This window comes from Polaribacter marinivivus, assembly GCF_042651285.1.
GTDB lineage: Bacteria > Bacteroidota > Bacteroidia > Flavobacteriales > Flavobacteriaceae > Polaribacter > Polaribacter marinivivus.
Map to the genome: position 1 here is coordinate 629,517 of NZ_JBHSCY010000001.1, position 57,671 is coordinate 687,187.

Consider the following 57,671-nt stretch of genomic DNA (forward strand, 5'->3'; position numbering starts at 1 on the left):
GTCTTTTGGAAACCAGGCTACAACTTCAAAAAATCCAAGATTAGCAGTATTAGACCAGGGTAAGCCAAATTTGTCTGAACCAAAACTTAAGGTTAATAACATACCACATACAAATCTTGGAATTGTAAAAAGTAAATCTGCAAACCAATGTTTTTGAATTACAGGTGTAATAATTGTTTTTGATAATTTTAAAAAGTGTGTTTTCATAATAGATAAGTTTGTTCCATTTTTTTGATGGTACAAAGTTGCTATTTATCTATGCTATGAAAGACTTACAACGTATTTATAAGACTTAAATACGATTTGAGACGTCTTATTTTGTGATAGAATTTAAAAATTCTGTTGGAGAAATTTGTGTTATTTTCTTAAAAACACGATTAAAAGTAGCTTTACTATTAAAGCCACAATCGTAAGCTATACCTAGTAAAGAAAGCTGTTTGTGCTCGCCTAAATTTAGCTTTTCTTTAAATGTATTTACACGATATTCATTAATAAAGTCATTAAAATTTTTATTGAATCCTGAATTTATAATTTTACTTAATTCAGCACGATTAATTTGTAATTCATCAGATAAATCAGATAAATTTAAATCAGGATTTAGATATGGTTTTTCTAATTCCATATAACTTTTAAGCTTCTCTATATCTTCTGCTGAAACTTTTTCTTCTTCCTTTTTAACTTGTGGAATACTTTCTGGATTAGGAGAAAAACTAAAAGATAATTTGTTAAGTTTGGTTGTATCTGTGAAATATCCTTTAATACCAACAAACAAAACAACAATTGCCATAAAAATATTTAACCACCAACGTTGTTCGTAGTTTAATTCTATAATTAAACTACCTATGATATCTTGCAGTGAACTGTATAAAAATAAAGCCGTAAAAGCAATTAAAAAACTTAAAATCCAATTAAGTTCTAGCTTATAAGTGTTAGAAAAGTAGGCTTTAATACGTTTTCTGTAATTATAAAATAATTGAAATGTAAACGCTAAATACAATAACATTTGTGCAAAACTAACAAAAACCAAAAGGGGTAAAACTATGGGTTCATCTACATAAAGTTTTAGTATACCATTTTGAGTATCATTAAAACCAGGTTGTAAACTATCATAAAAATAAATGCTAAATCTGTATAAGATTAAAGTTATTGCTGGAATAAAATGTATAAAATCTTTCTTTTTAAATGTAAAATTAGATGTTGTAATCGCTTTTACATAAAAATAAATAAGTGGAGCAATTGCTATACCTAAAGGAATTAAAAAGTAATTGATTTTAGTATTCCTAAATACATTATACCAACCCATAAAACCAACAGTATAACAGGTTTGTTGGTAACAAACAATTAATAAAATTAAAGCTAAAAAAAGGTCAGATACATTTTTCTTTTTAATATATCTAGCAAATAATAAACCTACAAAAACTAACCCTTGAACAACTAAAATAAGTAAAGGTGTACTGTAAATATTAAAGTCTGGAAAAGAGAGAAACATGGTTTTTATCCTAAAACGTTACTCTTTTTCAGTTGATTTACAAAAGGTTGACTATACAAGCGTTGACCTAAAGCATTATGAATTGCATTAGCAACAGCACCTCCTGCTGGAGGTAAACCAGGTTCTCCTAAACCTGTTGGAGATTTATCATTTTGTACAAAATGAACATCAACTTGTGGAGTTTCTTGCATTCTTATTAGTCTATATTTATCAAAGTTTTGAAATTCTGGTTTGCCATCTTTAAAAGAGAAATCGCCATACATGGCATGTCCAATACCGTCAATTACACCACCTTGAACTTGATTTACAGCTCCTGTTGGGTTTACAACTATACCACAATCTACAGCAGCAGTAACTTTTTGTACAACTGGATAACCATCTTTTAAAACAACCTCAGCAACTTCTGCAACATGAGTATTATGGCTGTAATATGCAGCAAAACCTTGGTATACTCCTTCTTCTTTTTTGCCCCAATTTGCTTTTTCTTTCACTAATTTAATAGTGTCTTCCATTCTTTGACCAGAATATTCGATTCTTTTATCTGTAGTACCTTTTACATTTTGTAATAATTCAAGAACTAAGTCTGTATGATCTTTACCTAATTCACTAGCTAATTCGTTAAAAAAACTTTGTTCTGCGAAAGCTAAAAAATTAGTATAAGGAGCTCTCCAAGCACCAGTAGTGATATTACTTTTGTAATTACCTGTATCTACTTTATAATTTGGGATACATCCTGCTGGAAAAAAGTTTGGGATTAAACCATACATATTTCCATTAATGGCAGCTTCTTTTAAATGATAGCCAGTAACTTTACCATCTTTTAAGGCAGCTTTAATTCTATATTTTATTGCTGGTCTGTAAGTGCCTGCAGTCATATCATCTTCTCTAGAGAAAACTACTTTTATTGGAGTACTAGCTAAACTAGATATTTCTGCAGCCTCTAAAGCAAAATCACCATACAAACGTCTACCAAAACCACCTCCCATTCTTGTCATTTCACAATGAATCTCTTCTACTTTTCTCTCAAGTAATTGTGCAACTCTATTGACTGTCCATTGTGGAGTTTGTATTGGACCTACTAAATGTACTTTATCTGCAGTTACATTAGCATAAAAGTTCATAGGTTCTAAACAGTTATGAGGTAAAAATGGAGAATGATATGTTCTTTCAATTACTTTATCTGCTTCAGAAAATGCTTTATTTACATCACCATCTTCACGTCTTGTATTAAACTTCTTACCATCTAAAATATCAGTTAAAATTTTGTTATGATTTTCGGTGCTTTCTGGTTTGTTATCTGACCATTTTGCTGTTATTGCTTTTTTACCCTTCATGGCTGCCCATGTTGAATTTGCTAAAACTGCAACTTTATCTCCAAACTTTAATACATTTACTACCCCTGAAACTTCTTTGGCTTTAGAATCATCAAAACTTTCTAATTTTTGACCAAATGAAGGTGGTCTTAAAACAGAAGCAATAAGCATATTTTCAGCCTTATAATCTAAACCAAATAAGGGTTTACCTGTTATAATTTTATCTATATCTACATTAACAGCATCTTTACCAATAATTGTATATTCTGTTGTTTCTTTTAGTGTTGCATTTTCTGGCACTTCAAGCACAGCAGCTTCTTTAACTACATCTCCATAGCTTAAAGTTTCTCCATTTGCATTTGTAATTGTCCCTTTTGAAGCTGTACAAGTAGATGCATCTACATTCCATTTTACAGCAGCTGCATTAATTAACATCTGTTTAGCTGTTGCTCCTGTTTGTCTTAAAGCATCCCAACCTTGCCTAATAGATTGGCTACCTCCTGCAACTTGTCTTGTAAAGTTTTTAGTATCTAAAGCACCTTGAGCAACATTTACTTTGTTCCATTCTACATCTAATTCTTCTGCTATAATCATAGGCATAGATGTTTTAACACCTTGACCTATTTCTGGATTTGGAGAATAAATAGTAACATAGCCTTCATCAGATATTTTAATAAAAGCATTAAAGTCATTAAAATTAAGACTCGCTATATCTACAGGCATTTTAGCTTCTGGTTTACAAGCTTGTAAAAAATTAAAGCCAATTAACATTCCACCACTTGCTAAAACAGAAGTTTTTAAAAAGTTTCTTCTACTTAAATTTGTTTTGATTTGTGTTTTCATTTTAAAGTAGTTTGTTAATTAAGACATTTTTTCTGCAGCAACTTTTACTGCTTTTTCAATTCTATTATAAGAAGCACATCTACAAATATTACCATGCATTGCTTCTCTTATTTCTTCTGAAGAAGGATTTTTATTTTCAGCCAAAAAAGCTGAAGCAGTCATAATTTGACCTGCTTGACAATATCCACATTGAGGAACGTCAATTTCTTTCCAAGCTTCTTGTACAGGATGTTTACCATCTTCAGATAAACCTTCTATTGTTGTTATTTTTACATCATCTAAAATAGATACTTGCATTTGACAACTTCTTGTTGCAACACCATCTATATGAACTGTACAAGCACCACATTGTGCTATTCCACAGCCAAATTTAGTACCAACCATATCTAATTCGTCTCTTAAAACCCATAATAATGGTGTATCTGCATCAGCAGTTACAGAACGCTCTTTTCCGTTAATGTGTAATGTGTAGTTTGGCATAGAAGTGATATTTTAGAATTGATGTTGTAAGTTACAAAAAATACTAACGTACTAGAATTCAATTGATTTTTTTACTTTAATTTAACAAATTGAGAGCTTTAATTTCCCTTACTAAGAAAACTAAAACCTAAAGTTGGTTTATTATTTGCATCAAAAAGTGTGGCATTATCCCAATGAGACCCTTTACCCCATCTTGTAGAACAATTATTTGAAACCCAAGCTGGTTCCCAATAAATTAAACCTGAACCACCTGCGTCTTTTATTGTTTTTTTTAAATCTAATAAATACTTTTCTTGTCCTTCTTGAGTAGCTTCATAACCAGGTATAAGTGCATCTGTACCCATTATATTATTTGCAGCATCAATATTTTTTAATGTAAAAGGATATGCTGTTTCTACTACCATTAACTTTTTTTTATAAGTAGAAATTAACTCTTTAAAAACTGGTGTTACATTTTGTAAATTATATTTAGACCATTTTGGATAATAGGATAACCCAATCCAATCGAAATCTGTTATTCCATTTTCTGTTGCTTGTTTAAACCACCAAATTCCGTTTTCTGGTTGAGCAATATGAAGCATTATTTCTATTTTTTTATTTACTTCTTTAGAAATATCTCTAACCGCTTTTATGCCTTTATTTAACAAATACGCATTTCTTGACCAATTCATTGGTTCTCCTTTTTCATCTTTTTGAAGAATCATAATATTAGTTTCGTTACCTACTTGTACCATTTCTGGAAGTAAATTTTTAGTATTTAATGTTTTTAGTGTTTTGTATGTGTAGTTATAAATAGAATCTCCTAAAACTTCTAAATTATTTATGGCAGGTAACCAAGCTTTAGGTATAATTTGCTTTTGTGGATCTGCCCAATCATCTGAATAATGAAAATCTAATAAAATTCGAGTTCCAGAGTTTTTTGCTCTAGAAATTGTTTTTTCTACATCTTTATAATCGGAATAATTTGTCCAAGTTGGATTATGCCAAAGACGCACTCTTGTTAAATTTGAACCAGCGTTAGCAAATATTTTAAATACATCTTTACTTTCATCATTATTGTTTTTATAAACAACTCCACAATTCTCCATTTCGTTTACATAAGATAAATCTGCACCATTATAAAATTCTATATTTTCTTCTGTGATAATTAGTTTATCATCTTTACTTGCTTCTTTTATATTAGAACAAGAGAATAGAAATAATAAGAAAGAAAACAGAAATAGTTGATTTTTATACATTTAATTAAAAATTAGTTATGACTAAAGATACTATATATTATTTTATATTTGGTAAACCAATAATTATGAAAAGTATTTTTTTACATTTTTTTATTTGTTTTTAAATAGCAATATTTAGTCAAGAAACAAAAACAGTAGCTAATATAGATGAATATAAATCAGCAATTAAAGATGAAATTAGAGATACTTACTAAAAATGACAATCAAGAGGTTCAAAAATATATTATTAAAGGTATAAGACAATATATCAACTTTAAAAATTTAGAACCAGGAGATAAACTGCCATCAGAAAGAATGTTGTCAGAAAAATTTGAAGTAAGTAGAAATAATGTTAGAGAAGCTATTCAAATATTAGTATTTTATGGACTATTAAAGTCAAGACCTCAAAGTGGAACTTTTGTCGCAAATATTGGAATTATTGCCTTAAATGGTATGATAGACGATATTTTAAATTTAGAAAGTCCTTCTTTTAAATCTTTAGTGGAAACAAGAATATTATTAGAATTAAAAACGGTTAGATTAGCAGCATTAAGAAGAACTGAAGAAGATTTAGAAAGAATCCAACAAGCTTTAGAAGCATATAAAGTAAAAGTTTTAAACGGTAAAGATGCTGTTCAGGAAGATTTATTATTTCATTTAGCAATCGCAAAAGCAAGTGGTAATAGTACAATGAATACTTTTATGTTAACAATAACTCCAGAAATTATTACAAATTTCGAAAAGCATCATTTATGTGATAAAGGGTTAGCACAAGAAGGTATAAAGGAACATAATGAAATTTATAAAGCTATTTTAGACCAAAATCCTAAACTAGCTAAAGATAAAATGAAAATTCATTTTAAAACTTTATACCAGTACTGCTATAATGTATAATATAAACAAATACAAAATGCACGTTGTTGTTTGTTTATTAAAGTCTGAAAGTTAAAATTATTAAAGAGAATTAAGTATTTGGCTCCTCAATTTTAAGATCCAATTACTTTACTTTAAAACTACAGTTAAATGTAGTTTTAAAGTAAAAATAAAAAAGGCCAGATATAAAATCTGACCTTTTTTTTTTGCTAATTGCCTAACAATAACAACTCATTACAAACAATTTCTGTGACATATCGTTTATCACCTTCTTTTGTTTCATAACTTCTAGAAGTTAATTTACCTTGAATAGCAACTTCTTTTCCTTTTTCTAAATACTTTTCAATAATTTCTGCGGTTTTATTCCAAGCTACAATATTGTGCCATTGTGTGTCTGTTACTTTTTCTCCTTTTGCATTTTTATAATTTTCATTTGTTGCTAAAGAGAATTTTGCAAGTTTTTTACCACTTTCTAAAGTGATGATTTCTGGAGCATTTCCTAAATTTCCAATTAACTGTACTTTGTTTCTTAACGTACTCATAAGATAAGGTTTTAAATTATTATTTGTCAATTCGTTTTGACACTGCAAAGATGAAACTGATTAGAAACAAAAATCGGTTGTTAATCGTTTGTTTTCGTTTGTAAATGAATGTAATCGTTTATTATTTTTTAATATATTTGTAATCAGAAAGTTAGTGTTAATTAAAATTGTTGTTTTTTGGAAGAAAGAATTTGTTTGGAGTGTTCAGAAAAAGTTGTGGGTAGAATAGATAAAAAATTCTGTTCTGATTATTGCAGAAATGCCTACAACAACAAAGTAAATAAAGAGAGTAAAAACTTAATAAGAAATACAAACAATAGGCTTAGAAAAAATTACAATATTCTTTCGAAACTTAATGTTTCTGGCAAAACTAAAGTAACTCGAAGAAAATTGTTTGATAAAGGTTTTGACTTTAATTTTTTTACATCTATCTACACTACAAAAACTGGTAATGTTTATTATTATGTTTATGATGAAGGTTATTTACCTTTAGAAAATGAAGTTTTTTTGTTAATTAAACGAGACTAATATTTACTTCCAAGTATTTCCTTTTACTTTTAAAGCTGCTTTTAATACATCTTTTTGACTCAATTGCCCAATTAATTTACCATTATCACAAACAGGAAAACGTCTTCTTCTAGAACTTAAAAACTTAAAGGCTGCATCAAAAATATTCATATCCTTATCAATTGTATCTACATCAGTAACCATATATTTACCAACAATATTGTTTCTATCTGAAGGCATATTGTAGTATTTACTTTCAGATATATGTTTTATACAATCTGTTTCAGAAATAATACCAACAAGTTCGTTTTTATCATTTACAACAGGACCTCCAGAAATTTTATATTTAATAAGTTGACTAATTACATGATCTAAAGAATCTTCTGCTTTAAAAGTAATAAGCTTAGTTGTCATGTAATCTGACACTAAAATTTGCTCTTCGTTTTTACCTTGAGAGGTGTCTCTTTTTCCTTGAAAGCTTTTGATTCCCATAGTATTAAATTTTAAGTTGATTTTAAATTTACAGATTTTTCTGTTTTGTTCAACATTTGTTTTAAGTTTTTTTTATTTAGTACTTTTATAAAAATCAATTTTTAACCATGAAAAAATTCTCTTCTTTACTTTCTATACTTATCATTTTAGGTGTTATATATTGGAGTTTTTACGATTTAAAGCCTTCTTTACCTGAAGAAGATAATACTGCAGAAACTGAATTCTCTCTAAATAACGCATTAAATCACCTTAAGATAATTAGTGAAAAATCACATCATGTAGGCTCATTAGAACATAAAAGAGTGCAAGACTATATAGTTTCTGAACTTCGAAAAATGGGGCTTGAAACTGAAATTCAAACTCAAACTGCCGTTAATAAAAAATGGTTTGCAGCAACTACTGCAGAAAATATATTAGCTAGAATTAAGGGAAGTAATAATAGTAAAGCACTTATGCTATTAACTCATTACGATTCTAATCCTCATTCTTCTAAAGGTGCAAGTGATGCAGGCTCTGGAGTTGTTACTATTCTTGAAGGAATAAGGGCTTTTTTAGCAAAAAATAAAACACCAAAAAACGATATTGTTATATTAATTTCTGATGCAGAAGAACTAGGTTTATTAGGTGCACAAGCATTTGTAGATTCACATCCTTGGACAAAAGAGATTGGTCTTGTTTTAAATTTTGAGGCTAGAGGTAGTGGAGGTCCAAGCTACATGTTGATGGAAACTAATGGTAAAAACAGTAAATTATTATCAGAACTTATTGCTGCTAAACCAAACTTTTTAGCTGCAAATTCTTTAATGTATAGTATTTACAAAAAATTACCAAATGATACAGATTTAACGGTTTTTAGAGAAGATGCCAATATAAACGGATTTAATTTTGCTTTTATTGGAGATCATTTTGATTATCATACAGCACAAGATTCTTACGAAAGATTAGATAGAGAAACATTACTACATCAAGCAGATTATTTTACAACCTCTTTTCATTATTTTGCTAATGCAGACTTAACCAATTTAAATTCTGAAGAAGATTATGTCTATGTAAACTTTCCGTTTACAACTTTATTAACATATCCTTTTTCTTGGGTATTACCCATGTTGATTTTTGCTGCTGTGTTATTTTTAATATTCATTTATTTTGGAATTTCTTTAGGAAAATTAACTCTAAAAGGAATTTTTAAAGGGTTTATACCCTTTTTAACTGCAACCATTTTATGTGGTGGAGTTTCTTTTTATTTATGGAAGTTATTATTAATAGTTCACCCAGCTTATAAAGATATGCTTCATGGTTTTACCTATAATGGCTACACATATATAGTAGCTTTTGTGTTTCTAAACTTATGGATTACTTTAAAGATTTATAAATACTTTAAAAAACAAGACAAAGAAACTGATTTAATTATTGCACCTATTTTTGTTTGGTTAATTATCAACTTTTTAATTAGTGACTCATTAAAAGGTGCAGGGTTTTTTATAATTCCTATTTTTTGTGCACTTTTAATTTTGGGGATTTCTGTTTTTATGAATCTAGAAAAACGTGCAAAAAGAATCTTATTTACAATCTTATCTGTACCTACAATTTACATTTTTGCACCAATGATTAAGATGTTTCCTGTTGGTTTAGGATTAAAAAATTTAATGATTAGTGGAGTTTTAATAGCCTTACTTTTTGGTTTACTAGTCTTTAGTTTTTATCAAAAAAAGTCTTTTTGGTTTCTAAAGTTAAGTGGATTTTTTACACTGCTATTTTTTGGCTTAGCCACATACAATAGTGGTTTTTCAGTAGACAACAAAAAACCAAATAGTATTGTCTACATTCAAAACTCAGATGATAATTCAGCCTATTTTGGTACCTATAACAACACTTTAGACAATTATACCAAACAAGTTTTTGATGAAAGCTCAATTAAAGGAAGTATTATAAATGCAGAAACTAAAAGTAAATATAATACACGCTTTACCTATCATAAAAAAACTGAATCTAGAAATATATCATCCTCTAGTTTTAATATCAATTTAGATACTATAATTGATAATAAGCGATTTATTGAATTCGAAATTACACCTGAAAGAACTATAAAAAAATTGGAATTTATTACTAATAATAAAATTAGTTTAAATCAATTTAAAGTTAATGATGCTTTGGTTAATAAAGGGAAAAGCTTTAGTGTTAAAAGAGGAACTTTTTTAGTATATCATGTAGCAAATTCAGACAAAGAAATTACACTTTCTTTTACAGTCGATAAAAATCAAACATTAGATATAATCTTAAATGAAATCTCTTACGATTTATTATCTAACCCAAGTTTTTCTTTTACTCCTAGAACTGAAGAAATGATGCCTATGCCATTTGTTACCAATGATGCTATTATACTATCAAAAAAATTAAACTTTTAGTAATAAAAAAAGCGCTTTTAATTAAAAGCGCTTTTTTTATTACTAAAAGTTGTATTATTCTATTTCAGAAACTCTTAAAGTATTAACCATACCTCTTGCTTCTGCAGGCATAGAAGCTAGGTTTATAATTAAATCTCCAGATTTTACAAAACCTTTTTCTTGAGCAATTCTATTAATATCTTCTACAGTATCATCTGTGCTTAAATTCTTATCATAATAATAAGCTTTAACACCCCAAAGTAAATTAAGTTTCCCTAATATTCTTTTATCTGTAGAGAAAGCTAAAATATGAGTTCTTGGTCTCCAAGCAGAAATTTGAAATGCAGTATAACCACTATTTGTTAAGGTTGAAATAGCAGCTGCATCTGTATGGTTTGCCATTAATGCTGCATGATGACAAATAGACTTGGTAACAAATCTATTAGTTCTAATATGTGGTGCTTCTTGTGGCACTTTAATCATTCTAGAATTTTCAACACTTTTTATTATTTCAGACATTTTTTGAATAACTCTAATAGGGTTTTTACCTACTGAAGTTTCACCAGATAACATTACTGCATCTGCACCATCCATAATTGAGTTGGCAACATCATTTACCTCTGCTCTAGTTGGCACAGGATTATCAATCATAGTTTCCATCATCTGAGTAGCAATAATTACAGGAATTCTTGCTCTTTTTGCTCTTCTTACTAACTTCTTTTGGATTAAAGGAACTTCTTGCATTGGTATTTCTACACCTAAATCTCCTCTTGCAACCATTAAACCATCACAATAAGGAATTAATGCGTCTAAGTTTTTAACAGCCTCTGGCTTTTCTATTTTAGCAACAATTGGTATTCTATAATCTGAATGTTGAGCAATTAAATCACGTAACATTCTTAAATCTTCTGGAGTTCTAACAAAAGATAATGCAATCCAATCTACATTTTGCCCAACAGCAAAAACTGCATCTTCCATATCTTTTTCTGTTAAAGCTGGTAAAGAAATAGCTGTATTTGGTAAGTTTACTCCTTTTTTAGATTTTAAAGGACCTCCAACAATCACTTTTACAACAACCTCATCTTCTTTATTTGTAGAAACTACTTCGAAAAGTAGTTTACCATCATCAACTAAAATATGTTCTCCTACTTTTACGTCTTTAGGAAAACGTTGGTAGGTCATAAATGCCTTTTCTTTAGTTCCTGTACACTTATTTGTAGTAAATGTAAAGTGGTCTCCAGCCTCTAACTCAACACCTTCTTCCATTACACCTACTCTTAACTTAGGACCTTGTAGATCAGCTAAAATTGCTATATTTAAGTTCTTTTCTTCATTAATTTCTCTGATGATTCTAATTTTATTTTTTACATCTTCATAATCAGCATGAGAAAAATTAATTCTAAAAACATTAACTCCATTAAGAGCAAGTTCTGTTAGTATTTCTTTAGTATTTGTTGCTGGCCCTAAGGTTGCAACAATTTTTGTTTTATTACTATTTGGCATATTTTTTAAAATATTAAAAAGTCTTTAGACTTTAATGTGTTTTTATCTATAGGATAAGAGGTAATTACTTGTTCTATATTTTTTACTTTATCTATAATTTTTGTTATAAAATCGAAACCTAACTCTCCAGAAACTTTAATAAAAAAGTCTACTTTTTTCTTTTCAGGAATTAAGTATGTTTTTGTTTCGGTAGTTAACAAAAGTTCATTTGATTCTGTTTGATTTTCTCTCTTAGAACTGTTTGCTATTAATACCCAATCAGAATCGTATTCTTTATTATAATAGTTAAATATTGAGAATGAAGAAGGTTTTTCTGTCTTTTCAAAATTTAAGTTTTCTTTAGATTTAATAAAGTTTATTTTTAAGTTTTTATTTAATAAATAAGCTAATTTATAATCTTCTAAAGTGGTATGAATTCCAATTAAAGAAAAATCATCTTCATAAAAATCATTAAAACCTAAAGAATGAATTTGCATAAACTATCTTTAATTTTAGTCTTTTCCAAGTGCTAAATTACTAATAGTTTGTGAGTTTTGTACGAATTTTAACGAAAACGTTGTCGTTGTTTAGTTAATAGAAATTTGATTTTGAAAAGCATAATAGACTCTTTTAGAAGCTTGTTCTTCTGCTTTTTTCTTAGAAGTAGACCTTCCTTTAGCTACAAGTTCTCCATCTATACTTACTTTTACACTAAAGTGTTTTATGTTTTCGTTTCCTGAGTCTTCGTAAGTATCAAACTTGTATTTTTTCTTTTGTTTTTGACACCATTCTATAATTAATCCTTTGTAGCTAGTTATTTTACCTTCTAACTTTTCGATATCTACATAAGGGTCTATTACATTTTCATAGATAAATTTTTGACAAGTTTGGTATCCTTTATCTAAATAAATAGCTCCTATTAAGGCTTCAAATATATTACCATGAATATTGTCTCCAACATTGGCTTCATCTACATTACTTTTTACAAAGCTTAATAAATTTAAGTCTTTACCCAACTCATTTAAATGCTCTCTACTCACTATTTTAGAACGCATTTTAGTAAGGTAACCTTCTGTACCTGTTGGTACTTTTTTATACAAATAAGCAGAAATAACAGAACCTAATATAGAATCTCCTAAAAACTCTAAACGTTCGTAATTTACTGGGTTGCCATTAATATCTTGTATTTGTAATGAGCTATGAGTAAATGCTTTTTTGTATTTGCTTATTTTTCTTGGAGAAAAATTGAGTAGTTGTTTTAATTCGTTAAATAATTTTTCGTCCTCTTCAGATCGAGTTTTAACTATTTTTCGAATAAAATTCATTGGCTATTATCTATTCCTCAAACTTCTTAAAAGCAACACAAGCATTATGACCTCCAAATCCAAAAGTATTACTCATTGCTATTTTTATATCTCTTTTTTGAGCTTTATTTAGCGTTAAGTTTAAATCTGGATTAATATTTTCATCTACAGTAGTATGATTAATTGTAGGTGGAATAATACCATTTTCCATTGCTAGTATAGAAGCAATAGATTCTATAGCTCCTGCTGCACCTAATAAGTGCCCAGTCATAGATTTAGTAGAATTGATGTTGATATTCTTAGCATGATCTCCAAAAACTTCAGAAATTGCTTTTAACTCTGCAACATCTCCTAAAGGTGTAGAAGTACCATGAGTATTAATATGGTCTACATCTTCTGGTTTAATACCTGCATTTTCTAAACAGTTTTTCATCACAGCAATAACTCCAATTCCTTCTGGATGTGGAGCTGTCATGTGATACGCATCAGAAGACATACCTCCTCCAATAACTTCTGCATAAATTTTTGCCCCTCTAGCTTTTGCATGTTCATATTCTTCTAAAATAATAGCACCTGCTCCTTCACCTAACACAAAACCATCTCGTTCTGCATCAAATGGTCTAGAAGCTGTTTCTGGGCTTTCATTTTTTGTAGATAATGCATGCATAGCATTAAAACCTCCCATACCTGCAATTGTAACTGCTGCTTCTGAACCTCCTGTAACTATTACGTCACAATGACCTAATCTTACATAGTTTAAAGCATCAATCATTGCATTTGCAGAAGACGCACAAGCTGATACTGTTGTATAATTAGGCCCCATAAATCCATTTTTAATAGAAATAAGTCCTGGAGCTATATCAGGTATCATTTTAGGAATAAAGAAAGGGTTGAATCTTGGAGTACCATCACCAGAGGCAAAGTTTAAAACTTCGTTTTGAAAAGTTTCTAAACCTCCAATACCTGCTCCCCAAATTACACCAACTCTTAATTTGTTAATTGTGTCTAGATCTAGACCAGAATTTAATATAGCTTCATCTGAAGCTACAATAGCATACTGTGTAAATCTATCCATTTTGCGAGCCTCTTTTCTATCAATAAAATCGGTCGCGTTAAAGTTTTTTAATTCACATGCAAAACGAGTTTTGAACTTGGTAGCATCATAATATGTTACAGGTGCAGCTCCGCTAACTCCGTTAACTAAACCATTCCAATACTCTTCTATATTATTACCAATTGGCGTTAATGCGCCAAGTCCAGTAACTACTACTCGTTTTAACTGCATATAAATATAACTTATTTTTTTGCTTCTTCAATATAGCTAACTGCCTGACCAACAGTTCCAATATTTTCTGCTTGATCATCTGGAATTTGAATATCAAATTCTTTTTCGAACTCCATAATTAACTCAACAGTATCTAAAGAATCTGCTCCTAAGTCGTTTGTGAAGCTAGCTTCTGATGTTACTTCGTTATCGTCTACGCCTAATTTGTCTACAATAATCGCTTTTACTCTTGATGCAATGTCTGACATAATTTACTATTTTTTAAAATTTAAATCGGGGCAAAAATACAAATCTTATTAATTATTTCTAATTTTTAACCGAAAAATGATTTTAAATATACTTAAAAAGCACAAACTCTTCTTTAAAAACCTTCTTTTTCTTAATAATTATTCTTTTTTTTGTGATAGATCTTTACAAAAATTATGAAACGAATTATTGTTTTTGCTTCTGGCTCAGGTTCGAATGCAGAAAATATTATCAATTATTTTAAACATACTAAAACTGCAGAAGTAACTAAGGTTTTATGTAATAATAAAAACGCAAAAGTTTTTGAAAGATGTAAAAGACTTAATGTAGAGTGCTTATTATTTGATAGAGAAGACTTTACAACATCTGATACAGTTTTAAATATTGTAAAAAATCATGGAGATTTTATAGTATTGGCTGGATTTTTATGGAAAATACCTCAAAATTTAATTACTGAATTCCCTAATAAGATTATTAATATTCATCCAGCATTATTACCAAAATATGGAGGAAAAGGCATGTATGGTATGCATGTTCATAATGCTGTTTTTGAAAATAAAGAAACAGAAACAGGTATCACTATTCATTTTGTAAACGAAAATTACGATGAAGGTGCTATTATTTTTCAAGCTAAAGCCAAATTAGATGAAAATGATACTCCAACATCTATAGCTTCAAAAATTCATAAATTAGAACAACAGTATTTCCCAAGAATTATAGAACAGGTTATTTTACAAATAAATGAGTAAAAAAAAGTTTTATGTAGTTTGGAAAGGTAAAAAACCTGGTATTTACTCTTCTTGGAATGTTTGCAAGCGTCAAATTGATGGATTTGAAGGAGCACAATATAAATCTTTTGCTAGTTTAGAAGATGCTGAAATAGCTTTTAAAAAAAAATACGAAGATTATAAAGGTCTTAATACAAAAAAACCAACTTTATCTTCTATAGAAAAAGCAAAGTATGGAAAGCCAATTTTAGAAAGTATTTCTGTAGACGCTGCTTGTTCTGGGAATCCAGGAAAATTAGAATATAGAGGTGTTTTAACACATAATAAACAAGAAATTTTTAGAAAAGGACCATACCCAAAAGGAACAAATAATATTGGTGAATTTTTAGCTTTAGTTCATGGAATTGCATTGCTAAAAAAGAAAAATAATACTACTACACCCATTTATTCTGACTCTAAAATTGCAATGAGTTGGATTCGTCAAAAAAAATGTAAAACCAATATTCATTTTGATACTTCAAATAAAGATTTGCTCGAATTAATTAAAAGAGCAGAACAATGGTTACAAAACAATACTTTTAAAAACCCAATTCTAAAATGGGAAACCAAAGCTTGGGGGGAAATTCCTGCTGATTTTGGCAGAAAATAAAGCATTTGACATTACTTCTTAACTATTTGTTAATTATTTGTTAATTGTTATATTTGTTAGACCTAATCTCAAATATAAATGTCAAAAAAAACCTTTTTTTTGATGCTTTTCTTTTCTGGTTTTATCATTTTTTCATCATGTAAAGATCCTATTGAAGAGCAAACAAATTATTTATTTAAAGAACTTTCTACAAAGCAAACTAATATAGGTTTTGCAAATACATTAAAAGAAGATAAAGACCATAGTATAATAAACTATATCTATTTTTATAATGGAGGTGGTGTTGCTGTTGGAGATATAAACAATGATGGTTTGCCTGATTTATATTTTGTTTCTAATCAAAATGAAAATAAATTATATCTAAATAAAGGAAACTTAGAGTTTGAAGACGTTACCAAAAAAGCAAATGTTGCTGGAAATTCTGACTGGAGTACAGGTGCAGCTATGGTTGACATAAATAATGATGGTTTTTTAGATATTTATGTATGTGCAGTTTCAGAACTATTAGATTTTAAAGGTCACAACGAACTTTTTATCAATAATGGTGATGGTACATTTAGTGAAGAATCTAAAAAGTATGGCTTAGACTTTAAAGGTTATTCTACACAAGCTTACTTTTTTGATTACGATAAAGACAATGACTTAGATGTGTATCTTGTAAATCATGCCATTCATACAAACTTATCTCATGGTAAAGCAAGTCAAAGAAATAAAAGAAAACCTTTGGTAGGTGATGTTTTATTGAAAAATGAAAGTGGTGTTTTTAAAGATGTAAGTGATTTTGCTGGCATTTATGGTGGAGTAAACAGTTATGGTTTAAGCGCTTCTATTTCTGATTTTAACAATGATGGTTGGGATGATATCTATGTTAGCAACGATTTTCATGAAGATGATTATTATTATATCAATAATAAAAACGGAACCTTTACAGAACAATTATCTGCATCATTTTCTACAATCAGTAGATTTTCTATGGGAAGTGATGCTGCAGATATAAATGCAGATGGTTTTCAAGATATTATAACTTTAGACATGTTACCAAATGATGAGAAGAGCTTAAAAGAAACAGAGGGTGATGATGCTATGTTAAACATGCAAACAAATCTTAAGAATTTAGGGTATAAAGATCAATTTTCTAGAAACATGTTACAAATAAATAGTGGTTTAGGTTATTTTTATGAAACTGCTTTTTATAATAATATTTCAGATACAGACTGGAGCTGGTCTCCATTAATTGCAGACTTTAATAATGATGGTATACAAGATGTATTTATAAGCAATGGTATTTTAAGAAGACCTAATAGTTTAGATTTTAAAAAATACGTTTCTAGTACTTTTAAAAAGTATGGAGAAAAAGAAGGCGTAAATTGGTTGTTTAATTCCATTAACGAAATGCCAAGTGGTAGTGTACCAAATCAAATATTTAAAGGTACAAATACAAAACTTGAAGATGTAACTGGTAATTGGATTGAAAAAAAACCATCTCTATCTAATGGTGCTGTTTATGTAGATTTAGATTTAGATGGCGATTTAGATATTGTTACTAATAACGTAAATACAACTGCTAGTATTTTAGAAAACAATACAAATAATAAAAGCTATTTACAAGTTCTTTTAAATTATAAAGAAGGAAATAAAGAAGCAATAGGTAGTAAATTAATACTACATAATAAAGGTAAAATTTTAAAGAAAGAAGTTTATAAATCTAGAGGATTTATATCATCTATTTCGTCTAAAATACACTTTGGTCTAGATACTGTTTCTACTATTGATTCTCTTAAAATTGTATGGCCAAATAATAAAGTAAAAACGCTAAAAAACGTTAAAGTTAATCAGCTTTTAACAATTGATTTTTCAGATGAAGAAAAAGAGTATTCTCCAATAAAAATCAATAAAGAACAAATATTTACTAAAGCAGACATATTAAATTATGTACACAAAGAAGACAGATATAATGACTTTTTTAATGAGCGTTTAATTCCTTATAAAGTCTCTACTTTAGGACCTGCATTTGCAATTGGAGACATAGATAAAAATGGTTTTGACGATATTTTTGTTGGAAGTGCTTCTGGAAAAGAATCTGGAATTTATTTAAACAATGGAGTATCGTTTAAAAAATCTAAACAAGAAGCTATAGAAAAAGATGTTGATTTTGAAGATAATGATGCTTGTTTTTTTGATGCAGACAATGATGGTGATTTAGATTTATATGTAGCTTCTGGTATTAATGAAAACAGAAACAATAATTTTGAATACGATAGGCTTTACATTAATAACAATTCAATATTCACAAGGGCTAAAGAAAAGATTATTTTTAACCCCTTAAACACTTCAACTGTTACAAGTTCTGACTTTGATAAAGATGGAGATACAGATCTTTTTATTGGTAATTTATCTAACCCTCTAAACTATGGAGAATTTGTAAACTCAGCAGTTTTAAGAAATAAAAATGGTGTTTTAAATGCAGATCCAAAATATATCATCAACTCAAAAATTACACAATCTTCATTTCAAGATATTAATAATGATGGTTTAGACGATTTGTTAATTGCAACAGAATGGGATGCTCCTATCATTTTTATAAATAATAATGGTGAGTTAGAAAAAATAGAAATACCAAAAAACTTAAATGGTTTATGGCAGTCAATTACCGCTTTTGACATTGATAATGATGGTGATAAAGACATTGTTCTTGGTAATTGGGGAGAAAATACTAAACTTCAGAAATACATAGAAAACCCTATTTATCTATATTTTGGAGATTTTGATGGTAATAATAAAAAAGAGTCTATAATTGCCTATAAAGTAGGAGATAATTATTATCCTTTAAACACAAAAGACGAGCTTGCATCACAAATGAATATTATGAGTAAGCGTTTTGTAAATCATAAAGATTTTGCTCTACAGCCCATAGAAAAAGTACTTACAGAAGAAAAATTAAAAGGAGCAATTAAAAGACAAATAGATGTGTTATCTTCTGGTTATTTAGAAAATAATAATGGTAGTTTTAATAAGTTTGTGAAACTAAATTCTAAATTACAAATGGGGCCTATTAACCATTTTTTAAATTTAGAAATGGACAACTCGTCATATTTATTAGTTAGTGGAAATTCAGAAAAACCATCTACTTATCATGGATATTACAACTCTTTAAAAGGGTTTTTAGTAAAAAATAATACTGAAGTTAAAGAACTTAGCGCTTTAGGTGTAGAGCCATTTAACAAACAAATAAAGCAAACTGCAGTTGTTAAAATGAAAGACAAAAACCTACTCTTTGTTTTAGCAAATAACGATAGTTTAAAAACATATACTTTTAAAAAATAAACAATGAAGAATATTAAAATTATTCTATGTTTTCTTGCAATAGTTTCATGTACAAAAGAGCCTATAACTGTTACTACAAAAGATTATCACCTTTTGGTTGATAAGCTAACAGAAGTAATGATTCACGATATTTTTTCACCTCCTGTTGCTAGTAGAATTTATGCATATCCAAATATTGCTGCTTACCAAGTTTTAAATAACACTAATGGTAATTATGCGTCTCTTTCTGGTAAATTAAATGGTTTAAATATTTCTAATTCTATTGTGATAGATGAAAATACAAACAAAGAACTTGCTGCTTTAATTGCTTATTTAGATGTTGCAAAAGAACTTGTTTTTTCTAAAGAAAAAATTACAACTTTTAGAGATAGTTTGTATAATAATTGGGAGGCTAAAAACAATACTGAATTTAACTTAGCAAAAAAAGAAGCTTTAAAAGTATCGTCAAACATAATTAGTTGGATGAATAACGATCAATACAAAGAAACTAGAACTATGCCAGAATTTACAGTGTATAGTGATGATCCTTCTCGTTGGCAACCTACACCACCTGCTTATATGAAAGGTATAGAACCTCATTGGAATAAAATTAGAACTTTTGTATTGGATTCTGCTGCTCAATTTAAACCAATTCCACCTCCAAAATTTTCTTTAGAAAAAGGAAGTGACTTTTATAATGAGCTAATTGATTTATATAATTTGACAAATAAAATTACTGAAAAAGGTAATGAATCAGAAGAGGTTGCTATTGCTCAATTTTGGGATTGTAATCCTTATGTTGCTGTCAATAAAGGCCATTTTATGTTTGCTTCTAAAAAAATAACACCTGGTGCACACTGGATTGGTATTTGTAAAATAGCAACTCAAAAAACAAATTCTGATTTTAATAAAACTGTTTTTGCTTATACAAAAACATCAATTGCTATTGCTGATGCTTTTATAAGTTGTTGGGATGAAAAGTACAGAAGCAACTTAATAAGACCAGAGACTTTGATAAATAAATATATTGATGAAAACTGGAATCCATTATTACAAACACCTCCTTTTCCTGAATATACTAGTGGCCATTCTGTAGTTTCTGGAGCATCTTCTAGAGTATTAACCAATATTTTTGGAGATAACTTTCAGTTTGATGATACCACAGAAATTCCTTACGGATTACCTGTTAGAAGTTATGACTCTTTTAACAAAGCTGCTGATGAAGCTGCAATAAGTAGAGTTTATGGTGGTATACATTACAATTCTGCAGTGGTTGAGGGTTTAACACAAGGTATAAATGTGGGTAATTTTGTGATAGATAATTTACAATTAACCAAATAAAAAAACCTGATTTTTTTTAAAATCAGGTTTTTTTAAAATTACTTTTTTCTTTAATTAAATAGAAGCTTTCATTAACTCTCTATTCATTCTTGCGATATTGTCTAAAGAAATTCCTTTAGGACATTCTACCTCACAAGCTCCTGTATTTGTACAGTTTCCAAATCCTTCTAAATCCATCTGAGCAACCATGTTTTTTACACGATCTGCAGCTTCTACTTGTCCTTGTGGTAATAATGCATACTGAGATACTTTTGCCCCAACAAATAACATTGCAGAACTGTTTTTACAAGTTGCCACACAAGCTCCACAACCTATACAAGTTGCTGCATCCATGGCTGTATCTGCTGCATGCTTAGAAATTGGAGTTGCGTTTGCATCTTGAGTATTACCTGATGTATTTACAGAAATATAACCACCTGCGTGTTGTATTCTATCAAAAGCAGATCTATCTACTACTAAATCTTTTATTACTGGAAAAGCAGCAGCTCTAAATGGCTCTATAGTAATAGTATCACCATCATTAAACATACGCATATGTAATTGGCAAGTAGTAACCCCTCTATCAGGTCCATGAGCTTCACCATTGATATACATAGAACACATACCACAAATACCTTCTCTACAGTCATGATCAAATGCAACTGGCTCTTCTCCTTTAGATACTAAGCCTTCATTTAAAACATCTATCATTTCTAAAAAAGACATATGTTCTGAAATATCAGTCACTTTGTAATCTACCATTTGACCCTTTGAACTTGAGTCTTTCTGTCTCCAAATTTTAAGTGTTAAATTCATATTGTCTTTATTTTATTTATAACTTCTTTCTTTTACTTCTATATTTTCATACACTAAAGGCTCTTTGTGTAAAACAGCATCTTTAGGTTCTCCTTTATACTCCCAAGCAGAAACAAATTGGAATTCTTTTAATCTTTTTGCTTCTCCTTCTGTAGTTTGGTACTCTTCTCTAAAGTGTCCTCCTGCAGATTCTTCTCTTACTAAAGCATCTTTTGCAAATAATTCTCCTAACTCTAAGAAATCTGCAACTCTTCCTGCTTTTGCTAATTCTTCATTATACTCATTAGCTCCTCCAGGAACAGAAACATTTGTCCAGAAATCTTTTCTTAAATCAGAAATCTCTTGAATAGCTTCTTTAAGTCCTTCTTCGTTTCTAGACATTCCACATTTGTCCCACATAATTTTACCTAATTTCTTGTGGTAGTAGTCTACAGAATGTTTTCCTTTATTATTGATGAAAAAGTCGATACTGTCTTTTACAGCTTTTTCTGCTTCATCAAATTCTGGAGTATCAGTTGATATTTTTCCTGTTCTAATATCATCAGCTAAATAATCTCCAATTGTATATGGTAACACAAAATAACCATCTGCTAAACCTTGCATTAATGCAGAAGCTCCTAATCTATTAGCTCCATGATCAGAGAAGTTGGCTTCACCAATACAATATAAACCTGGCACTGTAGTCATTAAGTTATAATCAACCCAAACACCTCCCATTGTATAATGAACAGCTGGGTAAATCATCATTGGAGTTTCATATGGATTTTCATCTACAATCTTCTCATACATTTGGAATAAGTTACCATATTTTGCTTTTACGATTTCTTTTCCTAACTCTTTAATTTTAGCCTCTGTTGGATTTTGAATGTTTTTAATTTTCGCTTGCTCTGTTCCATAACGAATAATTGCAGCAGCAAAATCTAAATACACAGCTTCACCAGTTGCATTTACACCATAACCAGCATCACAACGTTCTTTAGCTGCCCTAGAAGCAACATCTCTTGGAACTAAGTTACCAAATGCTGGGTAACGTCTTTCTAAATAATAATCTCTTTCGTCTTCAGATAATTCTGTAGGTTTTTTCTTTCCTTCACGAATTAATTTTACATCTTCTAAATTCTTTGGCACCCAAATACGACCATCATTTCTAAGAGATTCTGACATCAAAGTTAATTTTGATTGATAATCTCCAGAACGTGGAATACAAGTTGGGTGAATTTGTGTATAACAAGGGTTTGCAAAATATGCTCCTTTCTTATGAATTTTCCAAGCAGCAGTTACGTTAGAACCCATTGCGTTTGTAGATAAGAAATATACATTTCCATATCCTCCAGAAGCTACAACAACTGCATGAGCAGAATGTCTTTCTATTTCTCCTGTAACTAAATTACGTGCTATGATTCCTCTTGCTTTTCCATCAACAATAACAACATCTAACATTTCATGTCTGTTAAACATCTCTATTTTACCACGAGCAATTTGACGGTTCATTGCAGAATAGGCTCCTAATAATAATTGCTGACCAGTTTGTCCTTTTGCATAAAAAGTTCTAGAAACTAAAACTCCACCAAAAGAACGGTTGTCTAACAAACCTCCATAATCACGTGCAAAAGGAACACCCTGTGCAACACATTGATCGATAATGTTTGCAGAAACTTCTGCTAATCTATATACGTTTGCTTCACGAGATCTATAGTCTCCACCTTTTACAGTATCATAGAATAATCTGTAAGTAGAGTCTCCATCTCCTTGATAGTTTTTTGCTGCGTTTATACCTCCTTGAGCTGCAATCGAATGTGCTCTTCTTGGAGAATCTTGGTAAGCAAAAGCTTTTACGTTGTAGCCTAATTCTGCTAAAGTTGCAGAAGCAGAACCACCTGCTAATCCTGTACCTACTACAATAACATCTATATGACGTTTGTTGGCAGGATTTACCAAGTTAATTTTGTTTTTATATTCTGTCCATTTATCTTTTAGTGGACCCTGAGGTACTTTTGAATCTAAAGCCATAGTGTTAAGATTAATGGTTATGATTTAAATGATGATACAATGCGATGATAATAAATCCTAATGGAACTAAAATAGCATACGCTTTTCCTAAAGTGCCTAATTTTTTACGCAATGATGCTGCACCAACAGATTGAAAAGCAGAAGTAAATCCGTGAGCTAAATGTAATCCTAAGAAAACAAATGCAACACAATACGCTGCTACTCTTGCAGGATTAACAAATTTCTCTTGTAATTCATGATAGTATCTTAATTGCCCATCATGTAACCCAGACCAATCTCCTTGTATAAATTTTGTGTTTATTTCTGGAAACCAAAAATCAATAAAGTGTAAAACAATAAATGCTAAAATAGCAACTCCACTCCAAATCATATTTCTACTCATCCAAGTTGAATTTGCTCCTCCATTGTTTTTAGCATAAGAAACATTTCTTGCTTTGTTGTTCTGAATTTCTAGAATAAAACCCATAACAAAATGAAATACAACACCAAAAATTAAAACAGGCTGTAAAGCAAATTGCACAACTGGGTTAGTTCCCATGAAATGAGAAACTTCATTAAATAAGTCTGCACTAAAAACAGACATCATATTTATGGTTAAATGCTGTAAAAGGAAGATCATTAAGAAAAATGCAGAAAGTGCCATTGACACTTTTCTTCCAATTGAAGATTTGAAAAATCCGCTCATTGTATAATTAGTTAAAATTTTGGGTACAAAAATACGGCTTAACAGAGTGTATTACAAAGAATTTACAACGTTTTCGATAGTATTTAGAACAATTTTAAATAACTTATTCTTAAATGGCTTTTTCATCTTATTACTGTGAAAAATTTCTAATACCATATTTACTAAACAACTTTTATTATTCTTTTTTTTGAAAAAACCGACATTAAAAATAGTCTTTTGCTTAATGCGTATATCTATTATAATTAACAAATATAAATTTTAACATTAATATCTTTTTTGATAATCTTATTCTATAAGTTGATGAGCAATTAAGACATTTTTTCATAAAACATTCGTTTAAAAACCATTACCTGGTGGTTCAGGGCTAGCTGCTTGTGCTTTTTTTGGATGTAAAAGCACATAGGTTCCTAAAGCTGTTAAAGCAGCATATTTACTATAGCTCCCAATTTTTTTTAGGGCTTCTTTTCTGGTTATTTTGTTTTCTTTCATCTCTTTATTTTACTAATATTTTTTTAGTGTATTTTGTTTTAGAGTTGGTGATGTATAGTAGGTAAATACCTTTTTTTAGTGTAGGAATTTCTACGTCATACGTATTAGCATCAGCACTATTTGTGTTTAATACTTCTTTCCCTAAAACGCTATAAATACACACTTTTGATTTTGGAAAACCAATAACTCGTAAGTTTCTATTGTTGGTTAAAAAAGCATTTTGGTTGGCAACTTCTATGTTATCTGTTGATAAAACTTGCGATGTTGTATGCAGGTAAAAACGACCTATACCACTTGAGTTTTCTGACAGTATTACTTTATAATTTTCGTTGTTGTTGCTTAAATTGGTAAACGTATTGTTTTCTCTATCTTCTAAATATACTTTTAAATTGTTAGGCAGGTTTTCTACGATTGCCTTAAATACTATTTCTTTTCCTTTACTGGCTTTGATACCTATTGGAATTATCATTTGTTCATAATCTGTATCTGGTAAGCTTTGCGTGGTGTAATCTTGTCCTGTAGAGCCTTCTAACAAATGGGTATAAATATCTAAACTTGCGCCTCCAAAGTTGCCTATATCATACCCTGGGTCTAAGCCTTTTGTAGCAAAATCAAAGTATTTAATATCTGTATCTACAGTTGTGCTTTCTGAAGTAATAGTTAGTGATATGCTTGGGGTTGTGTTTGCTGTTTTACCAAATGTACCTCCTGTTGCTGGTTGTATGGTTCTTTTGTCTTGATTAAAATCAATATTGGTAATGGCTGCTTTGGTCTTAACAAAAAACCCTTGACCTGGTGCTAAACTTGCCTCTGAACTTACCAAAGATTTGTCTACATATTTATTTTGGGAATTGTCCCAAACATAAATAGCAATATTATTAGCATCAAAATTATTGAGGTTGTCTTGTATAAAGTTAGCATTGCTATTTGCATTTACTGGTACAAAAGCTGTAAACGGATTACCAATAGCATTCCATTTAGAGGCAACTACCGTTTTTTGATGATTGCTAGTTTGTAAAGTACCTGTAAAAGTTACAGCCCCATCTGTTGCTCTGGAAAAGGAATAACTTCTACCTAGCTCAAATGTTGTGTTTGGATTGTTTGCTAAAAAATCTGCATCATAATACACCCATTTAGAACCTATATTTTGGGTATCATCATAATAAGCAACTGCATATCTGTTAGGGCTTACTGTTGTATTAACACGAATATTATTATTGGCATTCTCTACAAAATCTTTTATGTTTTGACCTGCAACAGGAGCGGTTACCAAATGCCATTTGTTGGCCAACAAACCTCCTCTTTCATATGTTACATTGCCTGTTGATGTGCCTTTTACAAATAATACTCCACTGTTTGCTCCTGTAGAGGTAATGGTTGTGTTACCTCCGTTTGTGAAGTTACCATTTATGGTTAATGAATTGCCTGAATTTATAGCAAGTGTACCATTATTTTCTAAATTATTAGCTAAACCATCTGTATCTACAGTTACCGTATTTTCTGAGGTTATGGCAACATTATCTGTACCTAAAGGTAAATTATTTGTACTCCAATTACTAGCTGAGTTCCAAGTGGTATTTTCTTTGAAAATTACAGTATTTGCATCATGAAAATTAATACCTAGATTAGAAGATGCATTCACAACATTATCTACTTGGGTTTGAAATACACCAGTAAAAACTGTTTGGTTAAACGTGAAACTAATATTACTAATATCGTTGTTGTTACCATGAGAACTAGCTTTTCCACTAAAAGTTAGAGTTGCTGTTTTTAAATCTGAAGAAACAATAACGCTTTTGGATAAACCACTAATAGAAGGGCTTATAGTCACTTCACTACTTATACCTCCTTGGGTATTGAAAGTTTCACCCGTAAGTGTTACTACAACACTTCCTGAAACTGTACCATCATTGGCAGCAGTTTCCATAAAACCTGTGCCAGAAAAATGTAGGTAACCATTATAAAAAGTGATGCTTTTTCCTGTACCTCCACCTGCTAATTGATGTCCTACTTCTGTGGCATTGTTTCCTGTAAATGCACTATTGTTAAAGGTTATAACTAGGTCTGTTATATTGTTTTCTATACGATGGTTTGTAGCTTTACCAGAAAAAGTTAAGGTTGCAGTTAGCCCATCTGCTGCTACTGTAATTGTTGGTGTTAATCCAGAAGGCATATTCGTAATAGCATAATCTGTATTGTATGTTAAGTTATTGCCTGCATTTGTAAATGTTTCGCCAGAAATAGTAGCAACAATACTGCCTGTCATGCTACCATCATTATCTGTGCTTTCATGAAAGCTACCTGAATAACTTATGCTTTTATCAAAAAAAATGATTCCTTGATTAGAAATAGCGCTAACTGCATTTGTTACATTAGCTGCAGGTGTATTTGTAAAAGCAGCATCTAAAAATGAAAACGAAATGTTATTTATATTTTGAGTGGGTGTATGAGGATTTGCAGACCCAGAAAGGGTTAATGTAGCTTTATCTTTTACTTGTGCTACCATCACTCTATTTGTACCGTCTTTAGAAACTGCAACAAACTTACCATTACCATAGGTTAAGCCTTGCCATGTATTTTGTTCTGAAGACGCTAATTTAGACCAAGAAATACCATCTTGTGAAAACATAGCTCTATTGGTACCATCTTCTGAAAGAGCAACAAATAAACCCCCTCCAAAACTAATGGCTTTCCAATTATTGGGTTCTGTTGCTGTTCTTTCTATCCAAAAAACACCATTATTGGTAGAGGTAAGTACTTTATCTCCTTCTGATGCAATATTAAGGTTACCCCTAACAGCTACAAAGGTGTTATTGCCAAATGCAATTCCGTAATAAGAACCTAATTGTGGTATTGAATTATATGTCCAATTTATAGCATCTGTACTTATTCCAAATTCATCATTACCATCTTTAGCAGCTGCTAATACAAACCTATTATTACCAAATGCAACATCAAATGGTTCTCCAAGAGCTGACCCATTCAAAGCAAAAAGACCAGGTATATAATTCCAAGTTGTACCATTATCTGTAGAATAATTAATGTAAACAAATCCTCCAAGAGTCCCAACAGCTAAAATGGTAGATCCTCCATGAACAACTTTACGAAAAGAAGGAAAACTTCCTCTTCTACCACCATCAGATTGTCTTAAAGTCCAAGTAATACCATCAGTAGAGGTCATAATATTATTTTGTGCTTGTGTTGGGTTATCACCTACTGCAACAAAAACACCATTGCCATAGGTTATACCATACCAAGCAGCAACTTCAGTAACATTAGGTGTGTTTCTTGGCGTCCACGTAATTCCATCAGGAGAAGTCATTACTCTATTTGTTCCAGAAGATGCTACAGCTACAAACAAGCTATTGCCATACGTTATGGCTTGCCATGAGTTGGTTGGTACATTTACCGAAGACCAACTATCTATAATAGGCCCTGTTGTAGTAATATTTGTTGTAAAACCAGCAGGCACATTGCCTAGTGTAACATGAGTATTTGTGAGCGTTGATGCCGTAAAAGAATCGCCTATTAACTCTGCAGTAATGCTACCATTTACAGTACCATCGTTTGTGTTATTTTCTACAAATCCAGGGCCTGAGTAGGTAATGCTTTGCGCAACTACATTTAAGCTTACCAGAGTTAGAACAATGATAAATAGGTGTGTTTTTTGTTTTAAAAAACATAAACAGTTATACATTTTTAAAAACAAAAATTGGTTGTTTGTAAAATAGGTTCTTTTCATTTTTCTTAGATTTTTATAGCTTAATTAAAATTTAGATGTTTTTTATGTTTTTAAGCGTTTGTATTTTTTGTTGAATTTTTTGATTTGTTTGCCAAATATGATGCAACTTTTTAATCATTTTTAATAAATAAAAAACACACAAAAGGGTAAGAGATATGAGAAAGTAAACAGATAAAAATTGAGTAATTGTAATAATTGTAATTAAAGCAAGCACCAAACTAATAGCTACAATTATTTTAATAACCATTTGAGCACGTATGCTATTTTCATCTAAAGTACTTTGTAATGATTTTAAGTGTATTCTATGTTCTGTCAAAACGAAAAACTTTTGACAATACTACTTATAATAAGGGTTTTAGAACCTAACCTTTAGTATAGGATTAGAAAATTTGAGTAAAAAAAAGCTTTTTTTATTTTTTAGAGTACATAAGTTTAGAACTAATTTCTGTTCTTCGATTAATATCTAACTTACTATATAAATTATTGGTGTGGAATTTTACAGTACTAACAGAAACAAATAATTTATGTGCTATTTGTTGATTGTTTAAACCTTTTGTTATTTGAACTAAAACATCTGTTTCTCTTTCAGTAAGGTCGTGTTTTTTGGAAAGCTCTTCAATTTTTAATGCAATTTCTTCTTGAGAATTTTCTATCCTTTTTGTTTTTATTTTAGTTAATTCTTGCACAGTTTCTTGCAATTGCTGTTGCATTTTAGCAATGATATGTTCTTGTTTTATTCTGTTTCTTTTTGATCTTTTAAACAAGGCATAAATTATTAATAAAAGACCTAAAATTGTAATCATAAAAAAGATTTTATTTTGAAAAATTCTTTTTTTCTCTTCTTTTATGCGTTCTTCATATTGCAATAAACTTTCGGTATTACTTATTTGATCTGTTTTTAACTTTTTTAACTGTGTAGATCTTATTTTTTCTATAGAATCTGCATATTGCAATTGTAATTGTACATTATTGTTACGTTTAGCAATGTTTAATTCATTTTCATAATAAGTAATAATATGGTTTTCATCATAACTAAAAGCTCTAATGAGTTTATTGTAATAACGAGCGCTGTCTATATCATCTTTTTTTAAATAATAATTTGTATATAAGGAATTCTTATGATAATTATAATAACTGTCTAACAAATAATTATTAGGAATCTTATCTATATATACTTTAGCACTATCATATTGATTTAAATCTCTATAATTTAAAGCAATAATGCCCAAGAAATACACATAAGCATCTAAAGACTTTTTGAACTCAGGTAACTTCTTTTTTATAATTCTGTTAGACTCTTCATATTTACCTTCAGAAAATTCAATAAGCCCATCATAAGAACATGTAATTGCACCTATTTCATCTCCAAATTCTTTATGAATTGCAATAGCTTTATTGTAATTTTCAATGGCTTTATCATACAAACCTACATCAATATATTCATCGCCTAAAGTTCTGTAAACATTAGTTGTATAATGTTTATATCCATATTTTTCAGCTAAATCTATTACTTTGTTAAAGTGATGCATTACACTATCGTATTTACTTAAATAACGATAGGCGCACCCTTTTATAAAATGCGATTCTATAGTATAAAGAGGTAAGTCTTTTTTAAGAATTTTTTGTTGTAAAGAATCTAATATTTTAAAAATTTTTCTGGGTTCATCTTCGCCAACACCTATTAATGAATCCATTTTTACTAATAGATTCTTTTCATAGTAAATTCTTTCTTTTTGACCAAAGGATAAGTAAGAATAGAGTATAATAATATATAATATTTTATACCTTAAATGTTTCAATATAAATTTATTTTTTATAATCAGAACCCACCAAACACTTATTGTTTTTCCATTTTCCTTTTAAAGAATTAACAGAAATTACCTTGCCTTCACAAGATAAGAAATTTCCTTTTTTATCTTTTTTAATGATTTTCATTTTTCCTTGATGAATGGCATTAATTACTCTAAATATCAATCCTTTTTTAGAAATAGCACTACCTTTTCTTGTTAATTCTAAACCTTTTTCATTATTCCACAAATCCATGGTTGATGAAATTTCATCTGGCACAACACCATCTTCTAACTTTCTTTTTTTAAAGGTTTGGTAATTTTCTTTTTCGTGAGCTTTCCCCAAAGAACGTGCTGCTGTTTTACCAATTTCTTGTCGTAAACGAGCCATCCAATAGGCATGCCTAAAAGCATCTACTTGACCTCCATTTCCATCTCCATCTAATAAATTTGTTTTTTTTATAGAATCTGCAACCCTATTTGTTTCATTAGAAATTTCTAAAGATTTTTTAGCTTTAAAAGGATGTAATAATACCCAAGTTTTTTTAGGCCCAGAAAGCTTAAAAAAATCATCTAAGTTAGATTGTGAAAATATTTGAGTTGATAAAAAAAGTAATAAGAATACTATTTTTCTCATCTATTTAATTTCAAAACTAGAAGAAGCATCACCAATTTTCACTATATATTTACCTTTTGGTAAATAATACTCACCATTTTGAGCTTTACTAATTTTACTTTTAGAATTTGCTTTTTGATAATTTTTTAATCCTTTTTTAGAGAATGATAAATTAAAGATCGCTTCATTATATCCTTTATCTGCTTTTACAGAAATTGAATTTACAAGTGTTTCTCCTTGATAGATATCTAAAGAAATTGTATTAGCTGTTTCTGTATAAAAAGGAATAGTTAATTCTGGTTTATAAGCATCACTCCAACTAGTTCTTGAGCTTCCCCAATTACCTCTTTTTCTAACATCATCTATACTAAAAACATGTTCTTTTTTTGCTAATATTTCATCAGTTAATAACTGTAAATTTGAAATGTCAGCAATATATAAACTACGACCATGTGTACCTACTACCAAGTGCTTAGCTTTTGGCTGTATTACTAAATCATGCACTGCAACATTTGGTAAATTTTTGTCAAAAACTTGCCAAGAATCACCTTGATTTAAAGAAACATACAATCCATTATCTGTACCTAAATACAATATATTTTCGTTTACAGGATCTTCCTTAATTACGTTAACTGAAGATGTTGGAATTGATTCTCCTATGTTTTTCCAAGTCTGTCCATAATCATTAGACATATACACATAAGGTGTAAAATCATCAAATCTATACCCATTTAAAGTTACATAAACTCTTTCTTTTTTATGTGATGAAGCTACAACTCTAGAAACCCATAAATTTTGTGGTAAGTTGTTAGAAATACGTGTCCAACTTCCACCACCATTTTTAGTAAGGTTGATGTATCCATCATCTGAACCAACATATAATAATCCAAATTGAAAAGGGCTTTCACTTATTGAAGTTAATGTACCATAAGCTACATTCCCTTTTTTACCTCCAGTAGTTAAATCTTCTGAAATAGTTTCCCAATCATCTCCTTGATTTAAAGATCTGTGCAATTTATTACCTCCTAAATATAAAATGTCTTGATTGTGCTTAGACAATAAAATTGGAGTTTGCCAATTAAAACGATATGGATTTTCACCTAAAGTATGTTTAGGCTGAATATATTTATTTCTACCTTCTCTATCTACTCTAAAATAATTTCCAAATTGGTATCCTGTATAAACAATATTTGGGTTTCTATCATCTACTTGCACTTGCATTCCATCACCTCCCATAATAGATTCATATGGATTTTGACCTGATGCTTGCCATCTTTTATTTACTCTTGCATTATGGTCTGCAACCCAAACACCATTATCTTGTAGACCTCCATAAACCTTGTAAGATCTTTGGTTATCTGCATACACTGAGTAAAACTGACCCACAGCAGGATTGTTTAATTTAATCCAACTTTCTCCATCATCATAAGAAAGATTTAAACCACCATCATTACCATTTAATAAATGTCCTTTTTTATTAGGATTAACCCATAAAGCTTGATGATCTGAATGTACATTTTCTCTACTTATAGAAGTAAAAGATTTTCCACCATCTTTAGATTTTAGAATAGGTACACCTAAAACATAAATAGCGTTTACATCTTGTGGATCTACTCTAACTTCTCCAAAATAATATCCATAAGAATAATATAAACCATCTATATAACCTTCATGTGTTCTTTTCCAAGATTTACCACCATTTGTAGTTTTAAAAACTTCTGCACCAATAACAGGTGTATCAAATAATAAAGAGTTTGCGTCTTCTAAATATTTAGCTAAATCAATAGGCTTTACAGAACCTACTCTTACCATTTGTTTTACATTTTCTGCTCTATATTTTTCTTGAAAACCATTTGTTTTTAAATACGCGTTTAACTCTTTGTCAGATAATTTTAAAAAGTCTTCATTAGACATTGTTTTAAAATCTTCTTTTGTTAATCCATTAGAACTTTTGCTTTTTTTATCACTAGGTCTTCTAAACTGGCTATCATGCAAAGCATAAACTGTATTTTCATCATAAACAGCTAAACCTATTCTACCAACTCCATCACCTTCAGGAAAACCATTTTTCTCAGAAATTTTTGTCCAAGTATTTCCTGCATCTGTACTTTTATAAATAGCAGAGTGTTTTCCAGAACCATCAAAATTCCACGCTTTACGTTCACGTTGCCAAGAAGCAGCATACATAATATTGAAATTTTGTGGAGCAGCCTCTACATCTATAATACCTGTATCACTATTTATAAATAAGGTTTTGCTCCATGTTTTTCCTCCATCAGTAGTTTTAAAAATACCTCTTTCTTTATTTGGAGAATATAAATGCCCAATAACACCTATAATAACCTCATCACTATTTTTTGGGTTAATTAAAATTCTACTTACATGATGAGAATCTGGTAATCCCATATTTTGCCATGTTTTTCCTTGATCTGTAGATTTTAAAATTCCAATTCCTGCATAAGAAGATCGTGAAGAGTTTTTCTCTCCTGTTCCTACCCAAATCGTTCCAGATTTCCAGTCAATAGCAATGTCACCAACATTTTGTGTTGGTGAATTATCTAAAACTGGTGTAAAAGTTGTTCCGTTATTATTGGTATACCATAAACCTCCAGATGCATAACCCACGTAAAATTCTGTAGGATTATTTGGATTTACATCCACATCTGCAACACGTCCACTCATTATAGTAGGACCAATATTGTTGAAATTGATGTTTTTTACGATTGATTTTTTATGAAGTTGCTCTTTCTGAATTAATGATTCTTGAACTTCTTTGGCTTCTGTAATATTCTGTGCTACAATATTTAATGATAATAATGCACACAAAGTAAAAACTATATTTCTCATAAAAATGGTGGTTTGTTGATGTATTGTTGTAAACAACATTTAAATTATTTTACTAAAATATTAGTTTTTGAATACATCTTTTAGCAATTATTGTTAATTTTTCTTAAATTGGACTCAATTAATCAATTAAATTTTTAAAAATGGGACTTTTATACACAATTATTATTGGAGCAATTTGTGGTTATATTGCAGATGTTTTAATGAGAGATAATGGCTTTGGGCTAATTGTAAATATTATTATTGGTATTGCAGGTAGTTTTGTAGGTAAGTGGTTGTATGGAGAATTAGGTATTCATGTTAATGTTGGTATTGCTTGGCTAGAAGACATTATTGTTGGAGCTACTGGAGCTATTGTAATTTTATTTTTAGTTGGTGTGCTTAGAGGCACTAGACGTAGAAGAAGATAAAACAAATAAATTCAACTATATTTTTAAAAGATGCTTAAAAGGCATCTTTTTTTATTTTCTGTATATTTTTCTTTTAAGAGAAAGAATCAAACTACATTTGCAACTACTTAGAAGAGACATATATTTAGTTTGTTTCTTAATAAAACAATACTATGTCATTTGAATCTTTAGGATTATCAAAAGCTTTATTGAAAGCTATACAAGAAAAAGGTTACACTACTCCATCACCTATACAAGAAAAAGCAATTCCTCATATATTAGAGGGTAAAGATGTGTTAGCTTCTGCACAAACAGGAACAGGAAAAACAGCGGGTTTTACTTTGCCAATATTACAGTTTTTATCTGAAACAAAACACCCAAAATATAGGCCTTTACGTGCTTTAGTACTTACACCTACAAGAGAATTAGCTGCACAAGTTTATGATAATGTTAGAGAGTATAGCAAATATGTAAATATAAAATCTGCTGTAGTTTTTGGTGGTGTAAAACCTGCATCTCAAATAGCAACACTTAAAAAAGGTGTTGATATTTTAGTAGCCACACCTGGAAGATTATTAGATCTACATGATAGAAAAGCAGTCTCTTTTAAGAGAATTGATGTTTTAATATTAGATGAAGCAGACCGAATGTTAGACATGGGATTTGCAAGAGATTTGAATAAACTTATCAGCTTTATGCCTGCTAAACGTCAAAATTTATTGTTTTCAGCAACGTTTTCTAAAGAAATTAAAAAATTAGCTGAAGGAATTTTAAGAAATCCTGTGGAAGTTGAAACTGCTCCAAAAAACTCTACTGCAAAAAAAGTTTCTCATCAAGTTTATAAAATTGATAAAAAAAGAAAAACTGAATTTACCATAGAGCTTATTAAAGAAAATAATTGGAGTCAAGTTCTAATTTTTACAAGAACCAAACATGGAGCAAATAGACTAACAGAAAAATTAGTAAAGTCTAAAATTTCGGCAGCTGCTATTCATGGAAATAAAAGTCAAGGAGCAAGAACAAAAGCTTTAAAAAACTTTAAAGAAAATTCTATAAAAGTTTTAGTGGCAACAGATATTGCAGCTCGTGGTTTAGACATCCCTTTATTGCCTCATGTTATCAATTACGAATTACCAAATGTACCAGAAGATTATGTACATAGAATTGGTAGAACAGGTAGAGCAGGTGCAGAAGGCGAGGCTATTTCTTTTGTTTGTAGTGAAGAAACAGAATACCAAAAAGAAATAGAAAAACTTTTAGGAGAAAAACTAAAAAGCTCTGTTGTAGAAGGCTATGAACCAACAGATACAGCTGCACCAAAAAGAGCAGCTACCCAAAGTAAAGGTTCTTTTGGTAAAAAGAAAAAAGGATCTAATACAACTTCATCAGAAAAGAAAAAACCTAGAAAAAAACCTCATTTTAAAGGTAATAAACCATCCAATTCTTTAGGAAGAAAAAGACCTAATAAATCGTCTAAAAAACGTTTTTAAGTTGATTTTTTCTTGGTGTTTTTTATTGTTACATTTGTGTCTCAAACAAAATTTAACATGAAATACCATTCTATAAACTCAGCATTATTTATTAAAAATCGTAAAAACTTTATGGCTCAAATGAAGCCAAAAAGTATGGCTGTTTTTAATGCTAATGACATTTATCCTATTGGAGCAGATAGCACAATGCCTTTCGAACAAAATAGAGATTTATTTTATTTAAGTGGGGTAGATCAAGAAGAAAGTGTTTTAATCCTTTTTCCTGATTGTCCAAATTCTGAGCTAAGAGAAGTGTTATTTGTTAGAGAAACCAATGAGCATATTGCTGTTTGGGAAGGTGAAAAATTAACCAAAGAAGCTGCCACAAAAACAAGTGGTGTACAAACTGTTTATTGGCTTCAAGATTTACATAAAATTTTGTTTGAAATGAGCTCTTATGCAGAGACTTTTTATATAAACACCAATGAACATTATAGAGCTGCAGTTGAAACTGAAACACGTGAAGATAGATTTAACAAATGGTTATTGGCTAAATATCCTGCACATGCTGTAGCTAAAAGTAACCCTATTTTACAACGCTTACGTTCTGTAAAAGACAATATTGAATTAGACTTAATGCAGCATGCCTGTAATATTACTGAAAAAGGGTTTAGAAGAATTTTAGGTTTTGTTAAACCAGGTGTTTGGGAATATGAAATTGAAGCTGAATTATTACATGAATTTGTTAGAAATAGATCTAAAGGTTTTGCATATACTCCAATAATTGCAAGTGGTAACAATGCAAATGTATTGCATTATATAGAAAACAACCAACAATGTAAAGATGGTGACTTAATTTTATTTGATATTGCTGCAGAATATGCCAATTACAAAAGTGATTTATCTAGAACAATCCCTGTAAATGGTCGTTTTACAGAAAGACAAAAAGCAGTTTACAATGCAGTAAATCACGTAAAAAAAGAAGCAACAAAATTATTAGTGCCTGGTACTATTTGGAAAGATTATCATGTAGAGGTTGGTAAAATAATGACATCTGAATTATTAAAACTTGGATTAATAGACAAAGCAGATGTGCAAAATGAAGACCCAAAATGGCCTGCATATAAAAAATACTTTATGCATGGTACCTCACATCATATTGGTTTAGATACACATGATTATGGTTTATTGCATGAGCCTATGCAAGCAAATATGGTTTTTACAGTTGAACCTGGAATTTATATTCCTGAAGAAGGTTTTGGTATTAGACTAGAAGATGATGTAGTTGTGCAAGATAAAGGAGAGCCTTTTAACTTAATGGGTAATATACCTATTGAAGCTGATGAAATTGAAGATTTGATGAACAAATAAAGATTAAAAATCGAAGTTACTTTAAAGCTTTAGGCTAAAGAGTTTATAAAACCTATTGTTTGAGTATTAAACGTTTCTGGTTGTTCTACATTTACAACATGCCCACATTTATCTATGACATATAAAGATGCTTTTTTGTGCATTTTTACAATGTTTTTTATCGAAGGTAAAAACAAATGATCTTCTGCACCCATAATATATAATGTAGGTATTTTTATATCTTTTGCTCTAAAGAAGCGTAATAATGGATTTATTTCAGAAGTTAATTTAAACCATCTTAAAAACTCTTTTTGATATAATTTCTTAGCTTCATTTACGAACAATGATCTAGATTTCTTATGGTTTTTTCTTGGCATTATTATAAATGCAAAAAACTTATACAATAACATATAAGGAACTACAGATTTAAAAATAACACCCAACCTCATTAATATTTGAGAACGAACATTTAGTTTTATAATAGCACCACCCATAATCATGCTTTGTACTAATTCTGGCTTTTTTTCTGCTAAATTTCTAATTAAAATGGTACCTAAAGAAATTCCTATGAAGTGTGATTTTTCAATATTTAAATGATCTATTACCTCAACAATATCATTAGTAATAGAATCAAAAGTGTATTTTGGATTAAATGTATCTTTTAATTTAGGCTTACTATTTCCATGACCTCGTAAATCTAAAATTAAAACATTAAAATGTTTTTTAAAATCACGGATTTGCTTAAACCAAATAGAACTACTACCTCCTGCACCATGAACAAATGTTACCCATTCTTTAGAGGTATTGTGTAAATATGTATAATAGTTTAGCATGTGTTTTAAAAACTCCAAAAATACTGTTTTTATTTTTGAAGCTTATTAAAGATATATTAATTTATAGTAATGAAAAAAAGACGAGTTTTCACTCGCCTTTCCTCTCTCAATCAACCACGATTTACTATTCTTTTCGACGTCATTCTACCACTAACGTATATTGTGGTTTTTCGTTTATAGGAAAGAAATAAATTTACTTTCCTTAAGTTAGGTCTAATTCTTTAGACGTTTAATTTGTGTTATTCTTACAAGACTATTTACGTATAAATCATTAATATGGTTTTTTTAAAAACCTATATTTTTATTTTCTCCAAAAAAACTGTTTTAATATTCTACTGAGTTTGTTAGAAATTATTAAATTATTTGATACTAAAATTCCAATAGTTTCTTTTTAGTTATCTTTAACATGCTGATTCTGTAAAAAATAATCTTATTTTATTGAATGAAATCTAATAATTCAATCGCTTTAGAAATCTTTAAAAACATATCTCTTTCTAAAAAAGAGATTGATTTTATTGATAGCAAATTTGAAAAAATTAGTTTAACTAAAGGAGATGTTTTATTAAGTTCAGATACTCATGTAACCAATCAATATTATGTTTTTAGTGGCTGCTTACGTTCTTTCTTTGTAAATAGTTTAGGCAAAGATCACACAACACAATTTGCAGTAAAAGACTGGTGGATTAGCGATTATATTTCTTTTTTTACAGAAGAAAAATCGGTAATGACTATTGAGTGTCTGCAAGATGCTGAAATTTATAGGCTTTCTAGAAAAGACATGAATAGTTTATGTGAAGAGATTCCTAAAATAGAAACTTTTTTTAGAAATAAAATGGAAAAAGCATTTGCAAGTTTTCAAAAAAGAATTCTTGAATATTTATCACTTACTGCAAAAGAAAGGTATATAAAATTCATAACTACCTATCCAGAAATAGAACAGTGTGTTAAAAACTATCATATAGCTTCTTATTTGGGTATTACTACTGAAAGTTTAAGTAGAATAAGAAAGATCATTATTTAGTTTTATTAACATACATCAATTTTTTTGAGAAAAATATGTATTATTTTTGGTCAAAATATATTCCCCAACTCTATTATATAGATTTAGTAAACAAGCACAAGTAGTATTCATTATTATTTGTGCTTTTTTATGCTACGTTGTTTCTAAATTTTTATGATTTACCAATAAATTTGTGATTATAAATACAATAACTGAGGGTAATACCCATCCTAAACTGTAGTTTGCTAAAGGAATTATATTTTTGATGCCTGTTAAGCTCTCTCTTGGTATAATAAACCCTAAAAAATCTGGAATACTAAACACAAAAGTTACCAAAACTACAGCCCTAAAAACCAATTTAGTTGCATACTTATTAGGCACAATGTTTAATAAAATTAAGACAATTGTTATTGGGTACAAAAACATTAATGAAGGTACTGCTAAAGTGATGATAAAATCTACTTGATAACTACCAACTACAATACCAATAATACAAGCAATGACTGCTGTAATTATGTATGCTTTTTGTGAGTCTTTACAAATACCTTTTATATAGTCTGCTGTACCAGTTACAATACCAACTGCAGTTGTAAAACAAGCTAAAGCCACTAAAACACTTAAAAAAGTAGTACCTAAAGTACCTAATGTTTGAGTACTTAACTCTGTTAAAATTGCTGTTCTAGAAGCATTTTCTGCAAAAGTTGATGACAATAAAGAGCCACTTAAAATTAATCCACCATAAATTAATAACAAACCAGTACCAGCAATTAAACCTGCTTTTCTAATTAAGTTTCTTCTAGCATCAAAAGTTTGATGACTACTATAATTTAAAGAAATAATAATTACTGCACCCACAACAACACCTCCAATAGCATCAAAAGTTTGATAGCCTTCTAAAATACCATCTACAAAAGGTGTAGTAAAAGAAGTTGCTTTTATAGTTTCTGGAGCTATAAAAATAGCAACTGCAATTATTACCAATAAAATAAGTACAATTATTGGTGTTAAAAACTTACCAATTAACCCAATAATTCTAGATCTATTTATCGCAAAAATAAATACAAAAACAAAGTAAATAATACTGGTTAATAAAGGTGTTGAATCAAAAAAAGGTTGTACAGTCATCTCATGAGTAACTGCTGCTGTTCTAGGTGAAGGTATAGCTATTGCAATGATATAGATGAGAAAACAATAAATAGTACTAAAAACTGGTGATACTTTTTTACCAAAATCATATAAAGTTCCTTGCAATTTGGCATGTGCAAAAATGGCAAGAATAGGTATTGTAACAGCTGTAAGCACAAAACCAAAAACAACAATCCACCAATCTACACCAGATTTAACGCCTAATGTTGGTGGTAATATTAAATTTCCTGCTCCAAAAAAAAGTGAAAAGAGTGCAAAACCTGCAATCCAAATTTCTTTTGTTTTGTTCATCTTTTGGTTGATTTTTATTCTTGAAATATACATATTTTTGTGTGATGCAAAAATCTATCTCTTTTAAAAACGCTAACATTTCTTTTTCTGATGTTGGCAAAGGACCAACTGTTGTTTTGATTCATGGTTTTTTAGAAAATGCTACTATGTGGAATGATATTACACCACATTTAACTTCAAAAAACAGAGTAATAACTATTGATTTGTTAGGTCATGGAAAATCAGATTGTTTAGGCTATTTGCATTCTATGGAACTTTTTGCAGAATCCATTGACGTTATTTTAAAACATTTGAGAATTAGAAAATGTACTTTAATTGGGCACTCTTTAGGTGGTTATGTTGCTTTGGCTTTTGCAGAGAAACATCCACAAAAAGTAAAGGGTTTGTGTTTACTAAACTCTACCTCTAATGAAGACTCAATAGAGCGAAAAGAATTAAGAGCTAGAGCTAATAAAATGGTGCAAACCAATTTTACAAATATGGTAAGAATGTCTTTTGTAAATTTATTTGGCCCAACAAGTAAAGAACGCTATAAGAATGAAATAAACTTAGCATTACAAGAAGCTTTACAAACTCCAATTCAAGGTTATTTAGCAGCTAATGAAGGCATGAGAATTAGACCCAACAGAAATCATGTTCTGGCAAATAACACCTTTAAAAAATTACTTGTTATTGGTGAAAAAGACCCTGTTTTAGATTATAAAACTTCTTTAGCTGAAGCTAAAAAAACAAACACAGAGCTTGTTATTTTTAAAAACGGTCATATGAGTCATATAGAAAATAAAGAAGAACTTCTACAGGTTTTAAAAGGTTTTATACTTGACTTTTTAAATTTAAAATACGTTAAACAAACCCTCTAAATCAATTCTTCAAAGAATTCCAACCCTGAGCTTTCAGTTCAATTTCTTGGTTGGCCCTCGTAATTAATTGTAACCCTTGGTTTTCTTCAGTAATATGCCCAATAATCGAAAAGTTAGGATTGCCTTTTATCTTGTCAAAATCAGAAATTGGCACAGTAAATAACAACTCATAATCTTCACCTCCACTTAAAGCAACCATTGTTGAATCTAATTCAAATTCTTCACAAGTAGAGATCACTTGTGGGTCTAAAGGCAATTTGTCTTCGTAAATTTTGCAACCGACTTTACTTTGCGTACAAATATGAAATAGCTCTGAAGAAACTCCATCAGAAATATCAATCATACTTGTAGGTTTTACTTCAAGTTCTTTTAATAAACCAGAAATATCTTTACGTGCTTCAGGTTTTAATTGACGTTCAATTAAATACGTGTATGCGTCTAAATCTGGTTGATTATTTGGGTCTACTTGAAACACTTGCTTTTCTCTTTCTAAGACTTGCAAACCTAAATAGGCTGCACCTAAATCTCCAGTAACTACAATTAAATCTGTTGGTTTTGCTCCATTTCTATAAATAATATCATCAGCATTTGCTTTACCAATAGCAGTAACAGAAATTAAAATTCCTTTGGTAGATGAAGTTGTATCACCACCAACTAAATCAACTTTATAGGTATCACAGGCTAATTGAATGCCTGCATACAACTCCTCAATCGCTTCTAATGGAAATCTATTAGAGACTGCAATAGAAACTGTAATTTGTTCTGCTGTACCATTCATGGCATACACATCAGATAAATTAACCATAACAGCTTTGTATCCTAAATGCTTTAAAGGCATATAACTTAAATCAAAATGTACACCTTCTATTAACAAATCTGTTGTTACTAAAGTTTGTTTTTCTGAGGCATCTAAAACTGCTGCATCATCACCAACTGCTTTTATGGTTGATGAATTTTCAACTTTAAAATATTTTGTAATATGATTAATTAAGCCAAATTCTCCTAATTCAGCCAATGAAGTTCTATTTTGGTTTTTATCTTCTAACATGTTGCAAAGATAAGTAGTTGTATATTGATAGCAATAAAATTAATACTTCTTAGTTTTAACAATACCATAAAACAATAATCAGTAATTTAGTAGCAGAAATTTATCTTATGAAACTTAAATCAATTTTACTTTTATTCGCAATTTTTATACTTCACTTTTCTTGTTCTAAAGACGAAGTTAATTTAGATATAGATAATGATGGTATAGAAAATACAGTAGATAACTGCCCAAATACTGCAAACGCTAATCAATCTGATATAGATGGAGATGGTATTGGAGACACTTGTGATAATTTTAACGATTCTGATAATGATGGTGTAGAAGATTTTGAAGACAATTGTCCTAATACTGCAAACCCAAACCAAGAAGATAGAGATGGTGATGGAGTTGGAGATGTTTGTGATACTACAGTTTCGAATAAAGTACCTTGTACAAATGGTTTTGCTGGTATATATCCATGTAAAGATTACGATCTTCTATTGCATTTACCTATGTCAACTTTTGGTTCTCAAGAAGCAAATGATTCTTGGGGCTGGACAGATGTAACCACCAATAAAGAATACGCAATTATGGGTGTATTAGATGGTACTGTTTTTGTTGATATTTCTGATACAGAAAACCCAATTTACTTGGGTAAATTACCAACAAGAACTGTAAATAGTGCTTGGAGAGATGTAAAGGTTTATGAAAATCATGCTTTTATTGTAAGTGAAGCTTCAAATCATGGTATGCAGGTTTTCGATTTAACAAGATTAAGAAATGTAGCAAACCCTCCAGAAACGTTTACATCTGATATTGATTTTACAGATTTTGGAAATGCTCATAACATCGTTATTAATGAAGATTCTGGCTTTGCCTATGCTGTTGGAACAAATCAATTTGGAGGTGGACCATTTTTTATAAATATTCAAAATCCAAAAAATCCAGTTGCAGCAGGTGGTTTTTCTTCTGGTGGATATTCTCATGATGCACAAGTAGTAACTTATAATGGCCCTGATACAGATTACACAGGTCAAGAAATTTTAATTGGCAGTAATGGTGAAAGAAATGGTGCTAATGAAGTGGTGATTACAAACGTAACAGACAAAAATTCAGTAACAAGAATTGCTAAAATAGATTATTCAAATGATGGTTACACACACCAAGGATGGTTTACAGAAGACCAGCGTTATTTTATTGTTGGTGATGAGTTAGACGAATTAGAAGGTGATGTAAATACCACTAGAATATTGATTTTTGATTTGTTAGATCTAGACAACCCTGTATTGTTATCTGAATATTTTGGACCAACAGAAGCTATAGATCATAATGGTTATGTAAAAGGTAATACTTTCTTTTTAGCAAACTATAGAGCAGGAGTTAGAATGCATGATATTTCTAATATTGCAGCAGGTACTATGACAGAAACTGGGTATTTTGATACTTACCCAAATGATGATAGCACTGCCTTTAATGGAGTTTGGAATGTGTACCCTTTCTTTGATAGTGGTAAAATTTTAGTAAGTGATATAGAAAAAGGAATGTTTATCCTTCAGAAAAAATAAACCGTATTTTGAACAAATTTTTCTATTACATCTCTATTTGTATTATTTGTTTTTCTTGTACTAAACAAAGCATAAATTTTGGAGGAAATACTCAATCTTTAACAATTGATGTAATAAAAACACTTGGAGGCACTAAAAACGATGCTTTTTCTTCTATAAAAAAAACTACTGATGGTGGCTATATAGCAGTTGGCTATGCCCAAAGTTCAGATTTTGATATTAGCAATAAAAATAATGATAGTTATGACTATTGGGTAGTTAAATTTGATGCTGCAAATACTGTAGAATGGAGTAAAACTTTTGGAGGTTCTGATGATGATAGAGCAAGAGATATTTTACAACTTTCAGATGGCTCTTTCTTAGTAACTGGTTTTAGTAGAAGTAATGATTTAGATGTAACTGTTAATAGTGGAAATTACGATTTTTGGGTTGTTAAAATTAATATTGATGGAACCTTAGTTTGGGAGAAAAGTTTTGGTTTTTCTGGTGCAGATCAATCATACATTATAAAACAAACAAGTGATGGAAATTTTCTTTTAGGAGGCTCTTTAGACGTTACTGCTTCTGGTGGCCAAGGTAATTCAAAAACTAGTAAACGTCATGCAGGAGGTGATTATTGGCTACTTAAAATAGACGCAAACGGAAATAAACTTTGGTCTAGATATTATGGAGGTCAGTTTACAGATACACTTTTAGATATTTCTGAAACTGAAAATGGAAATTATATACTAACTGGGTATAGTGATAGTAGTGATACAGATATTTCAAACAACTTAGGTGAATACGATTTTTGGATTGTAAAAGTAAATAACACTGGAGATTTAATCTGGGAGAGAAATTTTGGAGGATCACAAATAGATGAAGCTTTTTCGATTACTAAAACAACAGACAATCATTTTTTAATTGCTGGTAATACAAGAAGTGCTGATAAAGATGTAACTCTAAATAACGGTTCATCAGACATTTGGGTTATTAAAATTAACTCAGATGGAACATTAATTTGGGAACGTAATTTTGGAGGAACATCATTTGATAATGCTAATAAAATCATTTCTGCAGAAAGAGGAGGGTTTTATGTTGTTGGTAGTTCTAGAAGTTCAGACATAGATGCAGCATCTAACTTTGGAAACAAAGATGTTTGGATTTTAAAAATAGATGCTACAGGAAATTTACAGTGGCAAAAAAATATTGGTGGTAGTAATTTAGATGAAGCTAACTCAGTAATAGAATTACAAAATGGTTCATTAATTGTTTCAGGAGAATCTTGGAGTTCTGATAATGATATCCAAGAAAACAAAGGCTTTTCTGATGGTTTAATAGTAGTTTTAAAATAATACAGTGAAAAAAATAATTTGGTTTTTTGTCATCATCGCATTTACTTCATGTAAAGACGATACAGATTGTTGTGTAAACCTAGAACCTGTAAATGTTACTCTAAAATTTACGCATAATTGGGATGGAACTCCTGTAACAGCATCAAATTTTAATTCATTTAATTATGTTACAGAGAATGGAGAATCTGTGAGCATAGAAAGATTAAGATATGTAGTTTCTAATGTTAATTTAGGTGGCGAATCTAAACCTTATCAGCTTGTTGATTTAGGAATTAATTCAGGTTTTGAAATCATCTTTAACAATGTTGCTCAGGGTGTAAATAATTTAAATTTCACATTCGGATTTTCAGATGCAGATAACATAGATGGTGTTTATCAAGATTTAAATACAGTTTCATTTAATGTTCCTGGCATGTTAGGTGGTGGTTATCATTACATGCAATTTGATGGTAAATACAAAGACACTAACAATCTAGATGCGAATTTTAATTATCATGCAATTAGAGCTGTTAATAGATCTGACCCAAATAATTTGATTTTTGAAGACACTTCGTTTTTGGTAAATTTAGGCAATATTGATATTACAAATAATGCCACAATTGAAATAAAGATGAATATTGCAGAGTGGTTTAAAAATCCAAATACTTGGGATTTAAACCAACTAAACACTGTTTTAATGCCAAATTTTGAAGCTCAAAAATTAATAAGTGCTAATGGAAAATCTGTTTTTACTTTAGGTGATGTTTTACAATAGAATATGAGGAAAATAGGGCTGTATATAATTTTCATTTTTTGTCTGATGAGCTGTTCCTCTTCAGAAGAAGAGTATATACCTGTTCCTTATCAGCTAGAAATACCTCAACTTTTTAAAGAAAAATTAATAGCTCCTGCAATACCAAATAATAATCCATTAACACAAGAAGGGGTTGCTTTAGGTAAAAAACTTTTTTTTGATAAAAAACTTTCTGGTGATGGTTCACAATCTTGCGCAAGCTGTCATCATCCACAAAAAGCATTTACAGATAATTTACAATTTAGTGTTGGAATTGATGGTAAACAAGGAAGCAGAAATTCAATGCCTTTATTTAATTTAGCTTGGAATTTTGATGAAAAATTTGCTTGGGATGGAAAAGATTTTACGCTAGAAAATCAAGCTTTAGAACCTGTTGCAAACCCCATAGAATTGCATGCAAATTGGACAAAAGTTGCAGAGCGTTTAAAAAACGATGCAGAATACCCTACTTTATTTAGTCAAGCTTTTGGTACCACAAAAATCGATTCTACATTAATCACAAAAGCTTTAGCACAGTTTGAAAGAACTTTAATTTCTGGAAATTCAAAATTCGATAAATTTTTACTTGGTGAAGTTGCTCTAACTCCAGAAGAACAAAATGGATTTGACGTATTTATGGATGAAGCTAAAGGCGATTGTTTTCATTGTCATGGAAGTAATAACAATCCTCTATGGACAGACAATCAATTTCATAACAATGGTTTAGATCGTTCTTTCTCAGATTTAGGTTTGGGTGCAGTAACTGGAGATCCTGCAGATCATGGAAAGTTTAAATCGCCCTCATTAAGAAATCTAAAATTTACAGCACCTTATATGCATGATGGACGATTTGCAACATTAGAAGAAGTCATTAATCACTATTCAGAAGGATTACAAGCTTCACCAACCATAGATCCTTTAATGAAAAAAGTAAATCAAGGAGGGGTAAACTTAACTCCAAAAGATAAAGCTGACCTAAAAGCCTTTCTACTAACACTTTCTGATGAAGAGTTTATCAACAATCCAGACTTCAAAGAATAATCAATAAAACCAATGGTTTTATTGGTCTTGTTAATACCAATTTAACTTTTTTGTTGAAGTTATATCGTATATTTGCAGACAATTTAGATTTAATCTATGTAAATATTATGATAAAGGTATCAGACACAGCAAAGAAAAAAGTCAGAGAGTTGATGCAAGAAGATGGCTTTAACCCAAGCACAGACTACGTTAGAGTAGGTGTAAAAAGTGGTGGTTGTTCAGGTTTATCCTATGATTTAACTTTCGATAATAAACAAGAAGAAAACGATAAGATTTTTGAAGAAAATGAGGTAAAAATCATTGTTGATAAAAAGAGCTTTTTATATTTAGTAGGTACCACTTTAGAGTATTCAGGTGGCTTAAATGGTAAAGGCTTTGTTTTTAATAACCCAAACGCAAATAGAACTTGTGGTTGTGGAGAATCATTTTCACTTTAAAAAAAGACAATCATGTCAAAATATACAGAAGACGACTTAAAAGAAGAATTAAAAACCAAAGAATATGAATATGGTTTTTATACTGATATAGAAAGTGATAAGTTTGAGAAAGGTTTAAACGAAGATGTAGTTCGTGCTATTTCTAAAAAGAAAAACGAACCAGAATGGATGACTGAATGGCGTTTAGAAGCTTATAGAGTTTGGGAAAAAATGACAGAACCAGAATGGGCTAATGTTAAATATCCTAAACCAAACTTTCAAGAAATTGCTTACTACTCAGCTCCAAAGAAAAAACCAAAATTAAATTCTTTAGACGAAGTAGATCCAGATTTATTAGAGACTTTTAAGAAACTAGGAATTTCTATAGACGAACAAAAGAAATTAGCCAATGTTGCTGTTGATATTGTTATGGACTCTGTTTCTGTGGCAACAACTTTCAAGAAAACATTAGCAGAAAAAGGTATTATTTTTATGCCAATTTCTGAAGCAATTCAAGAATATCCTGAGTTGGTTAAAAAATATTTAGGAACTGTTGTACCTACAACCGATAATTTTTATGCAGCTTTAAATTCTGCAGTATTTTCTGATGGTTCTTTCTGTTATATACCAAAAGGCGTAAAATGTCCAATGGAATTGTCAACTTATTTTAGAATAAATGAAGGAGGTACAGGGCAGTTTGAAAGGACTTTAGTCGTTGCTGATAAAGGAAGTTATGTTTCTTATTTAGAAGGCTGTACTGCTCCACAAAGAGATGAAAACCAATTGCATGCTGCAGTTGTAGAATTAATAGCTTTAGACGATGCAGAAATAAAATACTCTACTGTACAAAACTGGTTTCCAGGAGATGCAGAAGGTAAAGGTGGTGTATTTAACTTTGTTACCAAAAGAGGTTTATGCGAAACCAATGCAAAAATTTCTTGGACACAGGTAGAAACTGGTTCTGCAGTTACTTGGAAATACCCAAGCTGTATTTTAAAAGGAAATAATTCTGTTGGTGAATTTTATTCGATAGCAGTAACAAATCATTTTCAACAAGCAGATACTGGAACTAAGATGATTCATTTAGGTAAGAATACCAAATCAACTATAATTTCTAAAGGTATTTCTGCTGGTAAATCTCAAAATAGTTATAGAGGACTTGTACAGGTAAATTCTAGAGCCGAAAATGCTCGTAATTTCTCTCAATGTGATTCTCTTTTAATGGGTAATGAATGTGGTGCACATACTTTTCCATACATTGAAGCTAAAAATAAAACGGCTCAAATAGAACACGAAGCTACCACTAGTAAAATTGGTGAAGACCAATTATTCTACTGTAACCAAAGAGGTATAGATACAGAAAAAGCAATTGCTTTAATTGTAAACGGATTTAGTAAAGAAGTTTTAAATAAATTACCAATGGAATTTGCTGTTGAAGCTCAAAAATTACTAGAAATTAGCCTAGAAGGTTCTGTAGGATAACAAACAAATTTTAAACCAAACACATGAAAAAATTACTTTTCTTATTAATTGCTGTTAGCATTGTAAGTTGTAAAAATTCTGATAAAAAGGTTGAAGAAACTAAAAAACCAGAAGTAAAGCTATACCAATTAGTTGGTGGTTCTATATTGGTTAAAAAATTAGAAGTTTTTTCTCAAGATACTACTTATACTGGGCAGTCTAAACAATTTACAGATGCTTATTATGTAATATCTCATCCCAAAGGAAACTTAATGTGGGATGCAGGTTTACCAGAACAATTGGTAATACCAGAACCTTATGATGAACCAAGTGGAGTGTATAGAATTCAAAGACCAGACTCTTTAGCAAATCAATTAAAATCTATAGGTTTTAAAATTAATGATTTTAAATACTTTGCTATGTCTCACTCACATTTTGATCATACAGGACATGCAAACTATTTAAAAGACGCTACTCTATTAATTCAAGAAAATGAATATAATGCTAACCTAGCAGATACATTACAACAAAAAAATGCTGCTATGACTGCTTTAGCTAATGTTAAAAAAATCAATGGAGATTATGATGTTTTTGGTGATGGTACTGTTGTCATTAAATACATGCCTGGTCATACAATTGGTCATCAAGTATTATATGTTGAAGTTGCAGGTTTAGAAAAACCAGTTTTGTTGACTGGTGATTTATATCATTTTGAAGAAAACAGAGCAAATAAAGGTGTGCCATCTTTTAATTACGATATAAAACAAACCTTAGAAAGTATGGATAAGTTTGAGGCTTTTGCTAAAGAAAAAAATGCAACAGTTATCATTCAGCACTCTCCAAAAGATTATAAAAAATTAGAAAATTTATTAAATAGCTTATAGCCAAATGCTTAAGCAAATAGCTTATACAAGATGTTAAAGATTAAAAATTTACATGCAGAAATAGAAGAAAAGTCAATTTTAAAAGGATTGAATATAGAAGTAAATGCAGGAGAGGTTCATGCAATTATGGGACCAAATGGAGCAGGTAAAAGTACACTTGCCAACATTATTGCTGGTAAAGAAGAATATGAAGTTACAGATGGTACTATTGAGTTAAATGGTGAAGATATTAGTGAATTAGCTCCTGAAGAAAGAGCTCATAATGGAGTGTTTTTATCATTTCAATATCCTGTAGAAATTCCTGGGGTTTCTGTAACCAATTTTATTAAAACAGCGATCAACGAAACTAGAAAAGCAAAAGGTTTAGAAGATATGCCTGCAAAAGATATGCTTAAGAAAATTCGTGAAAAATCTGAGCTTTTAGAAATCGATAGAAAGTTCTTATCTCGTTCTTTAAATGAAGGGTTTTCTGGTGGAGAAAAGAAACGTAACGAAATCTTTCAAATGGCTATGTTAGAGCCAAAATTAGCCATCTTAGATGAAACTGATTCTGGTTTAGATATTGATGCTTTAAGAATTGTAGCAAATGGTGTTAATAAATTAAAATCTAAAGATAATGCTGTAATTGTAATTACACACTACCAAAGATTATTAGATTATATAGTGCCAGATTATGTACATGTTTTACACGATGGTAAAATCGTAAAAACTGGTGATGCTTCTTTAGCCCTAGAGCTTGAGAAAAAAGGATATGATTGGATTAAACAAGAACTAGTATAAGTTCACAGTATATCAGTTGCAGTATGCACTTAAAATTTGTACACTGAAACAATAAAAAATAAAAATTCAGTCTAAAAGAGGTAAAGCAACTTTAGATGCTAAACTGATAACTGAAGACTGATCACTGAAGACTGAAATGATGGAATTAAAAGATAAAATACTTTCTTCTTATGTTGCTTTTGAAAACGAAGTAAACATGAACTCAGATGTTCATGAAATTCGTTCTAAAGCACTTGAGAATTTCGAAAAGCTTGGTTTCCCAACCAAAAAATTAGAAGCATGGAAATACACTTCTTTAAATACAATTTTAAAGAACGATTACAGTATTTTTCCTGATAGAGAAAAAGCCATAGAGTTAGCTGATGTAAAAAAATATTTTATACATGATATAGATACGTATAAAGTAATTTTTATTGATGGTAAATACAGCTCTTTTTTGTCTGCAACAACTCACGAAAATTTTGATGTTTGTTTAATGTCTTCTGCTTTAAACAAACCAAAGTATAAACCTATCATAGAAAATTATTTCAACAAAGTTGCAAAGCAAGATAATTTAACAAGCTTAAACACAGCTTTTGCTTCTGAAGGAGCTTACATCTATATCCCAAAAAATATAGAAGTACAAAAACCAATTCAGATTATCAACTTTACAACTGGTTCTGAACCAGCAACTATGATTCAGCCAAGAAATTTAGTTGTAGTTGAAGAAAATTCGCATGTTCAAATTATAGAACGTCATCAAAGTTTAACTTCTAATGCTGTCTTAACTAATGTTGTAACTGAAGTTTTTGCTGCAAGAAATGCAACTGTAGATTACTATAAAATACAGAATGATAATGAAAAGGCATCTTTAGTTGATAATACTTACATTGATCAAAAAACAAATAGTGAGGTTTCTGTGCACACATTCTCTTTTGGAGGAAATATTACAAGAAACAATTTGAATTTTTATCAAAATGGAGAACATATTAACTCTATTTTAAAAGGGGTTACTATAATTGAAGGTAAACAACATGTAGATCATCATACTTTAGTTCATCATATAGAGCCAAATTGTGAGTCTCATCAAGATTATAAAGGAATTTATGATGAGCGTTCAACAGGTGTTTTTAATGGTAAGGTAATAGTAGAAAAAGAAGCTCAGAAAACAAATGCTTATCAACAAAATAACAATGTTTTAGTTAGTGACAAAGCTACTATTAATGCTAAACCTCAATTAGAAATTTTTGCAGACGATGTAAAATGTTCACATGGTTGTACCATAGGTCAATTAGATGATGACGCTTTATTTTACATGCAACAAAGAGGTATTCCACAAAAAGAAGGTAAAGGTTTATTAATGTATGCTTTTGCAAATACAGTTTTAGAAAGTGTAAAAATACCAGAGGTTAAATCGAGAATTACAAAATTAATTGCCAATAAATTAGGCGTTAATATCGGTTTTGAATTATAAAAATTTAAAAAGACCTAACAATATAAAACCACTTTTTTAAGTGGTTTTTTTATTTTTTGTAACTTTAAGAAAACTTTTACGAGATGAATAAAAATATAAAAACAATATTGTTAGTCGTTGGCATTATATTATTAGCCTATGGTTTTTACACTATGGTTGTTCCAGAAACAAAAGTAGCTGTTGGAGATATTAGTCTTGTAGAAGCTCAAGATAATACAAACGCCTATATAGCTATTGCATTAGGAATTTTAGCTGTTGTTTTAAGCTTAATTAAAGGGAGTAAATAAATTTTAAGCGGTTTATTTAATACTTTCTAAAATTCCTTTTAAGAATTGATTTTCATCCATCCATGAAAGTGCCATTCTTACAATTACCAAGTCTTGGTCTGGTAAAATATATACTCTTTGACCTTGATAACCATCTGCAAAAAACATGTTTTTAGGTACGTCTTTTAGTCTACCTCCAGCATTTAACCAAAATTGAGCTCCATAAGTACCATTTGAAGTGGGTGTGGGTTCTGTAATGTACTTAACCCAATCTTTAGCAAAAATTTGTTCTCCATTCCAATTTCCTTGATGCAGATATAGCAAACCAAATTTACCCCAATCTCTAGGAGTTGCCCAAGCATAAGAAGATGCTACATAATTACCAGCTAAATCTGTTTCTAAAATCATAGAGTTCATACCTATTTTATCTATCAAATCTGTATACCAATAATCTAGGTAATCTTGGTGTGTTGTAAATTGTTTTCTAACTATACCAGAAAGCAAATTAGATGTGCCTGAAGAATAATTCCAAGATGCGTTTACTTTACCTGTTAAAGGTTTTTCTGCTTGCATTTTTGTCATATCTCTTTCTAAAAAAAGCATTTTTGTAGCATCAGAAATTTCATCATAATTCTCATCCCATTGTAAACCAGAATTCATTTGTAATAAATTATGAATGGTAATGTTTTTGCGTTCATCATTTTGCCAAGAATCTATAGGTGCTTTGTCCATAACATGTAACTTTTGTTGGTATTGCATAACCCCAAAAACAGTACTTAGCACACTTTTGGTCATAGACCAACCTAAAATTCTAGAATCTTTGTTAAATCCTTTAGCATATTTTTCTGCGATAATTTGATCTTTATAAATAACAACAACTGCTCTAGTTTGTCTTTTCCCAAAAATTGAAGCAACAGTGTTATTTAATTTATTATAATCTATATTGTTAAAAACGGTGTCTTTTTGTGCTGCATTTCCATAAGGATAAGGAGTTATATGATCTGGCGCTTTTCTTTTTGGTGATAAATATGCAGCAGTTTCATCTTCTTTTGATAAGGTTAATACTGCTCCTAAACCTTCTCTATAAATTGCTTTTCTAGTTAACAAACCAAATGCTGACGAAGTTGCTATTTTATGGTTTTCATTTATTTTATCATCTGCTAAATTTACAGGCGAAAAATTATTATCTGTCTTATCTGTATATGCTAAAGATCTGTTTGCTACAAAAACCGAAGATGCTGTATTTTTTGCAGAATAGCCTGCAAGAATATTTAGTTTTGGATAATTATAAATAACTGCAATTGTAACTGTTATTACCAGTAAAAGTAAAATTCTCTTTAAGATTTTCATTTGAACACATTTTAGTTATGTAAAAATAAGAAAATCATATTGAGAATAGTATGTGCTTAAAAATGCATGTTTTATCTTTGTATCATAAAATGATTTTTATGTTTGATGTTGATAAAATTCGAGACGATTTCCCAATTCTAAAAAGAAAAGTTCATGGTAAACCTTTGGTTTATTTAGATAATGCAGCTACTTCACAAACTCCACAAATTGTTATTGACACTATTGTAGATTATTATAGTAATTACAATGCTAATATTCATAGAGGAGTACATACCTTAAGCCAAGAAGCTACTGATAAATATGAACAAGCTCGTATTAAAATTCAACATCACTTTAATGCAAAAGAGGCTTTTGAGATTATTTTTACTTCTGGTACTACACACAGTATTAACATGATAGCTTCAGGTTTTGCATCACTTTTAAAAGAAGGAGATGAAATTATAGTTTCTGCCTTAGAGCATCATTCTAATATTGTACCTTGGCAAATGTTATGTGAAAAAACAGGAGCTGTTTTAAGAGTAATTCCTATGAATTTAGAAGGTGCTTTAGAAATGGATTTTTATCATAACATGCTAAACAAAAACACAAAATTAGTGTTTTGTAACCATGTTTCTAATGCTTTAGGTACTGTAAACCCAATAAAAGAAATTATAGATGCTGCTCATAAAGTTGGAGCTGCTGTTTTGGTTGATGGAGCACAAGCAACACCTCATATAAAGCCAGATGTACAAGAGTTAGATGTAGATTTTTATGTAGCTTCTGCTCATAAATTGTGTGGCCCAACAGGTATGGGTATGTTATATGGTAAACAAGAATGGTTAGAAAAACTACCTCCTTATCAAGGTGGAGGTGAAATGATTGCAACAGTTTCTTTTGAAAAAACTACTTATGCTGGTTTACCTCATAAATTTGAAGCTGGCACACCAAATATTTGTGGAGGAATTGCTTTTGGAGCAGCCATAGATTATATGAACACTATTGGTTTTAATGAAATTGCTAGCTATGAAAATGAGTTATTAACCTACGCAACAAACCAACTTTTAGAGATAGAAGGCGTTAAAATTTACGGAACCTCAACAGAAAAAACAGCTGTTATTTCTTTTAATATAGAAGGCATTCATCCTTATGATATAGGTGCAATTTTAGATAAATTAGGGGTGGCTGTTAGAACAGGACATCATTGTGCACAACCTATAATGGATTATTATAAAATACCTGGTACAGTTAGAGCTTCGTTTTCTTTTTACAATACAAAAACAGAAGTTGATCTACTTATTGAAGCTGTAAAAAAAGCAAAATTAATGTTATCATAAATGAAGCATTTTACTTAAATAATTAAAAAGTCATCAATATTTGATGACTTTTTTTATGGATTAATTTTGTCTTTCAAAAAAAAGTGTATATTCGCAATGTTAAAATTTTTAACATTTTATTGTTTAATTGTTATTATTTAAACAATAATATTAATTTAAAGTCAAAGTTTTAACATAATTTAACTTAATTCATTAACCCCACAAAAACACTAACCTTTTATGAAAAAAACAGTATTAGGCTTGCTAGTTTTAGCAACAGGCGTATTTATTGGTTGTCAAGATAACGCATCTGACCTTCCAAACAATCAACAATCAAAAATTGATATGAGTGATTTTTATGTTCATACAGATGAGTTTGAAAGCAAATCTGACAAAAATGGAGATAAAGTATGTTATTCTATGAAAGTCTTAAACGAACAATTATCAAAAGACAAAAACTTGTACAAAAAAATGTATGACATTGAGTATGCTACAAGAAAATTTATTGCTGCTAAAAAACCAAGTGGTACTGGAGGTGGAAAACCAGGAAATGGTGGAGGTGATGGAGGAGGAGATCCTGTAGGAGACAACTTAGGCGTTATTAACATCCCAGTTTATGTACATGTTGTATATAGCAATTCTAATGAAAATATTTCTGATGCTCAAGTTGCATCTCAAATCGCTGTTTTAAACGATGATTTTAGAAGAAATAATAATGATGCTAACAACACACCAAGCGAGTTTGCTAGTGTAGCAGCAGATACAGAAATTAATTTTACATTAGCTAATACATTTAGATATGCAAACTCAAGAACTTCTTGGGGTACTAACAATGCTGTAAAAGCAGAATATCCACCAGTAACACCAGAAACTCACATGAATATTTGGGTTGCAAATATTGGTGGTGGAATCTTAGGTTATGCACAATTTCCTGGAGGTAATTTAGCAACAGATGGTATTGTAGTTTCTCCACAGTATTTTGGAACTACAGGTTATGTTGCTGCACCTTTTGATGGTGGTAGAACAACTACTCATGAAGTTGGTCACTACTTAAACTTAAGACATATTTGGGGTGATGGAAGATGTAACAGAGACGATTTTGTAGCTGATACACCAAGTTCTGACAGACCAAATTATGGTTGTCCAACATCTGCAGTTCACTGTCGTTCAAATGACCAATTTATGAACTATATGGATTATACAGATGATAGCTGTATGAATATGTTTAGTTTAGGACAAAAAGAAAGAATGAGAGCTTTATTTGCTTCTGGAGGAGGTAGAGCTGCACTAGCAGGAAACTAATAGCAAAAACTACAAAAACAAGAAAGAGCGTTATTTAAACGCTCTTTTTTTGTACTTTAAAATCAAAAACTAAACACTATGAAACATCTTATTATATTACTAAGTTTTTCTTTTTTTAACTGTGCATCACAAAAAAAAGTAATGAAAAACAATTACAAAATAGAGTACAAAGCTCAAACAAGAGGCGCTTTGTATGAGATTTTAGTTGAAGATAATCTACTCTCTTTTAAATCGTATAATGATTCTAAAACAATTGTTTTAACTGAAGAACAAGTTAAGGCATTAACAAACGAGATTAACAATATTAACCTTAAAGCTATAAACGATTTAGAAGCGCCTACAACAAAAAGATTTACTGATGGTGTAATGATTGCTTATTTTAAAATAAATAGGGCAGAAAACAGCTATAAATCCTCTGAGTTTGATCACGAATATCCACCTAAAGAATTACAAACACTTTTTAAGATTTTAAAAAAGTATATAAACAAAAAAGGTTGAGCAAATGCTCAACCTTTTTAAATATTTATTAATTCTTTACTTATCTTAAAGTAGGAGAATAATTTGTTGGGTATTCACCTGCAACAGCTAAACCTCCTGTAGCTTGTGTAAAGTTAGTTCCAAACTTTACATCCATAGCTGCTAAAATTTTGTTTGCCATTAATGCATAACCTCTAGCTGTAAGATGTACTCCATCTAAACTTACTAAACCACCAACCACTAAATTAGTTGTTAATGTATAATTATCAAATACGATACCTGTAGAAGCTTCTTCTAATACAGATTTTAAATCTACTAAAGCAACATTTGGATTTGCATCAGTAATTGCCTTAATTGTAGCATTATAAGAATCTGTAGCCGTTTTAATTGCAGCTTGTTCTTGTGGTGTTAAAACCCATCTATCACCTAAAGGAACAGAAACTCCATTTATTAACTGAGGATTTCCACCAACTGTAGTTCCAATAAATGTAGAACTAGGTAATACAAGTAAATCATCTGCTGTAGCTTGTCTCATATTTGTTAAAGCTGCATTAATTGGCGTTAAATTAGATAAGTTTTCATCTAAAATTAAAACCGCATTCTGACCTGCAACAAAATTTACTTTTCTACGATCAACCTCTGCTTGATCATAGTTCGTTAATAAAGGTAATACTGCTGCTGGTAATAGGTTTGCATTCTTTAGGTCTAATACTTGTTGTAACCCTGCATTATAAGCTGCAAAAGCACCATTTAATTGTGCTGCTGTAGCAGCATCTAAAGGAACTGCGTTATATGGCACTGTTGTAAAGTGAGCTAAGTTTGTAATATATGGTACATTACCAACAACACCTTTAGCTCCTCCAGAAGTTAACGTATTAACCATAGTAGATAAAACTTGTCCAAAAACATTTGGATCAGTAATATCTGAACCACCATAAGTAGATGGATCTAAATTTCCTGTTTGATCAACACCTGAACCACCAGATAAAGCATAGCCTAAAACATCATTACCACCAACTTCTGATAAGGTAAAAAATGTTGGTGCTTGAGCCATAGCATCTCCTAAAACAGTAGCATTAGGACTAGAAGCCATTCTTGCAAAATAAGGGTTAGCTAAACCTAAAGCAACACCCTGTACATTTCCATAACCAGGTGCAACTAAGTGAAAACTTTTAGCCCCTGGTACACCAAAGTTATTTAGATTTCCTGAAACAGAATTTGTAACTTCTGTAGTTGGCATTGCATTTAAAGGTGCAGGTCCAGAACCATTAAAAAATAATCTTGGTCCTTGAATAACATTACCACCTAACAATAATCCACCTATGTTATCATTCATCATAGGCTGATTAAAAGTTGTTTTAAACTTAGAAGCTAAAATGTTAGGAAACGAGTTTTGTTGTGCAGCAATAAATAGTGCATTGTCTGTAAATCCTGCAGTAAAAGAAGCTCCTATAGAAACATAGCTAG

At 30.1% G+C, this 57,671-nt stretch carries 51 protein-coding genes (2 of these 51 cut by a window edge); 25 read left to right on the plus strand and 26 right to left on the minus strand.

Translation table 11 applies throughout. The annotated features are described in order from the left end of the window. From ACFOWD_RS02950 to ACFOWD_RS02970, 5 genes are all read right to left on the minus strand, one after another. Positions 1–207: the start of a DoxX family protein gene (locus ACFOWD_RS02950; protein WP_298990368.1), read on the minus strand. The gene continues 300 nt to the left of window position 1, outside the view; 207 of the gene's 507 nt are visible here — the first part of the coding sequence; it begins with the start codon at positions 205–207; its stop codon lies beyond the left edge, outside the window. 106 nt (positions 208–313) lie between these two features. Next, positions 314–1,489 (minus strand): helix-turn-helix domain-containing protein, encoded by a 1,176-nt coding sequence (locus ACFOWD_RS02955; RefSeq protein ID WP_377407984.1) that lies wholly within the window; start codon positions 1,487–1,489, stop codon positions 314–316. Positions 1,490–1,494: 5 nt separating this feature from the next. Further along, positions 1,495–3,645, minus strand: coding sequence for a xanthine dehydrogenase family protein molybdopterin-binding subunit (locus tag ACFOWD_RS02960; RefSeq protein WP_377407986.1), 2,151 nt, complete (start codon positions 3,643–3,645; stop codon positions 1,495–1,497). Positions 3,646–3,663: 18 nt separating this feature from the next. Beyond that, positions 3,664–4,125: a (2Fe-2S)-binding protein gene (locus ACFOWD_RS02965; protein WP_298990377.1), complete on the minus strand. Its 462-nt coding sequence runs from the start codon at positions 4,123–4,125 to the stop codon at positions 3,664–3,666. 98 nt (positions 4,126–4,223) lie between these two features. Then, positions 4,224–5,363: a glycoside hydrolase family 53 protein gene (locus tag ACFOWD_RS02970; protein WP_377407988.1), complete on the minus strand. Its 1,140-nt coding sequence runs from the start codon at positions 5,361–5,363 to the stop codon at positions 4,224–4,226. A 171-nt stretch (positions 5,364–5,534) separates the two neighbouring features. Between ACFOWD_RS02970 and ACFOWD_RS02975 the strand changes: the two genes are divergently transcribed. Then, the gene (locus tag ACFOWD_RS02975; protein WP_377407990.1) at positions 5,535–6,236 is read left to right on the plus strand and encodes a FadR/GntR family transcriptional regulator; all 702 of its coding nucleotides are present in this window, start codon (positions 5,535–5,537) and stop codon (positions 6,234–6,236) included. A gap of 188 nt (positions 6,237–6,424) precedes the next feature. Here ACFOWD_RS02975 and ACFOWD_RS02980 read toward each other — a convergent pair whose 3' ends face one another. Then, complete coding sequence (locus tag ACFOWD_RS02980) at positions 6,425–6,757, minus strand: single-stranded DNA-binding protein (protein ID WP_377407992.1); 333 nt, start codon at positions 6,755–6,757, stop codon at positions 6,425–6,427. A 177-nt stretch (positions 6,758–6,934) separates the two neighbouring features. Between ACFOWD_RS02980 and ACFOWD_RS02985 the strand changes: the two genes are divergently transcribed. After that, a complete protein-coding gene (locus tag ACFOWD_RS02985) occupies positions 6,935–7,285 on the plus strand; it encodes a hypothetical protein (protein ID WP_298990435.1) in 351 nt (116 codons plus the stop codon). A 3-nt stretch (positions 7,286–7,288) separates the two neighbouring features. On the opposite strand, the gene ACFOWD_RS02990 is transcribed toward ACFOWD_RS02985, so the two are convergent. After that, positions 7,289–7,756: a CBS domain-containing protein gene (locus ACFOWD_RS02990; RefSeq protein ID WP_298990439.1), complete on the minus strand. Its 468-nt coding sequence runs from the start codon at positions 7,754–7,756 to the stop codon at positions 7,289–7,291. A 107-nt stretch (positions 7,757–7,863) separates the two neighbouring features. On the opposite strand from ACFOWD_RS02990, the gene ACFOWD_RS02995 reads away from it, so the two are divergent. Further along, positions 7,864–10,161, plus strand: a complete 2,298-nt coding sequence (locus tag ACFOWD_RS02995; RefSeq protein WP_377407994.1) for a M28 family peptidase — start codon at positions 7,864–7,866, stop codon at positions 10,159–10,161. 54 nt (positions 10,162–10,215) lie between these two features. Here the strand turns inward: ACFOWD_RS02995 and pyk are convergent, their stop codons facing one another. The 5 genes from pyk to ACFOWD_RS03020 all read right to left on the minus strand — a co-directional run bounded on the left by pyk (position 10,216) and on the right by ACFOWD_RS03020 (position 14,459). After that, positions 10,216–11,643, minus strand: a complete 1,428-nt coding sequence (pyk, locus tag ACFOWD_RS03000) for a pyruvate kinase (protein ID WP_377407996.1) — start codon at positions 11,641–11,643, stop codon at positions 10,216–10,218. 5 nt (positions 11,644–11,648) lie between these two features. Then, on the minus strand, positions 11,649–12,119 hold the full coding sequence (locus ACFOWD_RS03005; protein WP_377407998.1) for an IPExxxVDY family protein: 471 nt from the start codon (positions 12,117–12,119) through the stop codon (positions 11,649–11,651). A gap of 90 nt (positions 12,120–12,209) precedes the next feature. Further along, positions 12,210–12,947 (minus strand): ribonuclease III, encoded by a 738-nt coding sequence (gene rnc / locus ACFOWD_RS03010; RefSeq protein ID WP_298990449.1) that lies wholly within the window; start codon positions 12,945–12,947, stop codon positions 12,210–12,212. Positions 12,948–12,957: 10 nt separating this feature from the next. Continuing rightward, complete coding sequence (gene fabF / locus ACFOWD_RS03015) at positions 12,958–14,211, minus strand: beta-ketoacyl-ACP synthase II (RefSeq protein ID WP_377408000.1); 1,254 nt, start codon at positions 14,209–14,211, stop codon at positions 12,958–12,960. 11 nt (positions 14,212–14,222) lie between these two features. Beyond that, complete coding sequence (locus tag ACFOWD_RS03020) at positions 14,223–14,459, minus strand: acyl carrier protein (RefSeq protein WP_144896032.1); 237 nt, start codon at positions 14,457–14,459, stop codon at positions 14,223–14,225. A gap of 174 nt (positions 14,460–14,633) precedes the next feature. Here ACFOWD_RS03020 and purN point away from each other — a divergent pair, with 174 nt between their 5' ends. The 4 genes from purN (at position 14,634) to ACFOWD_RS03040 (ending at position 20,478) form a co-directional block, all read left to right on the plus strand. After that, positions 14,634–15,206, plus strand: a complete 573-nt coding sequence (purN, locus tag ACFOWD_RS03025; RefSeq protein ID WP_377408002.1) for a phosphoribosylglycinamide formyltransferase — start codon at positions 14,634–14,636, stop codon at positions 15,204–15,206. Beyond that, entirely contained in the window at positions 15,199–15,834 is a 636-nt protein-coding gene (locus tag ACFOWD_RS03030; RefSeq protein ID WP_377408004.1) for a ribonuclease H1 domain-containing protein, read from the plus strand. Before purN ends, ACFOWD_RS03030 begins: the two co-directional genes overlap by 8 nt. Positions 15,835–15,912: 78 nt before the next feature. Beyond that, entirely contained in the window at positions 15,913–19,158 is a 3,246-nt protein-coding gene (locus ACFOWD_RS03035) for a VCBS repeat-containing protein (RefSeq protein ID WP_377408006.1), read from the plus strand. Positions 19,159–19,161: 3 nt separating this feature from the next. After that, positions 19,162–20,478: a vanadium-dependent haloperoxidase gene (locus tag ACFOWD_RS03040; protein ID WP_377408009.1), complete on the plus strand. Its 1,317-nt coding sequence runs from the start codon at positions 19,162–19,164 to the stop codon at positions 20,476–20,478. Positions 20,479–20,532: 54 nt separating this feature from the next. Here ACFOWD_RS03040 and ACFOWD_RS03045 read toward each other — a convergent pair whose 3' ends face one another. From ACFOWD_RS03045 to ACFOWD_RS03085, 9 genes are all read right to left on the minus strand, one after another. Further along, positions 20,533–21,273, minus strand: coding sequence for a succinate dehydrogenase/fumarate reductase iron-sulfur subunit (locus tag ACFOWD_RS03045; RefSeq protein WP_298990464.1), 741 nt, complete (start codon positions 21,271–21,273; stop codon positions 20,533–20,535). Between the two features lie 12 nt (positions 21,274–21,285). Then, positions 21,286–23,283 carry a fumarate reductase/succinate dehydrogenase flavoprotein subunit gene (locus ACFOWD_RS03050; RefSeq protein ID WP_377408011.1) on the minus strand — a complete coding sequence of 666 codons (1,998 nt, stop codon included), beginning with the start codon at positions 23,281–23,283 and terminating at the stop codon, positions 21,286–21,288. Positions 23,284–23,293: 10 nt separating this feature from the next. After that, positions 23,294–23,968, minus strand: a complete 675-nt coding sequence (locus ACFOWD_RS03055; RefSeq protein ID WP_298990471.1) for a succinate dehydrogenase cytochrome b subunit — start codon at positions 23,966–23,968, stop codon at positions 23,294–23,296. Between the two features lie 336 nt (positions 23,969–24,304). Then, entirely contained in the window at positions 24,305–24,457 is a 153-nt protein-coding gene (locus ACFOWD_RS03060) for a hypothetical protein (RefSeq protein WP_377408013.1), read from the minus strand. Positions 24,458–24,461: 4 nt separating this feature from the next. After that, the gene (locus tag ACFOWD_RS03065) at positions 24,462–28,199 is read right to left on the minus strand and encodes a T9SS type A sorting domain-containing protein (protein ID WP_377408015.1); all 3,738 of its coding nucleotides are present in this window, start codon (positions 28,197–28,199) and stop codon (positions 24,462–24,464) included. A 31-nt stretch (positions 28,200–28,230) separates the two neighbouring features. Then, a complete protein-coding gene (locus ACFOWD_RS03070) occupies positions 28,231–28,515 on the minus strand; it encodes a hypothetical protein (protein WP_377408018.1) in 285 nt (94 codons plus the stop codon). A gap of 94 nt (positions 28,516–28,609) precedes the next feature. Further along, on the minus strand, positions 28,610–29,893 hold the full coding sequence (locus ACFOWD_RS03075) for a LuxR C-terminal-related transcriptional regulator (RefSeq protein ID WP_377408020.1): 1,284 nt from the start codon (positions 29,891–29,893) through the stop codon (positions 28,610–28,612). A 112-nt stretch (positions 29,894–30,005) separates the two neighbouring features. Then, entirely contained in the window at positions 30,006–30,623 is a 618-nt protein-coding gene (locus ACFOWD_RS03080; RefSeq protein ID WP_377408022.1) for a DUF6973 domain-containing protein, read from the minus strand. Beyond that, on the minus strand, positions 30,624–33,449 hold the full coding sequence (locus ACFOWD_RS03085) for a WD40/YVTN/BNR-like repeat-containing protein (RefSeq protein WP_377408024.1): 2,826 nt from the start codon (positions 33,447–33,449) through the stop codon (positions 30,624–30,626). It abuts the gene before it with no gap. Positions 33,450–33,589: 140 nt separating this feature from the next. Here ACFOWD_RS03085 and ACFOWD_RS03090 point away from each other — a divergent pair, with 140 nt between their 5' ends. The 3 genes from ACFOWD_RS03090 to ACFOWD_RS03100 all read left to right on the plus strand — a co-directional run bounded on the left by ACFOWD_RS03090 (position 33,590) and on the right by ACFOWD_RS03100 (position 36,675). Then, positions 33,590–33,856: a GlsB/YeaQ/YmgE family stress response membrane protein gene (locus ACFOWD_RS03090; protein WP_298990480.1), complete on the plus strand. Its 267-nt coding sequence runs from the start codon at positions 33,590–33,592 to the stop codon at positions 33,854–33,856. 152 nt (positions 33,857–34,008) lie between these two features. Further along, on the plus strand, positions 34,009–35,325 hold the full coding sequence (locus ACFOWD_RS03095; RefSeq protein WP_377408026.1) for a DEAD/DEAH box helicase: 1,317 nt from the start codon (positions 34,009–34,011) through the stop codon (positions 35,323–35,325). A 57-nt stretch (positions 35,326–35,382) separates the two neighbouring features. After that, the gene (locus tag ACFOWD_RS03100; RefSeq protein WP_377408028.1) at positions 35,383–36,675 is read left to right on the plus strand and encodes an aminopeptidase P family protein; all 1,293 of its coding nucleotides are present in this window, start codon (positions 35,383–35,385) and stop codon (positions 36,673–36,675) included. A 29-nt stretch (positions 36,676–36,704) separates the two neighbouring features. Here ACFOWD_RS03100 and ACFOWD_RS03105 read toward each other — a convergent pair whose 3' ends face one another. Beyond that, the gene (locus tag ACFOWD_RS03105; protein WP_377409597.1) at positions 36,705–37,487 is read right to left on the minus strand and encodes an alpha/beta fold hydrolase; all 783 of its coding nucleotides are present in this window, start codon (positions 37,485–37,487) and stop codon (positions 36,705–36,707) included. 442 nt (positions 37,488–37,929) lie between these two features. On the opposite strand from ACFOWD_RS03105, the gene ACFOWD_RS03110 reads away from it, so the two are divergent. Next, positions 37,930–38,508: a Crp/Fnr family transcriptional regulator gene (locus tag ACFOWD_RS03110; protein WP_377408030.1), complete on the plus strand. Its 579-nt coding sequence runs from the start codon at positions 37,930–37,932 to the stop codon at positions 38,506–38,508. A gap of 132 nt (positions 38,509–38,640) precedes the next feature. On the opposite strand, the gene brnQ is transcribed toward ACFOWD_RS03110, so the two are convergent. Next, the gene (gene brnQ / locus ACFOWD_RS03115; RefSeq protein WP_377408032.1) at positions 38,641–39,924 is read right to left on the minus strand and encodes a branched-chain amino acid transport system II carrier protein; all 1,284 of its coding nucleotides are present in this window, start codon (positions 39,922–39,924) and stop codon (positions 38,641–38,643) included. Positions 39,925–39,968: 44 nt separating this feature from the next. Between brnQ and ACFOWD_RS03120 the strand changes: the two genes are divergently transcribed. Continuing rightward, positions 39,969–40,784: an alpha/beta fold hydrolase gene (locus tag ACFOWD_RS03120; RefSeq protein WP_377408034.1), complete on the plus strand. Its 816-nt coding sequence runs from the start codon at positions 39,969–39,971 to the stop codon at positions 40,782–40,784. A gap of 1 nt (position 40,785) precedes the next feature. Here ACFOWD_RS03120 and thiL read toward each other — a convergent pair whose 3' ends face one another. Next, the gene (gene thiL, locus ACFOWD_RS03125) at positions 40,786–41,832 is read right to left on the minus strand and encodes a thiamine-phosphate kinase (protein WP_377408036.1); all 1,047 of its coding nucleotides are present in this window, start codon (positions 41,830–41,832) and stop codon (positions 40,786–40,788) included. A 107-nt stretch (positions 41,833–41,939) separates the two neighbouring features. On the opposite strand from thiL, the gene ACFOWD_RS03130 reads away from it, so the two are divergent. The 10 genes from ACFOWD_RS03130 to ACFOWD_RS03175 all read left to right on the plus strand — a co-directional run bounded on the left by ACFOWD_RS03130 (position 41,940) and on the right by ACFOWD_RS03175 (position 51,804). Beyond that, on the plus strand, positions 41,940–43,376 hold the full coding sequence (locus tag ACFOWD_RS03130; protein ID WP_377408038.1) for a choice-of-anchor B family protein: 1,437 nt from the start codon (positions 41,940–41,942) through the stop codon (positions 43,374–43,376). A gap of 8 nt (positions 43,377–43,384) precedes the next feature. Then, positions 43,385–44,710, plus strand: a complete 1,326-nt coding sequence (locus ACFOWD_RS03135) for a hypothetical protein (RefSeq protein ID WP_377408040.1) — start codon at positions 43,385–43,387, stop codon at positions 44,708–44,710. A 4-nt stretch (positions 44,711–44,714) separates the two neighbouring features. After that, positions 44,715–45,464, plus strand: coding sequence for an MbnP family protein (locus ACFOWD_RS03140; protein ID WP_377408043.1), 750 nt, complete (start codon positions 44,715–44,717; stop codon positions 45,462–45,464). A 45-nt stretch (positions 45,465–45,509) separates the two neighbouring features. Next, positions 45,510–46,523, plus strand: coding sequence for a cytochrome-c peroxidase (locus tag ACFOWD_RS03145; RefSeq protein WP_377408045.1), 1,014 nt, complete (start codon positions 45,510–45,512; stop codon positions 46,521–46,523). 107 nt (positions 46,524–46,630) lie between these two features. After that, the gene (locus tag ACFOWD_RS03150; RefSeq protein WP_298990511.1) at positions 46,631–46,960 is read left to right on the plus strand and encodes a HesB/IscA family protein; all 330 of its coding nucleotides are present in this window, start codon (positions 46,631–46,633) and stop codon (positions 46,958–46,960) included. A 12-nt stretch (positions 46,961–46,972) separates the two neighbouring features. After that, on the plus strand, positions 46,973–48,421 hold the full coding sequence (gene sufB / locus ACFOWD_RS03155) for a Fe-S cluster assembly protein SufB (RefSeq protein ID WP_377408047.1): 1,449 nt from the start codon (positions 46,973–46,975) through the stop codon (positions 48,419–48,421). A gap of 23 nt (positions 48,422–48,444) precedes the next feature. Continuing rightward, positions 48,445–49,284: an N-acyl homoserine lactonase family protein gene (locus ACFOWD_RS03160; RefSeq protein WP_377408049.1), complete on the plus strand. Its 840-nt coding sequence runs from the start codon at positions 48,445–48,447 to the stop codon at positions 49,282–49,284. Positions 49,285–49,314: 30 nt separating this feature from the next. After that, a complete protein-coding gene (sufC, locus tag ACFOWD_RS03165; RefSeq protein ID WP_298990522.1) occupies positions 49,315–50,064 on the plus strand; it encodes a Fe-S cluster assembly ATPase SufC in 750 nt (249 codons plus the stop codon). A gap of 139 nt (positions 50,065–50,203) precedes the next feature. After that, positions 50,204–51,517 carry a Fe-S cluster assembly protein SufD gene (gene sufD, locus ACFOWD_RS03170; RefSeq protein ID WP_377409598.1) on the plus strand — a complete coding sequence of 438 codons (1,314 nt, stop codon included), beginning with the start codon at positions 50,204–50,206 and terminating at the stop codon, positions 51,515–51,517. Between the two features lie 83 nt (positions 51,518–51,600). Then, positions 51,601–51,804 (plus strand): hypothetical protein, encoded by a 204-nt coding sequence (locus ACFOWD_RS03175; RefSeq protein ID WP_377408051.1) that lies wholly within the window; start codon positions 51,601–51,603, stop codon positions 51,802–51,804. A gap of 12 nt (positions 51,805–51,816) precedes the next feature. On the opposite strand, the gene ACFOWD_RS03180 is transcribed toward ACFOWD_RS03175, so the two are convergent. Continuing rightward, positions 51,817–53,133: a serine hydrolase domain-containing protein gene (locus ACFOWD_RS03180; protein ID WP_377408053.1), complete on the minus strand. Its 1,317-nt coding sequence runs from the start codon at positions 53,131–53,133 to the stop codon at positions 51,817–51,819. A 98-nt stretch (positions 53,134–53,231) separates the two neighbouring features. On the opposite strand from ACFOWD_RS03180, the gene ACFOWD_RS03185 reads away from it, so the two are divergent. The 3 genes from ACFOWD_RS03185 to ACFOWD_RS03195 all read left to right on the plus strand — a co-directional run bounded on the left by ACFOWD_RS03185 (position 53,232) and on the right by ACFOWD_RS03195 (position 56,225). Then, a complete protein-coding gene (locus ACFOWD_RS03185) occupies positions 53,232–54,446 on the plus strand; it encodes an aminotransferase class V-fold PLP-dependent enzyme (RefSeq protein ID WP_377409599.1) in 1,215 nt (404 codons plus the stop codon). Positions 54,447–54,665: 219 nt separating this feature from the next. Beyond that, positions 54,666–55,727, plus strand: a complete 1,062-nt coding sequence (locus tag ACFOWD_RS03190) for a zinc metalloprotease (RefSeq protein WP_377408055.1) — start codon at positions 54,666–54,668, stop codon at positions 55,725–55,727. Positions 55,728–55,868: 141 nt separating this feature from the next. Further along, on the plus strand, positions 55,869–56,225 hold the full coding sequence (locus ACFOWD_RS03195; protein ID WP_377408057.1) for a hypothetical protein: 357 nt from the start codon (positions 55,869–55,871) through the stop codon (positions 56,223–56,225). A 40-nt stretch (positions 56,226–56,265) separates the two neighbouring features. Here the strand turns inward: ACFOWD_RS03195 and ACFOWD_RS03200 are convergent, their stop codons facing one another. Beyond that, positions 56,266–57,671: the 3' portion of a G-D-S-L family lipolytic protein gene (locus ACFOWD_RS03200; RefSeq protein ID WP_377408059.1), read on the minus strand. 136 nt of this gene lie beyond the right edge of the window; the window shows 1,406 of its 1,542 coding nt (coding positions 137–1,542); its start codon lies beyond the right edge, outside the window — the gene reads right to left on this strand; its stop codon occupies positions 56,266–56,268.

Coding starts and splice junctions, on each gene's coding strand:
- ACFOWD_RS02955 (WP_377407984.1), bottom strand. CDS start 1,489: ATGTTTCTCTCTTTTCCAGACTTTAATATTTACAGTACACCTTTACTT.
- ACFOWD_RS03105 (WP_377409597.1), bottom strand. CDS start 37,487: ATGCTAAACTATTATACATATTTACACAATACCTCTAAAGAATGGGTA.
- ACFOWD_RS02995 (WP_377407994.1), top strand. CDS start 7,864: ATGAAAAAATTCTCTTCTTTACTTTCTATACTTATCATTTTAGGTGTT.
- sufD (WP_377409598.1), top strand. CDS start 50,204: ATGGAATTAAAAGATAAAATACTTTCTTCTTATGTTGCTTTTGAAAAC.
- ACFOWD_RS03060 (WP_377408013.1), bottom strand. CDS start 24,457: ATGAAAGAAAACAAAATAACCAGAAAAGAAGCCCTAAAAAAAATTGGG.
- ACFOWD_RS03005 (WP_377407998.1), bottom strand. CDS start 12,119: ATGCAAATTCATTCTTTAGGTTTTAATGATTTTTATGAAGATGATTTT.
- ACFOWD_RS03040 (WP_377408009.1), top strand. CDS start 19,162: ATGAAGAATATTAAAATTATTCTATGTTTTCTTGCAATAGTTTCATGT.
- ACFOWD_RS03145 (WP_377408045.1), top strand. CDS start 45,510: ATGAGCTGTTCCTCTTCAGAAGAAGAGTATATACCTGTTCCTTATCAG.
- ACFOWD_RS03075 (WP_377408020.1), bottom strand. CDS start 29,893: ATGGATTCATTAATAGGTGTTGGCGAAGATGAACCCAGAAAAATTTTT.
- ACFOWD_RS02990 (WP_298990439.1), bottom strand. CDS start 7,756: ATGGGAATCAAAAGCTTTCAAGGAAAAAGAGACACCTCTCAAGGTAAA.
- ACFOWD_RS03100 (WP_377408028.1), top strand. CDS start 35,383: ATGAAATACCATTCTATAAACTCAGCATTATTTATTAAAAATCGTAAA.
- ACFOWD_RS03020 (WP_144896032.1), bottom strand. CDS start 14,459: ATGTCAGACATTGCATCAAGAGTAAAAGCGATTATTGTAGACAAATTA.
- ACFOWD_RS02965 (WP_298990377.1), bottom strand. CDS start 4,125: ATGCCAAACTACACATTACACATTAACGGAAAAGAGCGTTCTGTAACT.
- ACFOWD_RS03055 (WP_298990471.1), bottom strand. CDS start 23,968: ATGAGCGGATTTTTCAAATCTTCAATTGGAAGAAAAGTGTCAATGGCA.
- sufB (WP_377408047.1), top strand. CDS start 46,973: ATGTCAAAATATACAGAAGACGACTTAAAAGAAGAATTAAAAACCAAA.
- ACFOWD_RS03120 (WP_377408034.1), top strand. CDS start 39,969: ATGCAAAAATCTATCTCTTTTAAAAACGCTAACATTTCTTTTTCTGAT.
- ACFOWD_RS03160 (WP_377408049.1), top strand. CDS start 48,445: ATGAAAAAATTACTTTTCTTATTAATTGCTGTTAGCATTGTAAGTTGT.
- ACFOWD_RS02970 (WP_377407988.1), bottom strand. CDS start 5,363: ATGTATAAAAATCAACTATTTCTGTTTTCTTTCTTATTATTTCTATTC.
- ACFOWD_RS03150 (WP_298990511.1), top strand. CDS start 46,631: ATGATAAAGGTATCAGACACAGCAAAGAAAAAAGTCAGAGAGTTGATG.
- brnQ (WP_377408032.1), bottom strand. CDS start 39,924: ATGAACAAAACAAAAGAAATTTGGATTGCAGGTTTTGCACTCTTTTCA.
- thiL (WP_377408036.1), bottom strand. CDS start 41,832: ATGTTAGAAGATAAAAACCAAAATAGAACTTCATTGGCTGAATTAGGA.
- ACFOWD_RS02980 (WP_377407992.1), bottom strand. CDS start 6,757: ATGAGTACGTTAAGAAACAAAGTACAGTTAATTGGAAATTTAGGAAAT.
- ACFOWD_RS03090 (WP_298990480.1), top strand. CDS start 33,590: ATGGGACTTTTATACACAATTATTATTGGAGCAATTTGTGGTTATATT.
- fabF (WP_377408000.1), bottom strand. CDS start 14,211: ATGCAGTTAAAACGAGTAGTAGTTACTGGACTTGGCGCATTAACGCCA.
- ACFOWD_RS03175 (WP_377408051.1), top strand. CDS start 51,601: ATGAATAAAAATATAAAAACAATATTGTTAGTCGTTGGCATTATATTA.
- ACFOWD_RS03110 (WP_377408030.1), top strand. CDS start 37,930: ATGAAATCTAATAATTCAATCGCTTTAGAAATCTTTAAAAACATATCT.
- ACFOWD_RS03095 (WP_377408026.1), top strand. CDS start 34,009: ATGTCATTTGAATCTTTAGGATTATCAAAAGCTTTATTGAAAGCTATA.
- rnc (WP_298990449.1), bottom strand. CDS start 12,947: ATGAATTTTATTCGAAAAATAGTTAAAACTCGATCTGAAGAGGACGAA.
- ACFOWD_RS02975 (WP_377407990.1), top strand. CDS start 5,535: ATGAAATTAGAGATACTTACTAAAAATGACAATCAAGAGGTTCAAAAA.
- ACFOWD_RS03180 (WP_377408053.1), bottom strand. CDS start 53,133: ATGAAAATCTTAAAGAGAATTTTACTTTTACTGGTAATAACAGTTACA.
- ACFOWD_RS03050 (WP_377408011.1), bottom strand. CDS start 23,283: ATGGCTTTAGATTCAAAAGTACCTCAGGGTCCACTAAAAGATAAATGG.
- purN (WP_377408002.1), top strand. CDS start 14,634: ATGAAACGAATTATTGTTTTTGCTTCTGGCTCAGGTTCGAATGCAGAA.
- ACFOWD_RS03045 (WP_298990464.1), bottom strand. CDS start 21,273: ATGAATTTAACACTTAAAATTTGGAGACAGAAAGACTCAAGTTCAAAG.
- sufC (WP_298990522.1), top strand. CDS start 49,315: ATGTTAAAGATTAAAAATTTACATGCAGAAATAGAAGAAAAGTCAATT.
- ACFOWD_RS03185 (WP_377409599.1), top strand. CDS start 53,232: ATGTTTGATGTTGATAAAATTCGAGACGATTTCCCAATTCTAAAAAGA.
- ACFOWD_RS03195 (WP_377408057.1), top strand. CDS start 55,869: ATGAAAAACAATTACAAAATAGAGTACAAAGCTCAAACAAGAGGCGCT.
- ACFOWD_RS03080 (WP_377408022.1), bottom strand. CDS start 30,623: ATGAGAAAAATAGTATTCTTATTACTTTTTTTATCAACTCAAATATTT.
- ACFOWD_RS02960 (WP_377407986.1), bottom strand. CDS start 3,645: ATGAAAACACAAATCAAAACAAATTTAAGTAGAAGAAACTTTTTAAAA.
- ACFOWD_RS03030 (WP_377408004.1), top strand. CDS start 15,199: ATGAGTAAAAAAAAGTTTTATGTAGTTTGGAAAGGTAAAAAACCTGGT.
- ACFOWD_RS03085 (WP_377408024.1), bottom strand. CDS start 33,449: ATGAGAAATATAGTTTTTACTTTGTGTGCATTATTATCATTAAATATT.
- ACFOWD_RS03065 (WP_377408015.1), bottom strand. CDS start 28,199: ATGAAAAGAACCTATTTTACAAACAACCAATTTTTGTTTTTAAAAATG.
- ACFOWD_RS03130 (WP_377408038.1), top strand. CDS start 41,940: ATGAAACTTAAATCAATTTTACTTTTATTCGCAATTTTTATACTTCAC.
- pyk (WP_377407996.1), bottom strand. CDS start 11,643: ATGCCAAATAGTAATAAAACAAAAATTGTTGCAACCTTAGGGCCAGCA.
- ACFOWD_RS03035 (WP_377408006.1), top strand. CDS start 15,913: ATGTCAAAAAAAACCTTTTTTTTGATGCTTTTCTTTTCTGGTTTTATC.
- ACFOWD_RS03190 (WP_377408055.1), top strand. CDS start 54,666: ATGAAAAAAACAGTATTAGGCTTGCTAGTTTTAGCAACAGGCGTATTT.